Source organism: Rhizobium sp. CF080, from assembly GCF_000282095.2.
Classification (GTDB): Bacteria; Pseudomonadota; Alphaproteobacteria; order Rhizobiales; family Rhizobiaceae; genus Neorhizobium.
In genome coordinates this window covers 848,093-905,763 of the sequence record NZ_AKKC02000002.1, presented here as the reverse complement: position 1 = coordinate 905,763, position 57,671 = coordinate 848,093, and the positions used below count along the sequence as shown (strand labels likewise).

Here is a 57,671-nt window from a genome sequence, read left to right as displayed (position 1 = left end):
CAGGTCGTGTGGCGTTTCTTCAACGAGCTCGATTCGGCCATCCTGCTGCACAATGCCTCCACCCAGTTCGCCGATGGCGGCGAGTTCGGCATGGGCGGCGAGATCGGGATTTCGACCGGCAAGATGCATGCGCGCGGCCCCGTCGGCGTCGAGCAGCTGACCTCGTTCAAATACCGGGTGCACGGCACCGGCCAGATCCGGCCCTGACCGCGCGTGACGGAAGAGACGATCGACCGCCGATATCTGGTCATGCCGCATGCCGAACGGGGCATGGCCGTCGGCCTGTTCGGCGGTTCGTTCAATCCGCCCCATGAGGGCCATCTCCTGGTCGCCGAGATCGCGCTGAGGCGCCTCGGCCTCGACCAGCTCTGGTGGATGGTAACCCCCGGCAACCCGCTGAAAAGCCGCTCCGAACTTGCTTCGCTCGGCGACCGGCTTGCGATGAGCGAAAAGTTGATCGACGATCCGCGCATCAAGATCACCGCTTTCGAAAAGACGCTCGGCGGATCCTATACCGCCGATACGCTGGCCTTCGTGAAAGCCAAGAACCCGCTCGTGCATTTCGTCTGGGTGATGGGCGCCGACAGTCTGAAGACCTTCCACCACTGGCAGAAATGGCAAACGATTGCCTCGACTTTCCCGATCGCGGTCATCGACCGGCCAGGGGCGACCCTGTCGTTCCTGTCGTCGAAAATGGCCCGCACCTTCGATTACGCCCGTGTGGACGAAGATGACGCCGGCACGCTCTGGAAGCGGCGCGCGCCGGCCTGGACCTTCATCCACGGCCCGCGTTCGGCCCTGAGTTCCACGGCGATCCGCGCCGCAAACGGACAGAAATCCGATTAATCGCCGGCCCTGACGCGGCGACAAAAGGTCTACATCTTTCTATCACCTTTGCGGACGCTTACTTGAAAGATTAATAATTCGATGCCAACTATATGGTTGCGGCCGAGTTAGAATCGGATTCGCATTAGTGCTTGTTGCTGTTACCTGGATGAAAGGACAAACCCTGACAACAGTACACGCCAAGGGAAGGACGGCCTCCGTTCTCCCGCAGAGCCTGGAACGTGGCGCCGATGCTGCTGCCCGTGCTCTCGAACTGGTCCTCGCAAGCCTCGAGGACTCCAAAGCTGAAGATATCGTCACCATCAACATTGTTGGAAAATCAGCGCTCGGGGACTACATGGTCGTTGTCTCCGGTCGATCGAACCGGCATGTCATGGCGATCAGCGATCACCTGATTTCCGACCTGAAGGACGAGGGGCTGGGAACCGCCCGCGTCGAAGGGCAGGAAACCGGTGACTGGGTGCTCATTGACACCGGCGACATCATCGTCCACGTGTTCCGGCCGGAAATCCGCGCGTTCTACAACATCGAAAAGATGTGGGCCACGCCGGATATCCAGGAAGGCACACTGCTGCACTGACGGGTTCGGGCATGCCCTGAGCTGGTCGGACTGAGGTCGAAATCACGCGGCTGGGTGGGAACCCGCCGCAGGGTGAAGCTTTCGGCCCCAAAATCAACGGATCAGGACATGCGAATAAGCCTTTTCGCCGTGGGACGGCTGAAGACCGGACCGGAGAAGGAACTTGCGTCCCGATATCTCGACCGCTTCGCCAAGGCTGGCCCGGCGGTGGGTCTCGAATTGTCCAAACTGATCGAGATCCAGGAAAGCCGTGCGGCGAATGCCGATACCCGCAAGCGCGAAGAAGCCGGCGCGCTCGAAAAGGCGCTTCCCGAAGGCGCAGTTCTCATCCTTCTCGACGAACGCGGAAAAGCGCTCGACAGCGAGGCCCTTGCCGGCTTGATCGGCCGATATCGCGACAACGGCAAACGCGACATGATGCTGGCGATCGGCGGTGCCGACGGGCTGGATCCCGACCTCCGCGACAGGGCCGACATTGTCCTCAACCTCGGCTCGATGACCTGGCCGCATCAACTGGTGCGCATCCTGATTGCCGAACAGCTCTATCGCGCCGTTACCATTCTCTCCGGCCATCCGTACCACAGAGCTTAAACGATCGTTTACCTTCAAACACGATGTTGTTTGTGGCCTCGTCGGGCAAATCAGCTTAGGCTTTCTCGATCCGGCGATTAGCGGAGCGAGAATGCGGACAACCAGGATCACATCGTACCGGCGGGCGCTGCTTCTGGCGGCGGGTCTCGGTTTGGCGTTGGTCCCGCCCCTTCATGTATCCGATACCGCACGCGCCCAGAACGCGCCGACTCCCCCCCCGGCAGCGCCCTCCCCAGTCGATCCGACTGCCGACCTGCAGCGCCGGCGCAATGAGACCCGCGGCGAACTCGAAGTTCTGACCAAGACCATGAAGATTTCCGGCGACAGGACCGCCGCAATCGAAAAGAACATCGCCGAGATCAGGAAGAACACCACCGATATCCGCCAGGCGCTGATCGAATCGGCAGCACGCCGCAAAAGCCTGGAAACCAAGATTTTCGATAGCGAGAAGAAGATCACCGAACTGAAGCTCAAGGAGGACGGTATCCGCACCTCCCTGCGCGGCCGCCGCGCCGTGCTGGCCGAAGTGCTCGCAGCCCTCCAGCGCATGGGCCGCAATCCGCCGCCCGCACTTCTGGTGACGCCCGACGATGCGCTCGCCTCGGTTCGAAGCGCGATCCTGCTCGGCGCCGTCGTTCCCGGCATGCGCCACGAGGCGGACAAGCTCGTCGCCGACCTTCAGTCACTGGCCTCTCTCCAGGCTTCGGCGATGACCGAGAAGACAAATGTCTCCAACACCATCGCGGCGAGCCTCGAAGAAGACCGACGCATGGACCTCCTGCTCGCCGAAAACGAAAAGTTGAACAAGCGCAACACGGCCGATCTCGACGCCGAGCGCCGCCGCTCCGAGGAGCTTGCCGGACGCGCCACCACGCTTGAGAACCTCATCCAGTCGTTCGAAGGCGAAATCGCCTCCGTGCGCGACGCAATCGACCGGGCGCGGGCCGAGGAAGAGCGCCAGCGCATGATGTCCGACGCCGAGCGCGAAAAGGCGAAGCAGCTCGCCCAAAGCGGCGTGCCCGACAAAAACCGCATTGCGCCCGCATACGCGTTTTCGAGTCTGAGGCAGAAGCTGGAGCTTCCGGTTGCCGGAGATGTATTGCGGTGGTTCGGCGACGCCGACGGGACGGGGCATTCGGCAAGAGGCATAACAGTTGCTTCGAATGCGGGTGCCGTGGTGACGGCGCCGGCAGATGGCCTGGTGGTTTTCGCCGGTGCCTTCCGGAGTTACGGACAGATGATCATCCTCAATGCCGGAGACGGATACCATCTGGTTCTGACCGGCATGGATGAAGTGAATGCGCGGCAGGGCAAGTTCGTCTTCGCGGGCGAACCCATTGCTGTGATGGGTGAGAAAAGAGTGGCAAGCGCAACCGCATTGGCGCTGGAAACAGATCGTCCAACGCTTTACATTGAATTCCGAAAAGATGGCACACCGGTCGATTCCAAACCGTGGTGGACCTCGAAAGAAACTGGAAGGGCACGAAATGATTCGTAGGGCTTCTCTTGTCATCGTCGGTGCACTCTTGGGTGCGACCGCGATGAGCGTGATTTATTCGGCCGGTGTGCCGGCGCAGGCCGCCGGCCCTTCGACCTACCGGGAATTGTCGATCTTCGGTGACGTGTTCGAACGGGTCCGCGCCCAGTACGTGACGCCGCCGGATGAAGAAAAGCTGGTCGAGAACGCCATCAACGGCATGCTGACCTCGCTCGATCCCCATTCCAGCTTCATGAATGCCAAGGATGCCGAAGACATGCGCACGCAGACGCGTGGCGAATTCGGCGGCCTCGGCATCGAAGTCACGATGGAAAACGAGCTCGTCAAGGTCATCGCGCCGATTGACGATACGCCCGCCTCCAAGGCCGGCATTCTGGCAGGCGACTACATCTCCGAGATCGACGGCGCCCCGGTGCGCGGCCTGAAGCTCGAAGAAGCCGTCGAGAAGATGCGCGGCGGCGTCAACACCCCGATCAAGCTGACGATCATCCGCCAGGGCGCCGATAAGCCGCTCGACATCACCGTGGTACGCGACATCATCGCAGTGCGCGCCGTGAAGTCCCGCGTCGAAGGCGGGGATGTCGGTTATGTCCGCGTCATCTCCTTCACCGAAAAGACCTATGACGACCTCGAAAAGGCGATCAAGAAGATCAAGGCAGACGTCCCGGCCGACAAGCTGAAGGGCTACGTGCTTGATCTGCGCCTCAACCCGGGCGGTCTGCTCGACCAGGCGATCAACGTTTCCGACGCCTTCCTGGAACGTGGCGAAGTGGTTTCGACCCGCGGCCGCAATGCCGAAGAGACCCGCCGCTTCAACGCTGGCCCGGGTGACCTGACCGACGGCAAGCCGGTCATCGTGCTCGTCAACGGCGGCTCGGCTTCCGCTTCGGAAATCGTCGCCGGTGCGCTCCAGGATCTGCGCCGCGCCACGGTTCTCGGCACACGGTCCTTCGGCAAGGGCTCGGTTCAGACGATCATCCCGCTCGGCGATGCCGGCGCGCTGCGTCTGACCACCGCGCTCTATTACACGCCGTCGGGCAAGTCGATCCAGGGCACCGGCATCCAGCCGGATATCAAGGTAGAACAGCCGCTGCCGCCGGAACTGCAGGGCAAGGTCAGGGCTGAAGGCGAATCGAGCCTGCGCGGCCACATCCAGGGCGCGGCCGAAACGGACGAAGGTTCCGGTTCCGTCGCCTACGTGCCGCCGGAAGCCAAGGACGACCTCCAGCTCAACTATGCGCTGGATCTCTTCCGCGGCGTGAAGAAGGATGCCTCCTTCCCGCCGAGCCCGGACAAGGCCGCAGCCGCCACGATCAAGAAGTAAAGACATCATCGGACCGGCCAGCGTGACGCGTTGAAAAGACGCCGCGCTGGCCGGTTCTTCGTATCTGCAGACAGAACGCGGACTAGACCTTGGGCACCGATCTCCACGCACCGCTCGGACAGAACCGGCCGGCCGCTCGGCGACGGAGCCGGAAGTTTTCTCTTGCAATCGTTTTTGCCTCTCTGGCGGTCGTCGGCATCTTGGGGCTTTCGCTCTACGCCATGCGCGGAGATGATGCCCTGAAGCAGGTTGCTTCCAACGTTCCGCCGGCTTCCAAGCCCGAACAGGTCCAGCCCCCCACAAAATCCGGCCAGAACGCAGCACCGCAGCAATCCACGGGCATGCCCCGTTCCGATCCGAATTCCGGCGCCAATATCGAGCGGACACTGACCGATGACGGTTCGGTGGTGACCAAGTACACGCCGCGCTCGCGCGACGGCAGCGGACCGGTGATGATCGGCACCCAGCGGATCGGCCAGGACCCGCGCATGGCTGCCCAACCCAACGATGCGCTGCTGGAGGATTCACCCCATGGCCGCCTGCCTATTGTCGGGCCTGGCGGACAGCGGCCGATGGATCAGTATGCGCGACCCTGGTCCGGCGCGCGCGGAACCCGCATCGCAATCGTCGTCGGCGGTCTCGGGCTCAGCCAGACGGGCACCCAGCGGGCAATCCGCGACCTGCCGCCGTCGGTGACGCTCGCCTTCGCCGTCAGCGGCAACAGCCTGCAGCGCTGGATGCAGGAAGCCCGTCGCGCCGGCCATGAAATCCTGATCCAGGTGCCGTTCGAACCGTTCGATTATCCGGCAAACGATCCGGGTCCCGGCACTCTGCTGACCAAGATGTCGGCCAAGGATAATCTCGGCCGCCTTCACCAGGCCATGGGCGAAATCACCAACTATACCGGCGTCATGAACTACCTCGGCGGCCGCTATCTTTCGGACGCCGGCGCCTTGGAGCCGGTCCTGCGTGATATTTCCAAACGCGGACTGCTCTTCCTCGACGACGGGACATCCGCGCAGTCCAAGACGGCGATCGTTGCCAAGGCGATCGAATTGCCACATGCCTTCGGCGATATGACGCTTGACGGCCAGTTGCAGAAGGATGCGATCCTCAAGAAGCTCGACGAACTGGAGCGCATAGCCGGCCGCAAGGGCACGGCGATCGGCGTTGCTTCGGCTTTCGACGAGAGCATCGATGCGATAAGGCAATGGAGCGAGGAAGTCTCGCAGCGCGGTATCGAGATTGTCGGCGTCTCTTCACTCGCGAGCGAAAGCGTTGGACCGTGATGGATCGGAGTTACCCATGAGCAAGAAAGGCAAACGTTCGGTCGTCGCGGAGGAGCTTCCTTATCGCCCCTGCGTCGGCATCATGGTTCTGAACCGTGAAGGCCTTGTCTGGGCCGGCCGGCGCATCAGCGACGGCAACAGCGAATTTGACGGTTCGCCGCAGCTCTGGCAGATGCCGCAGGGCGGCATCGACAAGGGCGAGGACCCGCTACCCGCGGCTTATCGCGAACTCTACGAGGAAACGGGGATGCGCTCCGTCACCTTGCTTGCCGAGGCGGACGATTGGATCAATTACGATCTACCCGCGCACCTGATCGGCATCGGGCTGAAGGGAAAATATCGCGGCCAGACCCAGCGCTGGTTCGCCTTTCGCTTCGATGGCGACGAAAGCGAGATCGCCATCAACCCGCCGCCGGGCGGACACGCGCCGGAATTTGACGCCTGGGAATGGAAGCCGATGGCCGACCTTCCCAGCCTGATCGTGCCCTTCAAGCGCGCGGTCTACGACCAGGTCGTCGCGGAGTTTAAGCACCTGGCCGAGGTGGCAGCCGAGCGGCTCTGACCGCCCGGGAGCTGGCAACCACCCGGTTCGGCCGGTTGCCGATCAAGGTTCATGGGCTGAAACGAAAAAGCCCCGGCGGAGCAAATGCTTTCGCCGGGGCTCGTGTGTTCGGATAAGCGATTATTCGGCGGAATCAGCCGATTCCGCGTTGAGGAGGCCGTAACGCTCCTCGCCGATTTTCGCCAGCAGATCGAGTTGGGTTTCGAGGAAGTCGATATGGCCTTCCTCGTCCATCAGAAGCTCTTCGAAGAGCTTCATCGAGACGTAATCGCCGGCCGCGTGACAGATATCGCGGGAGGCTTTGTAGGCCGTGCGGGCGTCATATTCGCCAGCAAGATCGGCCTCCAGGACTTCCTTGACATTCTGGCCGATGCGCAACGGGGCAAGCGTCTGCAGGTTGGGGTGGCCTTCGAGAAAGATGATGCGATCGATGAGACGATCGGCATGATGCATTTCCTCGATCGACTCCGCCCGTTCCTTTTTCGCGAGCTTCTTGAAACCCCAGTCATCCAGCAGGCGATAATGCAGCCAATACTGGTTGACGGCGCCTAGCTCGAGAAAAAGTGCCTCGTTAAGCCGCTCGATGACCTTTGAGTCGCCTTTCAATGTCCGCTCTCCTGTTTTCCTCATGGAATTGTCTCAAGCGGGACATATATACGACCACTTCGTCTTCCGTCGAGTGGTGGTGGGCGTGATATTCCTCGGTTGTGCGGATGATCAGGTCGACAACGTTGGGGAAACAGCCGCAGCAGCGGCCACGTTTCGCCATGGCGTGGTAGACTTTGGATGGGACAATGAGCTGCCAACAGTCTTCGTCAAGGAGCTGCGTGATGACGTCCTTGATTTCCCTGTCGGTGATGTAATTGCAACTGCAAACCAGCATTCTCGGTCGACCTGCCAAACATGACCTGTAACATCCTCTTTTTGCGAAAGCGGACAGGCGATGTCAAGAAAGAATCGACATATATGCGTCCCTTCTTAAGGAGCATCCTATAATTCCCTCTTCTACCTTGGTCCCACTCCGGTAGCATTTAGTGGAAATTGCGGCCTTTCGGCATGACACCCCCTGGTCCGGTTCCATAGGAATTGTGCGGTACGGGCTCCTTGGCGCTCTCCTTGCTCGCCCCCTCCATTCCATGGGAGCGCCTTCTCTGCCGATGGTCACCGCTGGATTGCAATACCTCATCCGAACGGGCTGACACACCGAACCGCCTTGCTTCCTTCTGCAGCAGTCCCAGCATCGGGGTAATGTCCTCGATATGCTCGACCACCGTATGGATGACGCCACTCTGGCTCTGCAGCCTCCCCCGGATCTTCACCAGCCGCGCGCCCATCACGACCGGCCTGTAGCGTTCGAAAATCTTCGGCCAGACGATCGCATTGGCAACGCCGGTCTCGTCTTCCAGCGTCATGAAGATGACGCCCTTGGCCGAGCCAGGCCGCTGCCTGACGAGAACGAGCCCGCCGATCGTCACCCTTCGCCCGTTCGGAACCGTCAGGAGATCGACGCTACGGGTAATTCCCATGGTCTTGAATTCCTCGCGCAGGAAGGAGACCGGGTGTGCCTTCAGCGAAAGCGAGAGATGCCGATAATCCTCGATCACCTGTTCGCCGGGCAGCATTTCCGGCAGCGTCGCTTTCGCCTCCGGCCTGAGATCGACGCGGTCCGCCACATCGAACAGAGACAATGTCGCGGTGGCATTCTTGGTATCAAGCCCCCTGACCGCCCACAGCGCCTCGCGACGACTGAGCTCGATGGAGTTGAAGGCATCAGCATCCGCCAGCCGCTCGATATCCGATTTGTCGAGCCCCGACCGCAGCCAGAGATCATGGACGGAGGCATAACGTTCCCCGCGGTGGGCGATGAGCTTTTCAATCATGTCTTTCTCGGCAAGGCCTTTGACCTGCCGAAACCCAAGCCGCACGGCACGCTCAGTCTTGATGACATCCCGCATGGATTCATGACGCTTGTCGATCGCACCCCGGTCGAAAACGGTCTCTTCCAAAGTGCAGTCCCATTCCGACTTGTTGACGTCGACGGGGAGAATCCTGACACCGTGCTCTCGTGCATCCCGTATGAGCTGCGCCGGCGCATAAAACCCCATCGGCTGCGAATTCAGCATCGCCGTGCAGAAGACATCCGGATAATAGGCCTTGATCCAGGAGGATACGTAGACAAGCAAAGCGAATGACGCCGCATGGCTTTCCGGAAAGCCATATTCCGCGAAACCCTCGATCTGGCTGAAGCAGCTCTCCGCAAATTCCTTGGAATAACGCTCATTTTTCAGCATGCCGGCAACAAAATCGTTCTTAAATTCCTCCACTCTTCCCGATCGCTTGAACGTCGCCATCGATCGACGCAGCTTGTCCGCTTTCTCGGGAGAAAACCCGGCCGCGGTTATTGCAATCTGCATTGCCTGCTCTTGAAAGAGAGGTACGCCCAGCGTGCGTTCGAGAACCTTTTCCAATTCAGGACTGGGATATTCGATCGGCTGTTTGTTCCGTTTGGCTTCGCGCCGTTTTAGATACGGATGGACCATGTTTCCCTGGATGGGACCAGGTCTGACGATCGCCACTTCAACAACAAGGTCATAAAACTTTTCGGGCCTCAACCGCGGCAGCATGCTCATCTGCGCCCGGCTCTCGATCTGGAAAACCCCGATCGTATCGGCCCGGCAAATCATGCCATAGACATTTTGGTCTTTATCTTTCTGCAGAAGACCAGCGAGCGTCTCTTCAATCTCATAGTGCTGCTGCATAAGCTCGAAAGCCTTCTTGAGGCAGGTGAGCATGCCGAGCGCCAGCACATCGATCTTCAAAAGCTTCAGTGTGTCGAGGTCGTCCTTGTCCCATTCGACCATGTAGCGCCCGGGCATCGCCGTCTTCATGATCGGCACGACTTCATCCAGCCGGTCGCGAGTTATCAGAAATCCGCCGACATGCTGGGTGAGATGACGCGGAAAGCCCATGAGTTCCTTCGCATGGGCGATCACCTTGAGTGTCGTCTTGTCCGTCACATCCAGGCCTGCGACCCTGGCCTCCCGCTCCGAAAGCCCATCCTCGGACCAGCCCCACACGGTGCTGGAAAGCGCCGATTGCACGTCTTCGGAAAGGCCGAAAGCCTTGGCCACCTCGCGGCCTGCCATGCGGGTCCGGTAGCTGGTGACCGCCGCCGTCAAACCGGCATGGCGATAGCCATAATGCTGGTAGATATACTGGATAATGTCCTCGCGTCGCGCATGCTCGAAATCCACGTCGATATCCGGCGGCTCGTTCCGCTCCGTCGAAATGAACCGTTCGAAGAGAAGCGTCGTGAATGTAGGATCGACCTCGGTGATGCCGAGGCAGAAACAGACGGTGGAATTGGCCGCCGAACCGCGACCCTGGCAGAGGATTTTCAGCACATAGCGAGCATGCCAGACGATATGGCGCACCGTCAGGAAATACGGCTCGTATTCCATCTCCTTGATCAGATCGAGTTCGTACCTGATCTGGCTGGAGACCTTTTCCTCGATGCCGTTGGGATATCGGCGCTTTGCGCCTTCCCAGGTCAGGCGCTCCAGGGTTTCGGACACCGTTTCGCCCGGGACGCTCTCGTCAGGATAGTTATGACTGAGTTCATCGAGCGAGAATTCCAGCTTGCCGAAGAACTTTTTCGTATTGGCGATGGCATCCGGATAGGCGCGAAAAAGCCGCGCCATTTCGGCAGCCTGTTTGATGTACCTCTCTCCATTCGGCGCAAGCCGAAACCCGGCTTCCTGGATCGTCACATGCTCACGGATCGCCGTCACCACATCTGACAGGGACCTGCGATAAGGGAGATGGAAAAGGGGCAGATTGGTCGCGATCAGAGGTACTTGATTACGCGTGGCAATCTGGGCAAGCGAATTGAACACCAAGGCGTCGCGGCCGTCATAAGTTGGTGACAGAGCCAGATAGATGTTCTTTCCGAACCGCTCTCTGTATTTACGGAGACAGTCTCCCAGGTGCTGCTGATAGGCCATGTCTTCCACACGGGAAAACTCCGGAACGACCGCGAGCATCATCTCATCGCACCATTCCAGAAAATCCCACTCTTCCAGAATGCAGGACCCCTTCTCTGTCCTGAGGTTTCCACGGCTCAGCAGGCGGCAAAGATTGGCCCAGCCTTTTCGGTTTTGCGGATAGACCAGAACATCCGGCGTGCTGTCGGAAAAGACGAGCCGGGCTCCAGGGGAAAAGGCGCAAGGCAAAACAGCCTCTTCCTCACCTTCCTTTCTGCCCTGTTTCTGCTGACGTTCGTATGTCTCCTTCATGTTCCGGACCTGGCTATGCGCTCTCACTACGCCGGCCACTGAGTTCCTGTCGGCCATACCAAGCCCTGAAAGCCCGAGCATGCTTGCCGCAATGATCATCTCCTCCGGCTTGGCTGCCCCTTCCAGGAAGGAAAAGTTGGTCTTGGCACCGATCTCGAAAAAGGCGGGAGCGTTCGTCATGCGAAAATTCCGTGCACGCGCCATGTCGGTGCCGTTTCTCCGGCAACATAATGACCGGCGCGGAAAATCCAGAAGCGGCGGCCCGCTTCACTTTCCAACCGGAAATAATCACGCTCCTCTGCCTCCTCCGCGTCATGCCACCATTCCGGCGAAATCCGCTCCGGCCCCTCGGCGCGGATGACTTCATGAACGATGCGGCGCCAGCGGAAACGCCGGGGAGGTCCGTCCGGTACCGTTGCCGCAAAAGCGTCCACGAGTTCCGGGTGGCGGAAGAGCCGCAAAGGTCGGTCGCTTCTCGGCACGAAGGCGAAAACCTCCTCGGTTTTTTCCCGGACGATCCTTGCTGCAATCGCCGGCACGAAAATTTCTGCGCGCTCCGGCACGTGGCTCGGTTTCGGTTCGACGACCTGCAGACAGTCGGCCCCGAGCCGGGCCGAAACCCGATCGACAAAATCGGCAAGCGAGATCTCGCTGTCGCCATTGCCGGTGAAGTCGCCCTGCAGGGTCTTGAAGAGATCGTATTGCAGCACGTTGAGACGCAGGAGCTCGAAACCAAAACCGGCATCGAGATCATCGTGCACCGCATTCAGGCGCTCGGAAAACAGCGAGGAGATCCGTTTCGGATCCTGCAACGGCTGCGAGGCACCGGCCGCGATGCGAAACACCCGGCCATCGACCCGGAAAAGCACCAGTTCGAAAACCCGCCCCCCGACACCGCGGGCTTCCAGTTCCGATTTCAACGAAATGGCAATCTGGCCGGACAGCTGCAGAATATGCTCTTCCGCCTGGATCGGCTCGGCAAGTCGTCGCTCGGCGGAAAGAGCAGCCACGGGACGGCGAGGTGAGATGGCTTCCTCATTGTGCCCGAGCGCCTGATCCAGCCGAAGCAGCAGATGCATGCCGAAACGGCGAGCCAGCGGCGCACGCGGCATGGGCATAAGGTCGCCGATCCTTTTCAGTCCGAGCTTGTAGAGCGCTGCGATGGTGACCTCATCGATACGCAGAGCGTTGACCGGCAGAGGCGCCAGTATCTCCGCCGTCACCCGGTCGGCAATCACACCGCCACGGCCGAAGCGACAAGCGGCCCAGGACAGGCCCGGTGACGAGGAAATCGCCCCTTTGACGTCGAACCCCATCTGCAGAAGCCGGCCAAGAATATCCCTGAGCAGAGCCTCCTCGCCGCCGAAAAGATGGGCGCAGCCGGTGATATCGAGAAACAGGCCTTCGCGGCCGTCCAGCGCCACCAGCGGGGTATAACGATCGCACCAGTCGGCGATCGCCTCGAGAAGACCCTGGTCCGCCGCGCCATCCTCGTCCATCACATCGATCTTGGGAAACATGGCGCGCGCTTCAGCCAACCCCTGCCCGCGCTTCAGCCCGAGGCGTTCGGAAACCTCGTCGAGCGCCGTAAGCCGCATGGCGTTTTCCCGCCGGCCGGCACAGAGGATCGGCGGATGTTCAGGACGCCCTTTCGAACGCCATGACAGTCCCCAGAGCCGGCGCGCGATCCTGTCGGTCGGCAGATGCGGGAAGACGAGCGCCAGGATGCGCTGGCGGGTTGCGGAAAGAGAAAGCCTCTCCTGCGTCTCGGCCGAGGGAAAATTGACGGTCATGGGGGTTCCACTCCAGAAGTAAGGACAGCGGAGCCGGGTTGCGGCTCTTCTCCAGGGTGAGTTTGAAAACGGGATGACCAATGCTGCCGCCAAGCATGGATCCATCCGGAAGATGCCGGTGAGCCGCCGGGGCCGGTTCGACAAGGAAGCGGAAGGAAGCGCTGCTCGCTTCCTCCTCCCCCGCATGCCGCAATACAAAGAGCGGCCGCCCCGCCGCCTTTGCCCTCAGACCCAGCCTACGGCTTTCGGTGAGACCGAAATGCCTGGGGTTTCCCCGAATCTCGAGAATGGTGGCGACAACAGCCCCGCTGGCCACCGCGGTCTCCGCAAGCCACAGGGCATCGTCGAGCTTGCGCGGCGAGGCGTAAAGAACATCCCGCGAGCTCAATCCGAACTGTTTGAAGCCGACGGAATAAGGAACACCGGCTTCCTGCGTGGAAACGACATCGCCGATCCAGAGAACCGGCGCCTCGTTCGGTTGTCTCGCTTTGAGGTAAGATGCCAGCGAGAGAGCAAAGCCGCTTGCAGCCCCGGCATCTCCCATCAGGAGCGAGCGGATTTCCGTGATGCCGTCGAGCGGCAGACCGCCTTCCAATGCGGTGTCCATCTGCGTTATGCCGAATGGCAGGCGGGGCTGATTGTCCCTGGCTTTCCGGCCTTCCGGATCGGCGGCCGAGTCCGCCTGTTCCGCCGCGGCAAGCGCCGGCAGAGATTTTCCTTCCAGTCTGGCGATCTGTTCGCGCAGGGCAAAAAGCGTCTCCTGCGCCGTGGCGTGCTCGGCCATGGCGTCAGCTCCATCCATAATGTTCTCTTTATGTTCTTATGGATTCCAGAGCTGCCGATAAGAGTCAACAACCAAATCCTGGGAATCTTTTCCTCGGATCCTAGGCCGATGATTCTTCACTCGAAAAATATCGCGGGAGGTACTATATGGGCCTGATCAGAAGGAGAGCCTATGGCCCGCATCGACCAGACCGACGATTGGCAGGATCGCCACGCACCGACGATCAGCACGTTCGAGTCGCTGGCAATCGAAGCCTATGGTCATTTGCCGGAGGAATTCCGGGCTCTCACCGTCAACCTGACGATCGAGATCGAGGATTTCCCGGACGACGACGTTTTCGAGGACATGGCGCTCGAGACGCCTTTCGACCTGCTCGGCCTTTTCGAAGGCCGCGGCATTTCCGAACGGTTCAACATGGAAACGGGTGAATTGCCGAACCGCATCCGGCTTTATCGCCGGCCGATCCTCGATTACTGGGCGGAAAATGAAGAAACCCTGGGCGATATCATCACCCATGTGCTGATCCACGAGATCGGCCACCATTTCGGTCTCAGCGATGACGACATGGAGCGCATCGAGGCCAGCGCCGAGGAAGCGGCCCAGCGCTGATCCTTATTGCTCGCCGAGCTTCATCTCGGGATCGTATTCCTTGCCGTGAACGGTTTTCGTCACCGCCTGGCCGCATTGCATCTCGCCGGTCGTGGCGTTGAAGGCATAGGTCGGCGAGCCGGACAGTTCCCAGCCCTTGTTCAGCGCCGCCGTCACCTTGTGGCAGAAGGAGGAATCGTCGGGACCGCTGAGGAAACGATACAATTTCATGGCGTTTTCTTTCGTTCGGCGATGATCCGGGCCCTGGCGGCAAGCTTTTCGGCCTCCACCAGATGTAACCTTTCGACCATCTTGCCGTTCAGGTTGATGACGTTGAGAGAGTGAGCTTCCGGCTGGGCAAAGGCGGCGATCACCGCTTCCGCCTCTTCCACCGCCTGGGGGTCCGGCCCGAAATGCCGGTTGGCAGGCTCGATCTGGGCCGGATGGATCAGCATCTTGCCGGAAAAGCCCATGGCGCGGCCCTGCGCGCATTCCGCCTCGAAGGCTTCAGCATCCTTGAAATCGTTGAAGACGCTGTCGATCACATCGATCCCATGGGCGCGGCCGGCGAGTACGATCTGCATCAGCCACGGCACCAGATAGGTCCGGCCGGGCTGGGGCAGCACGCCCGTTTCCTTGCGCAGGTCGTTGAGGCCGACCACGAAACACTGGAGCCGCTCGTCGACAGGGGCAATCGCCGGCGCATTCAGGACGCCCTTCGGCGTTTCGATCATGGCCCATATGGCAAGCTCGTCCGGAGCCCCGGCCTCGGAAAGGATATCCGCCACCGCCTGGACCTGCGACATGTGCTCGACCTTCGGGATCAGCACCACGTCGGGGGAGACCTCGGTAACGAGATCCATATCGGCCCTGCCGAACTCGGTTTCGAGGGGGTTGATGCGAATGACCGTTTCCCTGCCTTGGAGCCGGTTTTCCGTAAACAGCCGGCGCAGGTTGTCGCGGGCCTCGCCTTTCTTTTCCGGCGCAACGGAATCTTCCAGGTCGAAGATCACCGCATCGCAATCCAGCCCATGCACCTTTTCCAACGCTCTCGTATTGCCGGCCGGCACGCTCAAAATCGAACGGCGAAGTCTAGCGGAGAAAGAATTGATATCGGTCAAGGCGGTCATCGGCGCTTTGTGCCAATCTTTTTGATCTGCGGCAATACCGCCCTGCGCAAAACCCCTTGCAAGAAAGGGCGCAAGGCCCCACATTCTTCGATGAGAAAGGTATATACCATGCAAAACATTCGCGTATTCTTCGTCATCGTTTCGGCCATTGCCGTGCTCGCCATGGCAGCGCTTCTGACGGCTTCGCTGACCGTCGCCTTTGCCGGTATCCTCGCGGTTCTGTCCATCGGGCGTGCGCTTTCGGCGCGGCTGAAGCCGGTCCCGGTGCGAGCCCAGGCGAACAAGCGCGAAATGCGTGTCTGGAACGACGGCCGCGGCACGATCATCGATCTTTGATCGTTCCAAGCGCTAACGAGACGAATACGCCGGTTTCCGGCGTGTTGGCGTACCGGTTCATGTCAAACAGGCCTTCAAATCTGCGTCGATTTGCTTTATGGCAGCTTCCGCAGATAAGTCCACCTGGAGGCAGATCATGGAAAAGTTCACCAAACTCACCGGCGTTGCAGCGCCGCTTCCGGTCATCAATATCGACACGGACATGATCATTCCGAAGGATTACCTCAAGACCATCAAGCGCACTGGTCTTGGCAAGGGTCTCTTCTCGGAAGCCCGCTACAAGGACGACGGTTCTGAAAATCCCGATTTCGTGCTGAACAAGCCGGCCTATCGCAATGCCAAGATCCTGGTCGCTGGCGACAATTTCGGCTGCGGCTCCTCGCGCGAACACGCGCCGTGGGCACTTCTCGATTTCGGCATCCGCTGCGTCATCTCGACGAGCTTCGCCGACATTTTCTACAACAACTGTTTCAAGAACGGCATCCTGCCGATCGTCGTTTCCCCGGCAGATCTTGAAAAGCTGATGGACGATGCCGAGCGCGGCTCGAACGCCATCCTCTCGATCGACCTGGAAGCCCAGGAAATCACCGGCCCCGATGGCGGCTCGATCCATTTCGACATCGATCCCGGCCGTCGCCATATCATGCTCGAAGGCCTCGACGACATCGCTTCGACCCTGAAAAGCGATACGGCGATCAGCACTTTCGAGAACAACAACCGAGCCGCACGTCCCTGGCTCTGATTTCCGGAGCATCCTGATGGTCACGCGGATTTCCTCCGGATCGCCCTTCGAAGCGCGGATCGGCTATTCACGCGCCGTGGTGGACCGCGACATGGTCTATGTCTCCGGCACCACCGGCTACGATTATGCCAGGATGGAAATGCCCGACGATGCGGCGGCCCAGACGCGCAATACGCTCGGCACGATCGAGAAGGCACTGAAAGAAGCCGGCAGCGGCCTCCAGGACGTCGTCCGGGTGCGCTACTACCTCACCGACATGGCGGATTACGATGCCATCGTTCAGGTTCTCGGCGAGACCTTCTCCGAGATCCGGCCGGCGGCGACCATGGTCGTCTGCGGCCTCACCACGCCGGAAATGAAGATCGAGATCGAAGTGACTGCCCGCATCGGCGCCGGTAGTCCTTAAAACCTTTCCGGCCTCGTCCTTTGGCAGGCTCGGACGAGGTTTTGCCAGGCGCGGAGATCCCGCGCGGGAGGACGCGAGCCTGCGAAACCCGCAAGGATACGAAAACGATATGGCAAAGAACCTCTTCCTCCTTCCCGGCGACGGCATCGGCCCCGAGGCCATGGGCGAAGTCCGCAAGATCATCGCTCACATGAACAGCGCCATGAAGGCCGATTTCGTCCTTGACGAAGGCCTGGTCGGCGGCTGCGCCTATGATGCGCATGGCGCCGCCATTTCCGAAGAGGACATGGCCAAGGCGATGGCAGCGGACGCGGTTCTCTTCGGCGCCGTCGGCGGTCCGAAATGGGATCACGTTGCTTATGAAGTGCGTCCGGAAGCCGGCCTGCTGCGGCTGCGCAAGGATATGGAACTGTTCGCCAACCTGCGCCCCGCCATCTGCTACCCGGCGCTTGCCTCCGCCTCCTCCCTGAAGCCGGAACTGGTCGAGGGCCTCGACATCCTGATCGTCCGCGAACTCACCGGGGGTGTCTATTTCGGCGAGCCGAAGGAAATCATCGACCTCGGCAACGGCCAGAAGCGCGGTATCGATACCCAGGTCTACGATACCTATGAGATCGAGCGCATCGCCGGCGTCGCTTTCGAGCTTGCCCGCACCCGCAAGAATGCCGTCTGCTCGATGGAAAAGCGCAACGTCATGAAGTCCGGTGTGCTCTGGAACCAGGTCGTTACCGCCACCCACAAGGAAAAATATTCCGACGTCAAGCTGGACCACATGCTGGCCGATGCCGGCGGCATGCAGCTGGTCCGCGCTCCAAAACAGTTTGACGTGATCGTCACCGACAACCTGTTCGGCGACATGCTCTCCGACGTCGCGGCCATGCTGACCGGCTCGCTCGGCATGCTGCCCTCCGCGTCGCTCGGCGCACCCGATGCCAAGACCGGCAAGCGCAAGGCGCTTTACGAGCCGGTTCACGGTTCGGCGCCGGATATCGCCGGCACCGGCGTTGCCAACCCGATCGCCATGATCGCCTCGTTTGCCATGTGCCTGCGTTACTCCTTCAACATGGTCACAGAAGCCGACAATCTCGAAAAGGCGATTGCCAACGTGCTCGACCAGGGCATCCGCACCGGCGACATCATGGCCGAAGGCGCCCGCAAGGTCGGCACCGCCGAAATGGGCGATGCGATCCTCAGGGAATTCGTAAGCCTTTCCGCCTGATACACTGAGAGGTGTCTTTCCGTCGCACGGCGGAAAGACACCTCGACATTTGGCGTTCGGCATCCTGCTACCCATATCGCGAAATCTATGGGAAGAAGCGGCACGGGATCGCTCCCACGCCACGGATGAAGGCCGATGAAACGGACAATCGAAAAACTGAGACATCGGCGGGATCGCCATCCGTCCGGGCCGCCGTCACCGCGATGGCTGTCTTATGCGCTGGTCACGATCAATCTGGTCCTGATCGCTTTCTTCCTGCTCGATGCGCCGGTCGGCTCCTATGCCGCCCATACGCCCAACGTGCTGCTGCCGATTGGCAAGGCGATCACCGATTTCGGTACGTCCGGCTGGATTCTCTTCGCGACCGCGATCCTCTTTTTCGAAGCCCTCGCCGTCATTCGGCTCGCCCCCCGCCTGAGGGCTCGCTTCCAGGCGATGCTGGTCAGCCATGTCGCGGCTTATATCTTTGTGGCCGTTGCCGGCTCGGGCCTTCTCGTCAACCTGGTAAAGCGTATCATCGGCCGTGCCCGCCCCGTCCTTTACGAGCAATGGGGCTTTCACGGCCTGAGCCCTTTTTCCGGTTCCCGTTTCGAAAGCTTCCCCTCCGGTCACGCAACGACGGTCGGGGCGTTCCTGATGGCACTGGCGTTGCTCGCCCCGCGCTACCGTCTGTTCTTTCTGATCATGAGCCTCTGGATCGGTTTTTCGCGTGTCATCGTCGGAGCCCATTATCCGAGCGACGTGATTGCCGGCCTCTCCTTCGGCGCCTGGTTCTCGGTGATCATGGCGATCGTCTTTTCCCGCTACGGGCTGCTCTTCCGGCAGGAGCCGGACGGCTGGCCGGTTCTGCGCCGGTCGGTTCCCCTGCTGATACGTCCCGACTGGACGAGCACGCCCTTGCCCCCGCGTGGCATGCCGCCGAAGCGGAGAGACTAGACACTCAAGGCGCGTCGCGCAAAACGGCAAGGATTCCGGAGCATCATTAAGCCGAAGCGTAAGTGCCGGATCAAAGATACTGGCTCGAATTCCATAAGAACCTTCAAAAATATAAGGGCCCGGCACATTGTACCAGGCCCCTTTTTTATCTGCAGATCTTGCCTCAGTGAGCGAGATCGACGTCCCGTTTCTCGCGGACGAACAGCAGGCCGATTACGACCGTCAAAAGTGCGAAGATGACGGGATACCAGAGTCCTGCGAAAATATCGCCGGTAGAGGCGACGATCGCGAAGGACGTGGCCGGCAGGAGGCCACCGAACCAGCCGTTACCGATGTGGTAAGGCAGGGACATGGCCGTATAGCGAATGCGGGTCGGGAAGAACTCGACCAGGGCGGCAGCGATCGGGCCGTAGACGATGGTGACGTAGATCACCATGATCGTCAGGATCGCGATGATCGTCAACGATTGACCGTTAGCCAGGGCGGAGAAGAAGCCGCTGACCTTAACCTTGGCCGGGTCGTTTGCCGCCGGATAGCCAGCCGCAACCATAGCCGGGCCGAGCGCCGCACTGAAGGCTGCGGCATCGGTGAAGGATATCGGTGCTCCGCCATTAACGACGAGTTGGGCCGGAGAGCCCGCAGGCGCGTCCACCAGCGTGTAGCGGAAAGCCTGCGTCGACATGGTGCGGCGCATCACGTCGCAAGGCGTCGTGAAGGTGCGGATGCCGACCGGGTCGAACAGGGAACCGCAGGTGGCGGGATCGGCCCTGACTTCAGCCTTGACGGTTTCGATCGCCTTGGAATAGGTCGGGTTGGCCGCCGTTGTCAGGGCGCTGAACAGAGGGAAGTAAGTTGCTGCCGCGAGAAGGCAGCCCGCCAGGATCACCGGCTTCCTTCCGATCCGGTCAGAAAGAGAGCCAAACACCAGGAAGAAGGGTGTTGCGATGATCAACGCCCAGGCGATCAGCACGTTGGCTGTCAAAAGGTCGATCTTCAGCACAGTCTGCAGGAAGAACAGGGCGTAGAACTGTCCCGTATACCAGACGACCGCCTGGCCGACCACGAGGCCGAACAACGCGATCAGCACGATCTTGCCATTCCCCCAGTTACCGAAAGCTTCCGACAGTGGCGCCTTGGACTGAGTGCCTTCCTCCTTCATTTTCTTGAAGAGCGGTGATTCATTCATCTGCAGACGAATGTAGATCGAGATGATGAGCAGGATGATCGACAGGAGGAAGGGAATACGCCATCCGCCCTGGAGACCGAAGAAGATCTTCTGCGTGGTCTGGAATGCCTCCTCACCGAGATTGATGCGCAAGGTCACGATGACGAAAAGCGACAGCAGCAGACCCATCGTGGCCGTCGTCTGGATCCAGGCCGTGTAGAAACCACGCCTGTTGCGGGGCGAATGTTCGGCGACATAAACCACCGCGCCGCCATATTCACCGCCAAGCGCCAAGCCCTGAGCCATGCGCAGTGCGACGAGAATGATGGGTGCGGCGACACCGATCTGATCGTAGCTCGGCAGAAGGCCGACCGCGAAGGTCGACAGACCCATGATCAGGATGGTGAGAAGGAAGGTGTATTTGCGGCCGACGAGATCGCCGAGCCGACCGAAAACCAGTGCGCCGAAGGGGCGGACAAGGAAGCCGGCGGCAAAGGTCAGCAGGGCGAAGATCGCCTGCGTTGCCGGCGGAAACTGCGAGAAGAACTGCTTGCCGATGATTGCAGCCAGCGTTCCATACAAATAGAAATCATACCATTCGAAGACGGTGCCGAGCGAGGAGGCGATAATCACCTTCCGCTCCTCGGCCGTCATCGGCTTGGTTCTGGTGTCAATCGCAGTTGCGACATTTGCCATTGTCGTCCTCCCTCAAGAATGAAACTCGCGTACCGGCTCCCAGCCCGTTCCCTCCTGGACTTGGATGCGGCAACGCATTGTCGCAGATTGACAGAATTCAAGGCTCAAGAAGAGGGATGCTTTGGGATTATGACTTTCGTCTAATATCGCGCCTGCCGTGCAGGATGAATGCTGCGGCGCGGAATGAGGGCAATGCAACGCAGCGCCCGAGTCAGCCATCGCTTGACTCGTTGCAAAAATCTTCTAAACAGCTTCGCGAACGGGAAGACACCCACATGCGCGCCTGCGAATTCAATATCGCTGCCTCCGCACTGCCGGCTATCCAAGCTGCGCAGCGGGCGTGTTTTTCCGCTTTCTCCAAAACCAAGGCCAAAACGACGACGAAAACCGTCTGACGTCTCTGGCCGCCGCTCTCTCCCCGGATGGCCGGGGACAAGGAATTCCGCGAATTCAACCGCGGTTTCCCCCTCACCGGAAACGAGGAGAGACAGAAAGAGAGCAAAAAATGGGTTTCAAGATCGCAGTCGCCGGTGCAACCGGCAATGTCGGCAGGGAAATGCTGACGATCCTTTCCGAGCGCGGCTTCCCGGTGGACGAAGTCGTGGCGCTGGCATCCGCCCGTAGCCAGGGAACCGAGGTTTCGTTCGGCGACCGGACGCTGAAGGTGTCAAACCTCGAAAACTACGATTTCTCCGACACCGATATCTGCCTGATGTCGGCGGGAGGCGAGGTCTCCAAGAAGTGGTCGCCGAAGATCGGCGCCCAGGGCTGCGTCGTCATCGATAACTCTTCCGCCTGGCGTTACGATCAGGACGTTCCGTTGATCGTTCCGGAAGTGAACCCGGATGCGATCTCCGGTTTCACCAAGCGCAATATCATCGCCAACCCGAATTGCTCGACTGCTCAGCTCGTCGTCGCCCTGAAGCCGCTGCACGACTTCGCCAAGATCAAGCGCGTCGTCGTCTCGACCTACCAGTCGGTTTCCGGTGCCGGCAAGGAAGGCATGGACGAACTCTTTACCCAGACTCGCGCCGTCTTCGTCGCCGATCCGGTCGAAGCAAAGAAGTTCACCAAGCGTATCGCCTTCAACGTCATCCCGCATATCGATGTCTTCATGGAGGACGGATATACGAAGGAAGAGTGGAAGGTTCTGGCCGAAACCAAGAAGATGCTCGACCCGAAGATCAGGGTCACCTGCACGGCCGTGCGCGTTCCGGTCTTCATCGGCCATTCGGAATCGGTCAATATCGAGTTCGAAAACGAGATCACCGCCGACCAGGCCCGCGATATTCTCCGCGAAGCTCCGGGCTGCCTCGTCATCGACAAGCACGAGAACGGCGGCTACATCACGCCTTACGAATGCGCCGGTGAGGATGCCACCTACATTTCCCGTATCCGCGAGGATGCGACGGTGGAAAACGGCCTCAATATCTGGGTCGTTTCCGACAACCTCCGCAAGGGCGCAGCACTCAACGCCATCCAGATCGCCGAATTGCTCGTCAATCGCGGCCTGATCAAGCCGCGCAAGGTTGCTGCCTGATAAATAATAAATTTATTAAGCATGTTCCGATAGAAACCCCGTCAGAAATGGCGGGGTCTTTCTTTCGAATCACCTATATCACGAACTATTCATGAACGGGTGAGTTGCGATTGTCCGCAGCCACCGCCATAAGGCCGAAACAAAGCACATTATCCGGACGCTTCTGGCTTAAGCGATTCGGCTCTCGGGACGGGTTTGACCGCATGAAGAAGATTTTGCTGGCAGGATTGATCGCAACCGGTTTCATGACCGCTAGTCCGGCGTTTGCCGCGCTCCAATGCGGCAACGATGCATCCGGCTTCGACCGCTGGGTCGACGAGTTCAAGCGGGTAGCGCCTGCGAGCGGCGTCAACCCTTCCGTCGTCGAAAAGGCTTTCTCGAGCGTCTCCTACAATCGCCCGACCATCAGCGCCGATCGCGGCCAGAAAAGTTTCAAGCTTTCCTTCGACGAATTCATGAAGAAGCGCGGCGGGGCTGCCATCATCTCCCGCGGCAAGGGCATGAAGTCTGGTAATGCCGCCCTCTTCGCATCGATCGAGCGCCGCTTCGGCGTGCCGGCCGGTCCGATCATCGCCATCTGGGGCATGGAAACCGGTTTCGGCAGCTTCATGGGCGATCAGCATACGCTTTCCGCTGTCGCGACGCTCGCTTACGATTGCCGACGCTCCGCTTATTTCACCGAGCAGCTCTACGCGGCCCTTCAGCTTGTCGGCCGAGGCGATCTGAGCGTCACCGCCCGCGGCGCTGCCCATGGCGAGATCGGCCAGACCCAGTTCCTGCCGCTGAACGTCATCCGGTACGGCGCCGATGGCGACGGCGACGGTCATATCGACATGGTCCGCTCGCGTGCCGATGCACTTGCCTCGACCGCCAATTTTCTGAAAGGACACGGCTGGAGGCCGGGCGCCGGCTACCAGCCGGGCCAGCCGAACTTCGTTGCCATCCAGGGCTGGAACGCCGCAACCGTATATCAGCAGGCGATCGCCTATATGGGCGCGCAGATCGACGGCCAATAAGCCCGGCAGCCGACAAGCCTACTTCACCTGAAGAAATTCAGGCCGACTCCTGCTCGGCCTGTTCAGGCGGTTCGGTAAGATCCGGACGGACGAAATCGCCCTTGCTGTCCATGATCCAGAGCTCGCCGGTCGAAATGTCGAACCAGGCGCCGTGAATGCCGAGTTTTCCCTCTTCGTCGAGTTTGCGAACAAAGGGAAACGTCTGCAGATTGGCGATCGAATTGCGGATCGAGACCCGCTCCAGTGCGGTCTGGCGTTCGGCCTGCGTCATGAATTCGTTGTTCTGGATCTGCTCGGCGGCGGGCCTGACCAGCCCCATCCACTTGCCGATGAAATCCCCCGGCGACAGCGGCTTCATGGAGGGATCGAGCGCCGCCTGAATGCCGCCGCAGCGGCCATGGCCCATCACCACGATATTGTCAATCTCAAGCACCTGAACGGCATATTCGATCGCCGCCGACGTGCCGTGGAACTGCCCGTCGGGCTCGTAGCGCGGCACCATGTTGGCAACGTTGCGCACCACGAACATTTCTCCGGGCCCGCAGTCGAAAATTGTCTCAGGCGCGGCACGGGAGTCGCAACAGGCAATCAGCAGCGTGTGGGGCTTTTGCCCCCTGTCCGCCAGCACGCGGTAACGTTCGCGTTCGTCACTATAGCGACCGCTCATGAAGTTGCGGTAGCCCGCCAGAAGTCTGTCAGGAAAATCCGTCATGGAGCAACGATTATAGCGCCGCCGAGCGAAGATCAACGCCCATTGTGCATCTGCGAACTCCGCAGGCCGATTACCGCTTGGTCCGCTGCAAGGGATGCACGAGCCGGCGCATCTGGACCATCGCCATGGGTGTAGAGAGGCTAGACGCGTCGGTCTCCAGCGTCAGCTCGTCGCCACCGCGCTTGGCCGTGCGCGCAAGAATCTCGAAAACGCTCGCCGTTGCCAGCTGCAGCGCCTTTTCCTCGTCCATGCCGGCAAGGATTCGTGCGAGAAACAGGGCTCCCAGAAGATCGCCGAGCCCGTTCGGCGGATTGTCGATCAGCCGGTGTTCGGCCAGCAGCGCATGTTTGCCGGTCAGGTAGAGATTGCCGGTGCCGCCCGTCATCATCGGCACGGCCGAGGTCACCAGGATGCGCGGCGGCCCGAGCGCGATCGCGGCATCCATGATATCGTTGTTGGTCTCGAGCGGCGCGCCGGAAAGCCAGGCGAGCTCGTAGCGGTTCGGAGTGGCGATCGTCGCGAGCGGTATGAGTTCGTCGCGGATGGCTTCTGCCGTCGGCTGCGGAATATAGAGCCCGCCGAGATCGCCCATGACCGGATCGCAGACATAAAGAAGGTCCGGGTTCTTCTCCTTCAGCGCGCGAATGAGCCGCGCCACCGAACGCGGCTGGGCGGCATTGCCGAAATAGCCGGTCAGCACCGCCTTCACTTCTCCCAACCATGGCGCGCGAATAAGATCGTCTATAGCCTTGTCGAAATCTGATTCGGGGAAGGTCAGCCGCGTAGAAGGCCCATGACCGGGATGCCAGGGGAGGACGACGGTCGGCATTGCCCAGACGGGAAATCCAAGCGTCTCGAGCGCGAAGACGGCGGCACGATTGCCGACCGAGCCGCGCACGACATGGCTGGAGATGACGAGGACGGCACTGCTGGTATCCTGCATGAGACTGACTTCCGGCTACGGTGGCCCTGTTGATCGTTTCTTCGTCGCCGCATGTCAACAAGGCTTCACGGAAGAATGAAACGTGTAGTGTTGACTGACATGGATCAGCCACGTTGCCGCATGATGACATAAATCTGATTTATTCGGTCCGAACACGCAAAAGGGGAGAGGGACATGGCCGTCAGGCAGAATCCGAAACGGGAAAAACAGATCGAAAGCGCGCGCAAGATCGCTGCTGCGAGCAAGGGGCCGCATCTCGACCCGCTCATCCTGTTCGGCCGGGCCAGCACTGACGACCTCGAAAGCTACACGCCGGACATGCTGGCGCTCTCCGCCAATCATGCAGCCGAACGGCTGATGGCCTGGACGCGGGTGCGGGCCGACATCACGGTCGAACCGGTCGCCGGTGTCGAGCCGGACGGAATTCCGGTCTCGGTGCTGACCGTCGTCGACCGCAACATGCCCTTCCTGTTCGATTCGGTCATGGGCGAGGTGACCGCGACCCACCGCGACCTCACCATGGCCGTCCATCCGATCCTGGTCGTCGAGCCGGGCAAGGAACCGGTCCTGCGCTCCAACGAACAGCCTGGCAACCCGGCTCATCACGTGAGCCTCATCCAGATCCATCTTTCGCCCCTCAACGAGGAACAGGCGGCTTCGCTGACCGAGCGCATCCGCTACATCCTCGACCAGGTGCATCTGTCGATCACCGACTGGGGCTCCATGCTGGAAGTCCTCGACGGCGCCGCCAAGCAGCTCAACAATTCGGCAAGCCGCCGCAAGGCCGATCGAGACGAGGCGCTCGCCTTCCTGGAATGGCTGCGCGACGACAACTTCACCTTCCTCGGCATGCGCGAATACGTCTATTCCGGCAAGGGCACGGAGGCCAAGGTCGAACGCGGCAAGGGCCGCGGTCTCGGCATTCTCTCCGATCCGGATGTGCTGGTCCTGCGCCAGGGCAAGGACGCGGTGACGACAACGCCGGAAATCCTCGAATTCCTCGACGGACCCGATTTCCTGATCGTCACCAAGGCCAACGTGAAGTCCGTCGTCCACCGCCGCGCCTATATGGATTATGTCGGCGTCAAGCGCTTCGACGAAAAGGGCGAAGTGGTCGGCGAACTGCGTGTTGTCGGCCTTTTCACGGCAACCGCCTATACCCATTCCGTTCGCGATATACCGCTCCTGCGCGCCAAGGCCGGCCGGATCGAGGAGCATTTCAGCTTCGACCCCGACAGCCATTCCGGCCGCATGCTGGAAAACACGCTCGAATCCTATCCGCGCGACGACCTCTTCCAGATCGATGTCGATCTGCTGGCCCGCTTCTGCGAGCAGATCATGGAACTGAGCGAGCGTCCCCGTGTCCGGGTTCTGCCGCGCATCGACCATTTCGACCGTTTCGTCTCGGTGATCGTCTACGTACCCCGCGAGGACTACAATTCCCTCGTCCGCGAAAAGGTCGGCGACTACCTGACCAAGGTCTATGACGGCCACGTCTCCGCCTATTACCCGGCCTTCCCGGAGGGCGGCGTCGCCCGCGTCCACATGATCATCGGCCGGCGCGGCGGCAAGACGCCGAGGATCGCGCAGGGCAAGCTCGAGGAAGCGATCCGGCTGATCGCCACGCCCTGGGAGGAACGCTTTGCAGCGCTCGCCGAGGAGGGGCCGCGGCTCTCCGTCACCCGGGCCTTCCAGGAAGCCTTCTCGCCCGAGGAAACCTTCGCCGACCTGCCGGACATCGCCGCTTGCGCTGCCGGCGAGACGATCCGCATCGCCTTCTATCGCCGCCCCGGCGATCCCGCCAACACCGTGTCGCTGAAGATCTTCCACAGGGAGCGGCATCTGTCGCTCTCCCGCCGCGTCCCGCTTCTCGAAAATCTCGGTTTCCACGCCGTCAGCGAGCAGACGTTCGAAATCCAGGCCGGGCCGGAGAACGACCGCCGCCAAGTCGTCCTCCACGACATGGAATTGCAGCTCGGCGACGGGCGCGAAGTCGATCTTGCCCGCGAGGGCTTGGCTCTGGAAGAGGCTTTCCTCTCCGCCTTCGAAGGCCTGATCGACAATGACGGCTTCAACCGGCTCGTTCTGCTGGCCGGCCTCTCCGCCCGCGAAGTCACGGTGCTGCGCGCATACTCGCGCTATTTACGCCAGACCGGCATCGTTTATTCGCAGACCTATATCGCCGATACGCTGGTGAAATACCCGGCCATCTCCGCCGCCATTTTCCGCCTCTTCCGCGACGGCTTCGATCCGAAGATCGGCGAAAAGGCCCGCGTCAAGAAACTCACCGACCACCACGCCGAGATCGAGGAAGCGCTCGGCAACGTGCCCAACCTCGACGAGGACCGCACGCTTCGCCGTTTCGTCAATGCGGTCGATGCGACGCTCAGGACGAACTATTTCCAGCGCGACGCCAATGGCGCGCCGCACCGGATGTTCGCCTTCAAGCTCGATCCGAAGCTACTGGACAGTTTGCCGGAGCCCCGCCCCTTCCGTGAAATCTTCGTCTACGGCACCGAGGTCGAAGGCCTGCACATGCGCTTCGGCAAGGTCGCGCGCGGCGGCCTGCGCTGGTCGGACCGCGGCGAGGACTACCGCACCGAAATCCTCGGCCTCGTGAAGGCGCAGCAGGTCAAGAACGCCGTTATCGTGCCGGTTGGCGCCAAGGGCGGCTTCTTCCCGAAAATGCTGCCCCCGGCGAGTTCGCGCGACGCGTTCTTCAATGCAGGCAAGGAGGCCTACAAGACCTTCATCCGCACGCTTCTGTCGATCACCGACAACATCGTCGGTGCCGACATCGTCGGGCCGCCGGACACGATCCGCATCGATGGTGACGACCCCTATTTCGTGGTTGCCGCCGATAAGGGCACCGCGACCTTCTCCGACACCGCCAACGGCCTGGCGCAGGAAGCCGGCTTCTGGCTGGACGACGCCTTCGCTTCCGGCGGCTCGGCGGGTTACGACCACAAGAAGATGGGCATCACCGCCCGCGGCGCCTGGGAGGCCGTGAAGCGGCATTTCCGCGAAAAGGATGTCGATATCCAGACGACGCCGTTCACAGTCGCCGGCGTCGGCGACATGTCCGGCGACGTCTTCGGCAACGGCATGCTGCTGTCGCGCAAGATCCGGCTGTTGGCCGCCTTCGACCATCGCGATATCGTCATCGATCCCGATCCGGATATCGAAAAGTCCTTCGCGGAACGCGAACGCATGTTCGCCCTGCCGCGATCGAGCTGGCAGGATTACGACAAATCGACCCTTTCCGAAGGCGCGATGATCATTTCGCGCTCGGAAAAGTCGGTCAAGCTCACCAAGCAGGCAGCGGCCGCAATCGGTATCGACAAGACGACCGCAACGCCCTTCGAGATCATGACCGCGATCCTGAAGAGCCCTGTCGACCTTCTCTGGTTCGGCGGCATCGGCACCTATATCAAGGCGGCCTCCGAGACAGACGCGGAAGTCGGCGACCGCGCCAATGACCCAATCCGTATCACCGCGGCCGAAGTGCGCGCCAGCGTCATCGGCGAAGGCGCCAATCTCGGCATGACCCAGAAGGGCCGCATCGCCTATTCGCTGAATGGCGGGCGCTGCAATTCCGACGCGATCGACAATTCGGCCGGCGTCAACTCCTCCGACGTCGAGGTCAATATCAAGGTCGCCCTCAACCCCGCCATGCAGGACGGTCGCCTCACCCGCGACAAGCGCAACCAGCTTCTCGCGTCGATGACCGAGGAAGTCGGCCACCTCGTCCTGCGCAACAACTACCTGCAGCCGCTGTCGATCTCGCTCACCGAACGCAAAGGCACCGGCAACCGGGAAGAGCTGTCGCGGCTGATGTCCGTCATGGAATCGCAAGGCCAGCTCAATCGCAAGGTCGAAACCTTGCCCGACGACGTGGAGCTTGCCGAGCGTTATGCCTCCGGCAGACCGCTGACCCGGCCGGAAATCGGCGTGTTGCTCTCCTATTCGAAGATCGTCCTCTTCGACGCCCTGATCGAGAGCAGCCTGCCGGACGATCCGTATTTCTCGGCCGTCCTGAAAGCCTATTTCCCAGCCAAGATGCAGAAGGTTTACGCCGCGGACATCCAGTCTCATCGCCTGCACCGCGAAATCGTCGCCACGGCGCTCGCCAACGAGGCGATCAACCGCGGCGGGCCCGGTTTCGTGCAGCAGATGAGCGACATGACCGGCGCCACGGCGGCGAATGTCGTGAAGGCCGCCTTCCTCGCCCGCGACGGTTTCGAGCTCCCGAAGCTCTGGGCCGAGATCGATGCGCTGGACGGAAAAATCCCCGGCCAGGTGCAGAACGATCTTTATGCCCGCACTACCGAAACCTTTGCGGAAGCGACCCGTCTCATCCTGCAGACACAGGTCGGTAGCGGCGACATGGACGGCGCGATGAGCCGGCTCAAGGCGGCGATCAAGGGACTGCGTTCCTCACTCGCCAGCGGAGATTTCGTGGAAACCGCGGCCCGCGCAGCCGAACTCGAAGCGCAAGGCATACCGGCCTCACTTGCCCGGGAAATCCTGCTGCTTTCCACCCTGGTCCTGGTACCGGAGATCATGCTGATCGCCGACCGCACCGGCGAGACCATGGCGCGCGCCACCGAGAGCTATTTCGCCGTCACCGAGACCTTCCGGGTCAACCGCCTGATCGGCGCCGGAGATCGGATCACCACCTCGGAACATTACGAGAGCCTGGCGCTCTCCCGCAGCCTGCAGCAGCTTGCCTCGGCGCGCCGCGATATCGTCATCGCCGCGCTGACCGCCCATCCGAAGGAGAAGAAGCCGCTGGAAGCCTGGGTCGGCGGCGATCGGATGCGGGTGAACCGCATTGGCGCCGAACTGGTGACCTTGAGCGAAAGCGGCGAGCTGACGCTTCCGAAGATCACCGTCGCAGCCGGCCTCCTGAGCGACCTTGCGCATGGGCGGGCGATGTAGGACAACGGACCGAACTGGCTGATCCGGGGGAAAAATGGCCGTTACTGATGTGGACGATGCGCCGGTGAAAACGAGCCGGCGCGGCATCTGGGGCTGGATGTTCTTCGATTGGGCCGCCCAACCGTTTTTCACCGTCGTCACCACCTTCATCTTCGGCCCCTATTTCGTCGCCCGGCTGACCGAGGACCCGGTTTCCGCGCAGGCCGCTTGGAGCAACATGGCGACGATCTCGTCGCTGGTCATCGCCGTCTTTTCGCCGGTCCTCGGCTCGATCGCCGACCAGGCAGGCCCGCGAAAACCCTGGATTGCCTTTTTCGCGGTGATCAAGATCGCCTGCGTCTCGGCCCTCTGGTTTGCGGCACCCGGTTCACCGATCATCTGGCCGATGATCTTCATGATCTTCGCATCGATTGCCACGGAATTTTCGACCGTCTTCAACGATTCCATGATGCCGCGACTGGTGTCCAAGCAGGATGTCGGCCGCATATCCAACGTCGCCTGGGGGCTCGGGTATCTCGGCGGCATGATCGTGCTGATCGCGGTCGTGACACTGCTTGCCGCCAATCCCGAAAGCGGCAAAACCCTGATCGGCATTCCCCCGCTCTTCGGCCTCGATCCGCATCTCGGCGAGGATGCCCGCATCACCGGGCCGATCTCGGCCTTCTGGTATTTCCTGTTCATCCTGCCGATGTTCTTCTTCACGCCGGACGCCAGGAAGGGCCTGCCGCTCGTCGATGCGGTCCGCTCCGGCATAGGGGAGCTCGGCGGCACGCTGCGCGACCTGAGGCAGCGCACCGGCATCACCAGGTTCCTGATTGCCCGCATGCTCTATCAGGACGGCGTCAACGGCCTGCTGATCCTCGGCGGCACGTTCGCGGCCGGCATGTTCGGCTGGGCGACGATCGAGATCGGCATCTACGGCATCATCCTGAACGTCGTGGCAATCTTCGGCTGCATCGTCGCCGGCTGGCTGGACCGCCTGCTCGGCTCGAAGATCGTCGTGATCATCAGCCTGGTTCTGCTGGTCATCGCCACCCTCGGAATCATTTCCACCGGCCCGGGCTTCGTCTTCTTCGGCCTTCTGCCTCTTTCGGCAGAGGACAGCGGCGGCCTGTTCGGCACCGCTGCGGAAAAGGCCTATATCCTGTTCGGACTGCTGATCGGCATCGCCTTCGGGCCGGTCCAGGCCTCGTCGCGATCCTACCTTGCCCGCAGCGTCAGTCTTTCGGAGACCGGCCGATATTTCGGCATCTACGCACTGTCCGGCCGGGCGACCAGCTTCCTCGCCACCCTGTTCTTCTCGCTCATGACCTATGCCAGCGGCTCCGCCCGGCTCGGCATGGCCACGCTGCTGATCTTCCTCGTGGCGGGGTTGGTTCTGCTGTTTGCGACGCCTTATCCGGCGAACAGGAAGTAGAGACGGATAGCTATTCGGCTGGGAGGTGGATCCTCGGGTCAAGCCCGAGGATGACGGAGCCCATAGGATTGCCTGGTGAAAGCAAGAAATCTAGTGGTTCATCAAACGTCTCTTTGGGCAGCCTTGAAACACCCCCACCACCGTCATCCTCGGGCTTGACCCGAGGATCCACGCCACACCCTCAGAGCATGACATCCGGCAATCAGTGCCGGAAATGCCGCATTCCTGTGAACACCATGGCCACGCCATGCTCGTCCGCCGCCGCAATCACCTCGTCGTCGCGCATCGAGCCACCCGGCTGGATGACCGCCGTGGCTCCTGCGGCGATCGCCGACAGCAGGCCGTCAGCGAAGGGGAAGAAGGCTTCCGAGGCAACGGCGGAACCCTTGGTCATCGGCTCGGCCCAGCCCATCGCCTTCGCCGCTTCTTCCGCCTTGATGCCGGCGATGCGGGCGGAATCGACGCGGCTCATCTGGCCGGCCCCGATGCCGGCCGTCTGGCCGTCCTTGGCGTAGACGATCGCATTCGACTTCACGTGCTTGGCGACCTTGAAGGCGAACTTCATGTCTTCATGCTCGGTCGGCGTCGGCGCACGCTTGGTGACGACGCGCAGGTCGATATCCTCGACCATGCCGTTGTCGCGGGTCTGGACCAGCAGGCCGCCCGAAACGGTCTTCGCCGTCAGGCCGCGCGAGCGCGGGTCCGGCAGGCCGCCGGTCACCAGCAGGCGCAGGTTCTTCTTGGCGGCAATGATCGCCTGGGCCTCGTCGGAAACTTCCGGCGCGATGATGACTTCCGTGAACAGCTTGACGATCTCTTCGGCCGTCTCTGCATCAAGAAGCTGGTTCACGGCAATGATGCCGCCGAAGGCCGAGGTGGAATCGCAGGCGAGCGCCCTGAGATAGGCTTGCCTAAGGCTCGGGCCGGTCGCCACGCCGCAAGGGTTGGCGTGCTTGATGATCGCGCAGGCCGGCGCCTTTTCCGGCGAGAACTCGGCAATCAACTCGAAGGCACCGTCCGTATCGTTGATATTGTTGTAGGAGAGCTGCTTGCCCTGCAGCAGTTTTGCGGTCGCCACGCCCGGACGGTTCTCGCCGGTCACGTAGAAGCCTGCGCTCTGGTGCGGGTTTTCGCCGTAGCGCATCTCTTCTTTCAGCACGCCGCCGATCGTCCGGTAGCGCGGGATCTCGATGTCGAGCGCTTCCGCGAACCAGTTGGAAATCGCCGTATCGTAGGCCGCCGTGCGGGCATAGGCCTTGGCCGCGAGCTTCTGGCGGAAGGCGTAGACCGTCTGGCCGTCGTTCGAACGCAGCGCCTCGATCAGCGCCGGATAATCGGAAGGATCGGTGACGGTGGTCACATAGGCGTGGTTCTTGGCCGATGCGCGGATCATCGCCGGGCCGCCGATATCGATATTCTCGACCGTCGTCGGATAGTCGCCGCCGGCGGCGCGCACTTCCTCGAACGGATAGAGATTGATGACGGCAAGATCGATGCCCTCGATGCCATGTTCCTTCATCGCCGCGACATGTTCCGCATCATCGCGGATCGCCAGCAGACCGCCATGCACTGTCGGATGCAGCGTCTTGACACGGCCGTCCATGATTTCCGGGAAACCGGTGACTTCCGACACATCGGTGACGGCCAGGCCCGCAGCGGCGATCGCCTTGTGCGTACCACCGGTCGACAGCAGCTTCACGCCCTGATCGGTGAGCGCCTGGGCAAGCTCGACGATGCCGGTCTTGTCGGAAACTGAAAGCAGCGCGGTGCGAATCCTGATGCGGTCGGGAGCGGGAATTTTCTTGGAAACGACGGCCATCGGTCTCTCCTGGAAACGCGCCGCGGAACCCGGCGCAAGGTAAGGTGGCCGCCCGTTAGCACAGCTTGGCAGAAGAAGAAACGCCCTATTCGCCGCGTCTCAGCATCCAGCGTATTTCCGATGTCTCCGGCGGAGAAAACTCGATGACCAGCTGCTGGCTCGGCCGCACGCCGGAAACGTCTGCAAAGAAGATATCCTCGTCGATCATCACCTGCAGCCCCGGTGCCGCAAAGATCCAGGTCTCACCGTCCGGCGCGCGCATGCTGACGCTTTCCTCGTCCCGCCGCGAAAGCGTGATGACCGGGTGGATGTGGAAGCGCGCCACCGCCAGGAAAGGCCCGTTATCGGCAGCCTCGCCCTCGGGCAGGTAAAACCGGTCATGGCCCTTGATCTTGTTGCCCTTCACATTGAGGCCGATCTCGCGCTCGTGGAAAAACCCGAACTGGTGGACGTAACCGTCGTGGCTGGCCCGCAGCCAGTCATTGCCATGCATGTCGTCCCAGCGTTCCACCTCCACCTCCGACACGCCGCCGAGCAGCATGGAGCCCGCGAAGCGGGACCGGATGATGCGGCTGGACGAGGTTTCGTTGAGCGTCACCGTCGAATGGGCGGGCGTCGAGCGCGACATGTGCCGATAGTTGCGGCCGGCATATTTGGGCGACCCGCAATTGACGATGAAACGATGCCGGCCCGCCGACATCTCGAAGGAAAGACAGCCCGCATGCGCGCCGCGCGAAAGCCCGGGGGAGAGCGGCCGGCCGGTATCGACAATCAGCGTCGTACCGTCCGCCGAGAGGCGGTGGTAGTGCATGTGCGGCAATGCCTTGAACGGCTTGCCCGCCGTTTCGTCATAACGCAGCACCGACATCAGCTCGCTCGCGGGCGTCGAACTGGCGCCGTTGAAGAGCGCGAGATCGCCGTCCTGGTGCCGGAAGAAGCGAAGCGCCGGATACATCCGATCGATCGTCGGAATGAGTTTTTGCGGCAGGTCGTGGCCGAGATTGATATAGGTCTGGCGAAGCGGCAGGAGATCGATCAGCAAATCGAGCACCGCCCGCGGATTACGTGAAACGTGGCCGCCGTCGGCAAGGATCTGCCGTTCAAGCTCCCGATCCAGCCGCCCACCCTCACGACGGATATAGGCAGCCCGCGTCGGCATCGAGATCGAGGCCATGGCGAGCGCGATCCTGAGCCTCAGCCGCGTATCGCCCTCTGGCGTGCAGCCGGCTATCTTTCTCAAGTAGCGGACCTGATAGGCGAGGCTTTTCATGAAGCGGCGGTAGAAGCCGGCCTCGGCGCCCTGCAGCACCACGGTCGAATGCGAGAGCCAGGCGATCACCCGTTCCGCCGCCACATGCGCTTCCCAGGCAATGCCCTTCGGGCTTCGGCCGTAAAGCGCTATCCAGTCCGCGACCACCTGACGAGCACTGGCACAGGCCACTTCCGTCTTGTTGGTGCGGATGTGACGAAGCCAGGCGAACGAATGCAGCCGCTCCGCCGCTGCCCGCGACGGCAGCTCGACGGAGAACGGCGATTGGCCATAGGTTTCGAGAATCCGCCCCGCGAGCGGGAACCGGCCTTCCAGGATCTCCTCCGCCACGAACGGATCGAGCGCCCGCAGATCCGTCGGCGCAACGATCAGCCGGTCCGGCACCTGCATCGAAAAGGAGGTCACGGCCAGGCGAAATCCAGCGGACCGCCGGCAAAGGCGCCGCCAGATTTCCCGCAAGCCGAAGGACAGGAGCCTCCGGCGATCCGCGAGCCGCATCTTCAATCTGGAATACTCCGCAGGAATCAGCCTCCGCCCCGCCGGCGGGAATCAACTATTAGATTGTTCGAAAGTATCAGCCGGTATGGTGAAGAAAGCCTTACCGTACCTGGAGCACGCTCGCGAAGAAGCCATCCATGCCGCCCACAAAATTTTCGGCCGCGGGCAGCATGGCCGGCGTGGTGCGGAATTCCCCGAGCGGCGAAATTGCCCCTTCCAGCCCCGGCCAGTCTTTGGGATTGACGGCCAGACGTTTCAATTCGGGATGGTCCTTGAGCACACGCACGACCAGTTCTTCCCCCTCTGCCGAATCAAGCGAGCAATTGGAGAAAACGATAAGGCCGCCCGGTTTCACCAGCGTGACGGCATGGCGCAGCATCTTTTCCTGAAGCGCCGCAAGCTTGGTGACATCCTCCGGTCCCTTGGTCCAGAGCACGTCCGGATGCCGGCGCGTCGTGCCGGTCGAGGAACAGGGCGCATCGAGCAGCACGCCATCCAGCAACTCTTCCGGCTTGAACTCGAAAAGGTCGCCACCGACCAGCTCCGCCTCGTAGCCAAGCCGTCCGAGATTTTCCTTCAGCCGTGCCAGCCGGTTGCCGGATTGCTCGACGGCGATCACCTCGGCACCGGCCGCAATCAGCTGCGCCGTCTTGCCGCCGGGGGCCGCGCAGAGATCGGCGACCTTCTTGCCCTTGAGATCGCCGAACAGCTTTGCAGGAATGCTGGCCGCGACATCCTGCACCCACCAGACGCCGTCCTCGAACCCTCCGAGCGCGGAAACCGCCCCATCGAAGGCCGTCAGGCGAATGCTGCCGGTCGGCAGAACCGTGCCGCCGAGCTTTTCCGCCCAGGCAGCGGGATCGGACTTGACCGTCAGGTCGATGGCCGCCGGAACAAGCTGCGCTTCGGCGATACGATCCGCCTCCGCCTCGCCATAGAGGGCGACCAGGCGCTTGCGGAACCATGCCGGTACCGGGGAAATCGTTGCAGTCGCGGCAAGGATCTCGTCCTTTTCCCGGTCCATCCGACGCAGGACCGCATTGACCAGCTTGGCGAAACGGCGGTTGCGCGGATCGCGGTTGGCCTGTTCGACTGCCAGGTCGACAGCGGCATGCGGCGGCACGTCGAGATGCAGGATCTGCGCCGCGGCAATCACCAGCACGTGGTGAAGCGCCCGCGCCCCTTCCGGCAGCGGCGTATCGATCAGCGACGCGATCGCCGCCTCGATGCGCGGCAGATGCCGGAGTGCGGTATTGAGAATGGCGCGGGTCAACGCCCGGTCGGCGTCGCTGAGCGCCCGATAGGCCGGATTGCCGTGGACGAGATCGAGCATGCCGTCGAGCGAGATCTTGCGGTCGATGACCGCCGCCAGCAACTTGGCGGCCGTGATCCGAACCTCGAGGCCCGCCTTGAAGGGGCCGCTTTCCCGCTCCGAATGAGCCGGTTTCCTGCGCTGTTCGGCTGGTTTGCCCGATAGCTTGTATGGCTTCTTGTTCTTCTTGGCTTCGTTCAAGACCAGGGACCTTTGCGCGGTTCATCCGAGCCGCGGCCCCAACCGGTATTCGGAACGGAGCGCGCGGTGCGCTGCGGTCTATCAGCCTGGAACCCGCCCGTCGAGGCACCGCCTCGAAAGCCACCGGGGAACTCCCCGGCCATCTGCTGGAGCGCGGCGATACGGTTCCCGGTGTCCGGGTGGGTCGAGAACAGGTTGTCCATGCGCTCGCCCGACAGCGGGTTGATGATGAACATATGCGCCGTCGCCGGATTGCGCTCGGCCTCGTAGTTCGGGATCTGATGCGCGGCGCCCGCGATCTTGTTGAGCGCCGAGGCGAGCCACAGCGGATTGCCGCAGATTTCGGCACCGCGACGGTCGGCCGAATATTCGCGCGTCCGGCTGATCGCCATCTGCACCAGCATCGCCGCGAAAGGCGCAACGATCATCGCCGCGATCACACCGATGAAGCCGAGCGGATTGTTGTTTTCGCGATTGCCACCGAAGAAGAAGGCGAAATTGCCGAGCATCGAGATCGCGCCGGCAAGCGTCGCGGTGATGGTCATGGTCAGCGTGTCGCGGTTCTGGATATGCGCCAGCTCGTGCGCCATCACGCCGGCCACCTCCTCATGGGTCAGCCGCTGCATCAGCCCGGTCGAGGCGGCAACGGCCGCGTTCTGCGGGTTGCGGCCGGTCGCAAAGGCGTTCGGCTGCGGATTGTCGTAGACATAGACCTTCGGCATCGGCAGGCCGGCATTGGCCGAAAGGTCGCGGATCATGTTGTAGAATTCCGGGGCGCTACGCGCATCGACCTCCTGGGCATGATAGGCCGACAGCACCATCTTGTCGGAATTCCAGTAGGAAAACAGGTTCATGCCGGCAGCGATCACCAGCGCGATCATCATGCCGCCCGTGCCGCCGATCAGAAAGCCGATCCCCATGAACAGGGCCGTCATGAAGGCCAGAAGCATGGCGGTGCGCATTACATTCATCGTCATCTCTCCCGTTGCCGATCGCCTCGAAGCCGCTAAAGGGTTTTCCCCCGGGCACGAACGTCCTATGATGTGGTCAATTCAACCAGAATTTTCAATAATCGACCCGGCAAAGCCCAAGATGCAAAACGCAGATAACGACAATTCGGAAATCGCACCGGAAGAAGCAGCCCCCAGGAAACCCCTTTCCCCGGCTGCCGAGCGCGCCCTGAAGGAAGCCGAAGAACGCCGCCAGGCGGCAGCCAGGGCCGAAATGCCCGAAGAATTCGGCGGTCGCGGCGGCGCCGACCCCGCCCGCTTCGGCGACTGGGAGATCAACGGCCGGGCGATCGATTTTTAGCGAACCGGCGAATGATTCGCTCACTAGGGATGGTAGGCTTACCGCTAGGAGTCGTCATCTAACCACAGCTGTAGAAATACAGAAAATCTTTTTAAATTAACGACTTATGTGCTTACTTGCTGAAGAAAAAGCGGCCTATATCTGGGCGCGCTTGACTCTTTCCGTAGAATCCAACTTACTTCGAGTTGCAAATGAAAAACCGCCACCCCCGGCCAAGGAAAGTGACGGTTTTGATTTTGTATCCCGCCCGTTGTCGGGCGCGGGACACGCCACTTAAGCGACTCTATTGAGTCAGAATTTTTCGCTGTGGTCAAGCCCGACGCTTTTAGCACGGAGGCCATGATGGCTACTCGCGAATACCCCTCGTATTGGATGTATAAGGATAATCGCAACGAATGGCGTTGGAGGTATGATGCCTCTAATGCCGAGACGATTGCGGTAAGCAGTGAAGGCTACATCAAAAGGTCTGATTGCCAGCGCGGCATCGACATTATGAAAGCATCCTACAACAGCCCTGTATGGCTGCCTTACGATCTCGTAGATGCCGCCTAAAATGACATTGATGCCGCTGCGACCTTGCTCTTCAGCGGCCTCGGAGACAAGTAAATATTCCTATTGACATTGTTCATGGAACGGAATTTATTCCTTTCCATGAACAATGCTCTTCTGTTTCTTGTTGGCACCGCCGCGGTGTTCACCACCGAAGCTGCAGCGCGTGACGAGATCTCCGGGCCGGTCGCAGCAGAAATCCTTCGGGTCATCGACGGTGATACGCTGTTGGTCGAAGCGCAGCCCTGGCCGCAGCAGAAGATGGAAGTTTATGTACGCATCCGCGGCATCGATGCGCCGGAACTGAAGTCGAAATGCGAGCGGATTCGCGAAGCGGGAATTGATGCACACCGTGCGCTTGAAGCGCTGGCAGCCCGATCACGCAAAATTCAGCTCACCCATATTTCCGGCGACAAATATTTCGGCCGCATCGTCGCTGACGTGGTGTTCTCCGACGGCCGCAATGCGGGGGCCGATCTGCTTCTCGCAGGCCTCGTGCAGACCTATGACGGCGGGCGCAAGCCGCGGCAGGTGTGCGACACGAACTGAAAAGGCCGCCCGGTGTCCCGAGCGGCCCTTTTTGAAATCAGCCCGCCTTGTTCTGGCGGTTGGCGATCAGGTCTTCCACCACGCCCGGATCGGCGAGCGTCGAGATATCCCCGAGCGAGCCGAAATCGTCCTCGGCGATCTTGCGCAGGATGCGGCGCATGATCTTGCCGGAGCGGGTCTTCGGCAGGCCGGGCGAAAATTGGATCTTGTCCGGTTGCGCGATCGGGCCGATTTCCTGGCGGACGTGCTTTACCAGTTCCTGGCGCAGCGCATCATTGCCTTCGTGGCCGGACATCAGGGTCACGTAGCAATAGATGCCCTGGCCCTTGATGTTGTGCGGATACCCGACGACGGCCGCTTCCGATACGAGATTGTGCGAGACGAGCGCCGATTCCACTTCCGCCGTGCCGAGCCGGTGGCCGGAGACGTTCAGCACGTCGTCGACGCGGCCGGTGATCCAGTAATAACCGTCCTCGTCGCGCCGGCAGCCGTCACCGGTGAAATATTTGCCCTTGTATATGGAGAAATAGGTCTGGATGAACCGCTCGTGGTCGCCATAGACCGTGCGCATCATGCCCGGCCACGCGTCGCTGATGCAGAGGTTGCCATCGGCTGCCCCTTCCAGCACCTTGCCCTCGTTGTCGACCAGTTCCGGCTTCACGCCGAAGAAGGGTTTGGTGGCAGAGCCCGGCTTCAGGTCGGTCGCGCCCGGCAGCGGCGTGATCATGTGGCCGCCGGTTTCCGTCTGCCACCAGGTATCGACGACCGGGCAGCGCTTGTCGCCGACCACGTTGTAATACCATTCCCAGGCTTCCGGATTGATCGGTTCGCCGACCGTGCCGAGCAGGCGCAGGCTTTCGCGCGAGGAGCGCTTCACGAATTCGTCGCCGGCGCCCATCAGTGAGCGGATCGCCGTCGGTGCGGTGTAGAAGATGTTGACCTTGTGCTTGTCGATGATTTCCCAGAACCGGCCCTGGTCGGGGAAGTTCGGCACGCCTTCGAACATCAGCGAGGTGGCGCAGTTCGCGAGCGGCCCGTAGACGATGTAGGAATGGCCGGTCACCCAGCCCACATCCGCCGTGCACCAGTAGATGTCGCCGTCATGGTAGTCGAACGTGTATTCATGGGTCATCGCCGCGAAGACGAGATAACCGCCGGTCGTGTGCAGCACGCCCTTCGGCTTGCCGGTGGAACCCGATGTGTAGAGGATGAACAGCGGATCTTCCGCCTTCATCTTCACCGGCTCGCAATGTTCCTTCACGGTGGCGATTTCCTGGTGGTACCAGAGGTCGCGACCGGGCGCCCAGCCGGTCTTGCCGCCGGTGCGGCGCACCACCACGACCTTGTTGACGATCACGTGCTGGCGGGCCGCGATATGGATCGCCGTATCGGTATTGTCCTTGAGCGGCACCGGCTTGCCGCCGCGCACGCCCTCGTCGCAGGTGATCACGAAGGTGGACTGGCAGTCGATGATTCGGCCGGCCAGTGCTTCCGGCGAAAAGCCGCCGAACACGACCGAATGCACCGCGCCGATACGGGCGCAGGCGAGCATCGCATAGGCCGCTTCGGGGATCATCGGCATGTAGATGGTGACGCGGTCGCCCTTCTTGACGCCGTGCTTCTTCAGGACGTTCGCCAGTCGGCAGACCTGATCGTAAAGCTGGTTATAGGTGATCTTCTTGTCGATATAGGGATTGTCGCCTTCCCAGATCAGCGCCGTGCGCTCCCCATGGGTCTTCAGGTGTCGGTCGATGCAATTGTAGGAGACGTTGGTCAGGCCGTCCTCGAACCACTTGATCGAGACCTTGCCCTTGAAGGACGTGTTCTTGACTTTCGTATAGGGCTTGAACCAGTCGATGCGCTTGCCGTGCTTGCCCCAGAACTTGTCCGGATCCTCGACGCTCTCCTCGTACCACTTTTCGTATTTGTCCTTGTCGATGAGCGCTTTTGCTTTGGCAGACTTGAGGACCGGGTAGACTTTTTCGGACATGAACACCTCCCTGAATTGGCACGCATGACGACGCATCGAGCCGTCAGCGATATGTGCCGCATTCATAACAGGTGAGGCAAGTGCGGCAATTAGACAAACGTTCATCCGGGCAGCGACGATCTCGCTTCAAAGATTTGCAATTCCGTCCCAATTCGATTATAGGGCGGTAAATTCCCGGAAATTGTGGTTGATACCCACGGCCCGCGACACCGGCGCGGACGGACAGAGGACCTATACCCATGGCTCAACAATTGCTCATGCCGAAGGCGACCGCTGTATGGCTGGTCGATAATACCGCGCTTTCCTTCGATCAGATCGCCAATTTCTGCAAGCTCCACCCGCTCGAGGTGAAGGCCATTGCAGACGGCGAAGCGGCGCAGGGCATCAAGGGCCTCGACCCGATCGCCACCGGTCAGCTTTCGCGCGATGAAATCGAGCGCGGCGAAAAGGACATCAACTACAAGCTGAAACTTTCCGAGCCGAAGGTTCGCGTGCCCGAATCGAAGCGCCGCGGCCCGCGCTACACGCCGGTCTCCAAGCGCCAGGATCGCCCGAACGCCATTCTCTGGCTGGTCCGCAACCATCCCGAACTGAAAGACGCCCAGATCTCCCGCCTCGTCGGCACCACCAAGTCGACGATCGAGCAGATCCGCGAGCGCACTCACTGGAACTCGACCAACCTGACGCCGATGGATCCGGTCACGCTCGGCCTCTGCAGCCAGATCGACCTCGACCTCGAAGTCGAACGCGCTTCCAAGGGCCGTCCTCTGCCGACCGCCGCCGAACTCGGCGCTTCCCTGCAGCCGGCGAGCGAAACCGAGAACCTCGGTTTCAGCTATCGCAACGAGCGCGAGGAAGAAAAGGAGAAGGAGATCGACGCGGACGCCGTTTTCGCCAAGCTCTCGTCGCTCAAGTCCACCCGTCGCGACGACGACGAGGAAGACGACCGCTTCTGATCGAACCTCTTTCGATTGTATCCAAAAGGCCCCGGATCGTCTCCGGGGCTTTTTCGTTCATGCGCTCTGTTTCAGGCCGCTGCCCTCGCGGGCATAACCGTTGGCCTTCAGGATCGCGGTGATCTCGTCCAGCACCGTCGCATCCTCGATCGTTGCCGGCATCTTCCATGGCATGTCGTCGGCGATCTTCTGCATCGTGCCGCGCAATATCTTGCCGGATCGGGTCTTCGGCAGCTTGTGAACCACCATCACCGTCTTGAACGCCGCGACGGGGCCGATCTCGTTGCGCACCAGTTCGGCCACTTCTCTCGCGATATCAGACGTTTCCCGTGAAACATGGTTCTTCAGCACCATGAAACCGCAAGGGATCTGCCCCTTGGTCGCATCATGGACGCCGATCACCGCGCATTCGGCGACATCGGGATGTTTGGCGCAGACTTCCTCCATCGCCCCGGTGGAAAGCCGGTGGCCGGCGCAGTTGATGATGTCGTCGGTGCGCGCCATCACGAAGATATAGCCGTCCTCGTCCATCATCCCGGCATCGGCCGTCTTATAGTAACCTGGAAACTCGTCGAGGCAGGCCTCGCGAAACCGCTGGTCGGCATTCCAGAAACTGACCAGGCAGCCAGGCGGCAGCGGCAGCGTGATGACGATATTGCCGAGCGTGCCGCGCGGCACCGGATGGCCGGCATCGTCCAGCACGTCGAGCGCATACCCCGGCATCGGCCGCGTCGGCGAACCGTGCTTGACCGGCATCAGACCGAGCCCGACGGTGTTGGCGGCTACCGGCCAGCCGGTTTCCGTCTGCCACCAGTGATCGATCACCGGGATCTTCAGCTTCTGCTCGGCCCATTTCAGCGTTTCCGAATCGGCCCGCTCGCCGGCGAGGAACAGCGCCCGCATCCCGAGAAGATCGTAGTTCTCGACCAGCTCGCCCTCAGGATCGTCGCGGCGGATCGCCCGGAAGGCCGTCGGCGCCGTGAACAGCACCTTCACGTCATGATCGCTGACGACGCGCCAGAACGTGCCCGCATCCGGCGTGCCGACAGGCTTGCCCTCGAAGATGACGCTGGTATTGCCGGTGAGCAGCGGCGCATAGACGATATAGGAATGGCCGACAACCCAGCCGATATCGGACGCCGTCCAGAACACCTCTCCCGGCCTGACGCCGAAAATGTTCTCCATGCTCCAATGCAGGGCCACCATGTGCCCGCCATTGTCGCGCACGACGCCCTTCGGTTGGCCGGTCGTTCCGGACGTATAGAGGATGTAGAGCGGATCGGTCGCCTTGACCGGCACGCACGGCACGTCCCTGCCCCGCGCCTTTTCGACGGTTTCCGCGAAATCCAGCTCTCCACGCTCCGGCCTCAGCTCCGCCAAGAGTTGTTCGCGCTGCAGGATAAGGCAATGTCTCGGCTTCAGGCGGGCAAGCTCAATCGCCTGGTCGAGCAGCGGCTTGTAGGCAACGGTGCGGCCGGGCTCGAGGCCACAGCTGGCGCTGATCACCAGTTTCGCTTCCGAATCGTTCAGACGCGCGGCCAGTTCCTGCGCCGCAAATCCGCCGAACACGACCGAATGCACAGCACCGAGCCGGGCGCAGGCCAGCATAGAGAAGATCGCTTCCGGCACCATCGGCATGTAGATGACGACGCGGTCGCCCTTGCCGATGCCGAGATCGCGCAGAACCGCGGCAATCGCCTTCACCTCGTCGAGAACCTCGGCATAGGTGAAAGTCTGCTGTTTTCCCGTCATGGCGCTGTCATGGATGAAGGCGCGCTGCCCGCCGCGGCCGGCCGCTACGTGCCGGTCGAGACAGTTGTAACAGGTATTGGTCTCGCCACCGGTGAACCAGCGTCCATAGACGCCCTGGTCACCGTCGAAAACCTTCTCCGGTTCCTTGAACCAGTCGATGGCGGTGGAAGCGCTTTTCCAGAACCCTTCCGGATCCCGTTGCCAGCCCTCATAAACGTCGAAATAGCGGCTTTGCATCTGCACCTCCCGTCACATGAGCACAGCCCGGAATGACCAATCTAGGGTGCTCGGGAGGTGCCGGGAAGCCCGACGAAAGCGCTAGGCGCCGCTTGGCAAAAGCCTATTTCAGCGCGATCCGAAGATGGCCGAGCCGACCCGGACGCTGGTCGCACCGAATTCGACAGCCGTCTCGAAATCGCCGGACATGCCCATGGAGAGTTTTTCGACACCGCATTCCTTGGCGAGCTTGGCAAGCAATGCGAAATGCGGCCCAGGATTTTCCTCGGCGGGCGGAATGCACATCAGCCCCTCGACCGAAAGCCCGAGTTCCTTGCGGCAGAGCTCCACGAAGGCAACGGTCTCTTTCGGCTCGATACCAGCCTTCTGCGGCTCCAGCCCGGTATTCACCTGCACATAGAGCTTCGGTGCCTTGCCCTGTTTCCTGATCTCGTCGGCAAGCGCGCGGGCGATCTTTTCCCGATCCACCGTTTCAATGACGTCAAACAGCGCCACGGCATCCGCGGCCTTGTTCGATTGCAGCGGCCCGATCAGGTGCAGTTCGAGATCCGGCGTCTCGGCCTTGAGTTCCGGCCACTTGCCCTGGCTTTCCTGTACGCGGTTCTCGCCGAACACCCGCTGCCCGGCCGCAATCACCGGGCGGATGTCTTCCGCATCGAACGTCTTGGAAACCGCCACAAGCGTCACCGACCCCGCCGGCCGCTTCGAAAGGCGCTCCGCCTTCCCGATCCGCACCTTTACATCCCGCAGCCGTTCTTCGACGCTCATGACCCCATGCCTTCCACTTTTACTGAAGCCTTCCGCTTTTCTTGCAAGCTCAGCGCTTAGCCCTCATATAAGGCTCTGCCAAGGGTGTTTCGCCCTGAACTTGGCCTTTCCCGACCCTGTAAAACTTGACGCTTGCAGGGTTTCATGGTGAAGGTCTCGCCCGACTCCTGATCCTGTTTTCCCGGAATATCATTGAAATGGCGACTGAACGTTATAATCCGCGCGATGCCGAGCCCCGTTGGCAGCAGACCTGGAACGATGCCAAGGTTTTCGAGACCGACAACAGCGATCCGCGCGAAAAATACTACGTTCTAGAGATGTTTCCCTATCCATCGGGCCGCATCCACATGGGCCATGTGCGCAACTACGCCATGGGCGACGTGGTCGCCCGCTACAAGCGCGCCCGTGGCTTCAACGTCCTCCACCCGATGGGCTGGGACGCCTTCGGCATGCCGGCCGAAAATGCGGCCCGCGACAACAAGGTGCATCCGAAGGCCTGGACCTACCAGAATATCGAATCCATGAAGGCGCAGCTGAAGGCCATGGGCCTGTCGCTCGACTGGTCACGCGAATTCGCCACCTGTGACGTCGAATATTACCAGCAGCAGCAGCACCTCTTCCTCGACATGATGGAAAAGGGCCTGGTCTACCGCAAGCAGTCCAAGGTCAACTGGGACCCGGTCGACCAGACGGTTCTCGCCAACGAGCAGGTCATCGACGGCCGCGGCTGGCGTTCCGGCGCGCTGGTGGAACAGCGTGACCTGGTGCAGTGGTTCTTCAAGATCACCGATTTCAGCCAGGACCTGCTGGACGCGCTCGACACCCTCGACCAGTGGCCGGAAAAGGTCCGGCTGATGCAGAAGAACTGGATCGGACGCTCCGAAGGCCTGACGATCCGCTGGGAAATCGTCAGCTCGACGGCACCCGCCGGCGAGAGCGAAGTCGTGGTCTACACGACCCGTCCCGACACGCTGTTCGGCGCCTCCTTCCTGGCGATCGCCGCCGATCATCCGCTGGCCAAGGCCGCAGCCGCCCAGAATCCGGCTATCGAAGCTTTTGCCGAAGAATGCCGCCATCACGGAACCTCGCTCGCAGCGCTGGAAACAGCCGAAAAAAAGGGCATCGACACGGGCATCCGCGTCAGGCACCCGCTCGACCCCTCCTGGGAGCTGCCGGTCTATGTCGCCAATTTCGTGCTGATGGATTACGGCACGGGCGCCATCTTCGGCTGCCCGTCCGGCGACCAGCGCGACCTGGATTTCGCCCGCAAATACGGCTTGGCCGTGGTCCCGGTCGTCATGCCGAAGGATGGCGATGCCGCGACCTTTACCGTCGGCGATACCGCTTATGTCGATGACGGCGTGATGATCAACTCGCACTTCCTGGATGGCAAGACGACGGACGAAGCCTTTGCGATCGTTGCAGACCGCCTGTCGGAAACGCTTGTCGGCAATATGCCGCAGGGCGAACGCAAGGTGAATTTCCGCCTGCGCGACTGGGGCATTTCCCGCCAGCGCTACTGGGGCTGCCCGATCCCGGTCATCCATTGCGATGACTGCGGCGTCGTACCGGTGCCGAAGGCCGACCTGCCGGTGAAACTGCCGGACGACGTCACCTTCGACCTGCCCGGCAACCCGCTCGACCGCCATCCGACCTGGCGCCACATCGCCTGCCCGCAATGCGGCAAGGATGCCCGCCGCGAGACCGACACGATGGATACGTTCGTCGATTCGAGCTGGTATTTTACCCGCTTCACGGCACCCTGGGAAAAGAACCCGACCGATCCGGCCGTCGCCAATCGCTGGCTGCCGGTCGACCAGTATATCGGCGGCATCGAGCACGCGATCCTGCATCTGCTCTATTCGCGCTTCTTCACCCGCGCTATGCGCGAAACAGGCCATGTGGACGCCAAGGAGCCCTTCAAGGGCCTCTTCACTCAGGGCATGGTCGTGCATGAAACCTATCGCCGCGGCTCCGGCCCGAACGGCGAATGGGTCGCTCCGGCTGATATCAAGATCGAGGAGGTCGACGGCAAGCGCCGCGCCACCATGCTGAAGGGCGGCGAGGAGGTGACGATCGGCTCGATCGAGAAGATGTCGAAGTCGAAGAAGAACGTCGTCGATCCGGACGATATCATCGCCTCCTACGGCGCTGACACGGCCCGCTTCTTCGTGCTGTCCGACTCTCCGCCGGACCGCGACGTCATCTGGTCGGAAGCCGGCGTCGAAGGCGCGCATCGTTTCACCCAGCGCCTGTGGCGCCTGATTTCCGAGGCCTCCGAGAACCTCGTGGGTGTCGATCCGGCGCCGGCTAAGGATGGTGAGGCGCTGGCGATCTCGCAGCTCGCCCACAAGACGCTGAAGGCAGTTCAGGGTGACTACGACAAGCTCTCCTTCAACAAGGCAGTGGCACGCATCTACGAGCTGGTGAACGCACTTGCAGCGCCGCTCGGCCGGGTCGCAGCCGGCGAGGGCGACGCCGTCTACCGCGCTGCCGTCCGCAACGCCTCGGAGATCCTGATCCAGCTCGTCGCCCCCATGACGCCGCATCTGGCCGAAGAATGCTGGGCGGCTCTGGGTAACGGGGAGCTGCTCTCCCTGGCTGCCTGGCCGCAATATGACGAGACCCTCGTCATCGAGAACGAGGTCACACTGCCGGTCCAAATCAACGGCAAGAAGCGTGGCGAATTGACAATCGCGCGCGACGCGGATCAAAGTGCGGTCGAAGCTGCGGTTCTGGCGCTGGATGCGGTCAAGGCGGCACTGGAAGGCCGGGCGCCGAAGAAAGTCATCGTCGTCCCACAGAGGATCGTAAACATTGTCGTTTGACCGCTCTCTTCGTCGTTTCGGGTTCGTATCCGGCCTGATAACGCTGACACTCTTGGCCAGCTGCCAGGTCCGCCCGCTTTATTCCGAAGCTTCCGGCACCGGTGAGCGGCTGGCCTCGGTCGGCTTCGAGCAGCCCCATAGCCGCATCGATCAGGTTGTCCGAAATCATCTGATTTTCCTGACCTCCGGAGGCGCCGGCGAGTCGGCCCATCCGGCGTACGACGTGAAGCTGACAACCAAGAGCACGGCTTCGAGCATCATCGACGACGAGGACGACGACAACGTCTCCCCGACCGGCATACCGCTTCCCGGCCGCGTCCAGGTGGAAGGCACCTATACGATTACACGCATCAACGACGGGCAGATCCTCAAGTCCGCGAAGCGTGAAGTCGTGTCGCTCATCGACGTCCCGGGCCAGGGCTTCGCGAAACTGCGCGCCGTTCGCGATGCCGAAAACCGCGCCGCAAGAGAGCTTGCTGAATTCATCCGCGCCGAGATCGCCATCGTGCTTTCGCGCGAACCTCAGCCGCAGACGGTATGGCAGAAGTAAAGTCCCACGAATTCGATCGTTTTGCCGAGAAGAGTGCGGAACTCTACAAGATCTTTGTGATCTATGGCCCGGATCGGGGCCTGGTTTCGGAACGCGCAGCCCTGCTCGCGGGCAAGACGGGCGTTTCACAGGACGACCCGTTCGCCATGCTCAAACTCGACGTATCGGACCTCCAGGGCGATCCCGGCCGGCTTTTGGACGAGGTCAACTCGCTCGGCCTTTTCGGCGGTTCCAAGCTCGTCTGGCTGCGTGGTGCTGCCAACGAAAAGCCTCTTCTCGACGCGATGCAGGTTCTTGCCGACGGCCCGGCTCCGGCCAATATCCTGATTATCGAGGCCGGCGACCTCAAGAAGGGCAGCGGGCTGCGCAAGATCGCCGAACCTTCGCGGTCGATCGCCGTCATTCCCTGCTATGCGGATGATGTGAAGGCCTTGAACAGCCTCATCGATTCGGAACTCGGAAGCGAAGGCCTCAGGATCACTCCAGCCGCTCGGCAGAGGCTTCTGGAACTGCTTGGCGGGGATCGCGTCGCCTCCCGCAACGAAATCCGCAAGCTGGCACTGTATTGCCGCGGAATGGGCATGGTCGAAGAGGAACATATCGACGAGATCATCGGCGATGCGAGCGCCGTTTCCGCGGACGAGGCCGTCGATGCGATCCTCAGCGGTGACCTTCCCGGCCTGCATCGCGCCATCCAGAAGGTCGTCGCATCGAAAACCCCGGTTTTTCTCGTCCTGCAATCCTGCCTGAAACAGTTCCAGCTGCTGGATCTGATGAAGGCGGAAATGGAGGAAAAGAAGCTTCAGACCGCCCAGGTCATGATGACGCTCGGCCGTCATATTCACTTCAAGCGCAAACCGCTCATAGAAAAGGCGCTGAGAACATGGAGTTCGCCGGCGCTGGCGCGCGAAACGGAAAGATTGCAGGCCGCGATCCTGATGTCGCGCCAGAAGCAGACCCTGGAACCCAATATCGCGTTCCACACCCTGATGGCCACGGCAATTCAATCAAGCCGTTGAATTTATTACGCTATCTACGTTCCAGAAGACGGCAGATCTCCTCGAGCTGCTCCAGCGTCCTATAGCCGATCCTGATCTGACCCCCACCGTTCTTGTGGTTGATCTTGACTTCCAGCCCGAGTGAATCGGAAAGAGTCCGCTCAAGCGCCAGCGTATCGGAATCTTTTTGTTCCGCTTTCGAAACGGTAGGCTCCGACTGCGCCTTGATATCGTTCTGAGCCAGTTTCTCTGCATCACGGACCGACATGCCCTTGGCAATGATGGTGCGCGCCAAAGAAGCCGGATCGGATGTAGTAATCAGCGCGCGGGCGTGACCGGCCGAAAGGCTGCCAGCCGCCAGCATATCCCGAACTGGCTCGGGCAATTTCAGCAGACGGAGGCTATTGGCCACGTGGCTTCGGCTTTTGCCGATAATTTCGCCGAGATCGTTCTGAGTATAACCGTGCTCCGCAATCAGCTGATCATATCCCAGCGCCTCTTCCAGAGGGTTGAGGTCGGAACGCTGAACGTTTTCAACGATCGCGATTTCAAGGGCCGTCCGATCATCGACATCACGAACGATGACCGGTATCTCGATCAGGCCGGCAAGCTGCGCAGCACGCCAGCGACGTTCACCGGCGATGATTTCATATTGATTGGCGCCTCGCGGCCGAACGACGACCGGTTGAACAATCCCATGCTGGCGAATGGAGCTTGCCAAATCCTGAAGTTCGCCCTCGTCGAAACTCCGACGCGGATTCTTTGGGTTGCGAGACACATGTTCGATCGGAACCATACGGTCCGGGTTGACACTCCGGGCGCCGCTATTGACGGGCGTCGCCTGGTCCATTTCGCCGATGAGTGCCGCTAGGCCGCGCCCCAGGCGCCGTTTCGAGAGATCGTCGTTCATTCTCACTACTCACTTGGTCTACAGGGCCTTCAGGCAGCCTTGCGCCTGCGTTCCCGCTGGATGACTTCGGAAGCCAGCTGCAAGTAAGCCTGACTGCCGGCGCATTTCAGATCGTAAAGGATAGCCGGCTTTCCGTAAGACGGCGCTTCCGATACGCGAACATTGCGGGGAATCAACGTGTGATAGACTTTTTCACCGAGATGGGCCCGCACATCATTGACGACCTGCTGCGCGAGGTTGTTGCGCGCGTCGAACATGGTCAGAACGATACCCTGGATATCGAGCGACGGATTGACGCTGCGGCGCACCTGGTCGACAGTTTCGAGAAGTTGGCTTAAGCCTTCCAACGCGAAGAACTCGCACTGCAGGGGAACAAGGATGGAATGAGCTGCCGCCATCGCGTTCATCGTCAGCAGATTGAACGAGGGCGGGCAATCCAGCAGAATATAGGAATAGGCCAGGGCGTCATCACCCTCCAGCGCCCGCCGCAGCTTGAAAGCTCGATCGGAAGCCTGAGAGATCTCCATCTCGAATCCCAGCAGGTCCATCGTCGACGGAACGATATGGAGGTTGGGAACAGCCGTTTCCAATGCCGTTTCGGTGATGGAGTTGTACCCCATCAGGAGATCATAGGACGAAAGCTTGCGATCTCGGCGCTCGATACCCAAGCCGGTACTGGCATTCCCCTGCGGATCGAGATCCACAATCAGAACACGCTCGCCGATGGCAGCGAGCGCTGTTGCCAGGTTGATTGCCGTCGTCGTCTTGCCCACACCGCCTTTTTGGTTGGCAATCGTGATAACCCGATTTCTTTCAAACATGCCGCACCTGAAAATCTAGGGTTCTTTGTGCCTTAAATTGCTGATTTCGAGAATAACTGAATCTGGCTCGACGGCACTTGGATGTTTTATCAGATCGAATGCCCAACGACCACGGGCTTTCTCGATTTCCGCCGCGTAATCCCGGCCTTTATGAAAAAAAGCTCTTGTATCTTTGCCGATCATCCAGCCGGATGTGTAGGAAAGAAGCAGATCGAGTTCGGCAAGAGCTCTTGCGGAGATCCGATCGCAGACCGGGAGAGCCGCTGAGGCCGCCTCGATTCGCAGAGGATGAACCGATCCTCTTGCGCCCGTCTCATTGAGAGCGACGCGAAGGAAGGCAGCTTTCTTCTGGTTGCTTTCAACCAGATGAACCCATCCTTCCTGCGTCGCGGCAAGAAAGATTGCCGTTATAACGCCTGGAAATCCACCTCCGGAACCGAGATCAAGCCATTTACAGGGCTGAGGAGAGAGTTGGAAGATCTGAGCGCTGTCAGCGATATGCCGTCGCCACAGCTCATCCAGCGTAGACGGCGCAACGAGATTGATGGTCTTCGCCCACTTCTGGAAAAGCGCTGCAAAATGCTCAAGCTTCTCCTGCGTTTCACGTGAAACACTCTTGCCGTTCAGGAGCATTACAGGACTCGCTTGACGCGATGCGGCGCAGCTTCTTCCTTGCGAAGCAGTGCCAGGATGAGTGCAAGGGCCGCCGGCGTCATCCCGTCGACCTTGGAGGCCTGCGCCAGATTCGCCGGATTTGCCGCTGTCAGTTTCAGCTTCAACTCGTTTGAAAGTCCAGGAAGTCCTGTAAAATCAAAGCCTTGCGGGATGGCGCGGGCCTCGTCTCGATGGGTGGCATGGATATCGGCCGCCTGCCGGTTCATGTAAACCGCATAGGATGCCTCGATCTCCAAGGCTTCACCGACTTTGGGCGAAAGTTGCGCCAATTCGGGCCAGATGGCTGTGAGCGCGTTCAGCGATTGATCGGGATAGGCCAGCAGCTCATAAGCAGTCCGGCGCTGCCCGTCCTTGTTGAGCTTCAATCCATGCCCATTGGCTTCATTCGGCGTCAGGTTACGGGACCGGAGAAGCTCCCGGCCATTGTCTAGCGCCTTCATATAGTCCCCGAACTTCATCGCCCGCTCAGGCCCGACACAGCCCAGTTCGATCGCCTTTCCGGTCAATCGAACATCTGCGTTGTCAGCCCGCAGCGAAAGGCGATATTCGGCGCGTGAGGTAAACATCCGATAGGGCTCGGTCACCCCGCGGGATGTCAGATCGTCGACCATGACGCCGATATAGGAATCCGCCCGGCTAAAGTGGTAAGCTTCGCCACCGGACGCCTTGCGTGCAGCATTCAGTCCCGCAACCAGCCCCTGTGCCGCAGCCTCCTCATAACCTGTCGTGCCATTGATCTGACCGGCGAGGAAAAGGCCTGGGATCTTCTTGACTTCGAGTGCAGCGGTCAACTCGCGGGGATCTACGTGATCGTATTCGATCGCATAGCCTGGCTGGATAATCGTCACCGATTCCAAACCTGGAATGGTACGAATAAACGCTTCCTGCACATCGGCGGGGAGGGAGGTCGAAATCCCGTTTGGATAGACGGTCGAGTCGTCCAGGCCTTCCGGTTCCAGAAAGATCTGATGCCCGTCCCGCTCGCCGAAGCGGACGATCTTGTCTTCGATTGAAGGGCAATAGCGCGGGCCGACACCTTCGATCTGGCCGGAATACATCGCCGAGCGATGAATGTTGTCCGAGATGATCTTATGAGTCGCATCCGTGGTGCGGGTGACGCCACAGGCAATCTGCGTTGTCGTAATCCGGTCGGTCATGAAGGAGAAGGGCACCGGATCCTCGTCCGCTTCCTGGCGGCCAACCCGTGCCCAGTCGATCGTATTTCCGTCCAGCCGGGCAGGGGTACCGGTCTTCAGTCTGCCGAGATGCAATCCGAACCGCGAAAGAGTTTCAGACAATCCGAGGGAAGGGGCTTCTCCTGCGCGACCGGCGGGGATCTTCTGGTCACCGATATGGATCAAACCTCGAAGGAAGGTACCCGTCGTCAGGACAATCGTTCCGCATCCGAATCGGCGGCCGTCCTTGAGTTCAACGGCAGCTACGCGTTTATCTTGGATCTCGATGTCAAACGCATCGCCTTGGATCACCGTGAGATTGGGATGGTTCAAGATCCCGCGCTGCATCGCCTGCCGGTAAAGCTTGCGGTCGGCTTGCGTCCGCGGCCCACGCACCGCGGGCCCCTTCTTGCGGTTGAGAAGCCGGAATTGAATGCCGGATGCATCGGCCACCCGCCCCATCAGCCCATCGAATGCATCGACTTCACGCACGAGGTGACCCTTGCCGAGCCCGCCAATCGCCGGATTGCAGGACATGACGCCGATCGTTTCCCGGCTATGCGTTATCAGCACGGTTTTCGCACCCATGCGAGCGGCAGCACTCGCAGCCTCGCATCCGGCATGTCCGCCACCGATGACGATTACGTCGTATGTCGTTTCCATTTACCCACCTTATGAAACCGCGCGAGGCGCCCTGTTTCACGTGAATCACTTGCCGATGCAGAACTGCGAAAAAATCACATCCAAGAGCTGCTCCACATCGACCCGGCCGGTGATGCGGCCCAGCGACGATGCCGCGGCCCGAAGGCTCTCGGCTCGAAGATCAAGCTCCCGGCCGTTTAGCGCTTCTGCGATAAAATGGGAAGCCTCTTTCAGGTATTGAAGATGCCGCTGTCGATTGGGGACGAGAGACCCGGACCATGTTTCCCGAAGTTTTTGCAGGATCAGGGAACGCAGTTCCTCCAATCCATCTCCCGTCTGGCTGGAAATGATGAGGTCGTATCGAGCCGATTGCCCGCGCGCATCCGCCTTGGTGCCCACCCTCAGAACGTCGGCTTTCACATCATCAAGAACATGTTTCGAGTCCGAATCGATTTCTTCGAGCTGCAGAACAAGGTCCGCCTGCTCGATTGCTATCCTTGCCCTGCGCACGCCTTCCTGCTCCACGCGGTCATCACTTTCGCGCAGCCCAGCCGTATCGAAGAACCGGACGAGATAACCCTCCATATCGATGTCAATATGCAAAAGGTCCCTTGTCGTCCCGGCGATCTCGGTGACGATGGCAACGTCGCGTTTCGCCAGCGCGTTGAGAAGGCTGGATTTTCCGGCATTGGGCGGACCGGCGATGACCACCTTGTATCCGTCGCGAATGATCTCCCCGGCTTTCGCGGAAGCGATATGCTCCTCGATCTCGAGATAAAGATCAGCCACTTCCGCCCAGACCCGTTCCGAAACCGATCCCGGAACATCGTCCTCATCGGCGAAGTCGAGTTCTGCTTCGATCAAGGCCCGCGCACGGGTCAATCTCTCGGCCCAGGCCATATAGAGCGCCGACTGTCCGCCAAACCCCTGCTCCACGGCCAGACGGCGCTGCATCTCGGTCTCGGCCGCAATCAGATCCGCCAGTCCCTCGACCTCCACGAGATCCATCTTGCCGTTCTCGAACGCCCGGCGGGAAAATTCGCCGGCTTCGGCCAGACGAAGCCCTTCAACAGCCTCCAGTTCCTGGTAGACCGCCGAGATGACGGCGCGGCTGCCATGCAGATGTATCTCTACACAATCCTCGCCGGTGAACGACCCGGGGCCGGGAAAGGTCAGTACGAGACCTTGGTCGATGACCAGACCGTTGCGGCTCCGAATCGTTCTAAGCCCCGCCTTCCTGTCCGCAGGCAGTTCTCCAGCCAGACTGACCGCCGCCTGAAAAGCCCGCGAGCCGCTCAGCCGCAGGACCGCAACACCCGCCGGCGGGGTGCCGCTGGAGAGGGCATAGATCGTATCAGTGTCTGCCTGGGCCATGGGACCAATGTATCAGAAGCGGCTCTAAACTGAAAAGCGCCCGGCAAAAACCGAGCGCTCCGTATCTGTCGTGAATCCGGCTAAGGATCAGGTATTCATCGAGTCGAAGAAATCGCCGTTGGTCTTCGTCTGCTTCAGCTTGTCGATCAGGAACTCGATCGCATCCGTGGTGCCCATCGGGGCAAGGATACGGCGAAGCACGAAGATCTTCTGAAGATCCTGGCGCGGCACCAGCAGGTCTTCCTTACGCGTACCGGACTTGAGAATGTCCATGGACGGGAAGATGCGCTTGTCGGCGACCTTCCGGTCGAGCACGATTTCCGAGTTGCCGGTACCCTTGAACTCTTCGAAGATGACTTCGTCCATGCGGCTCCCGGTATCGATCAGCGCCGTGGCGATGATCGTCAGCGATCCACCTTCTTCGATATTACGCGCGGCACCGAAGAAACGCTTCGGGCGCTGCAGGGCGTTGGCGTCCACACCGCCCGTCAGCACCTTGCCGGAGGAAGGGACAACGGTGTTGTAGGCGCGGCCGAGGCGGGTGATCGAATCGAGCAGGATGACAACGTCACGGCCGTGCTCGACGAGGCGCTTGGCCTTTTCGATCACCATTTCGGCGACCTGCACGTGGCGCACGGCTGGTTCGTCGAAGGTGGAGGAAACGACCTCGCCCTTGACCGAACGCTGCATGTCGGTGACTTCTTCCGGACGCTCGTCGATCAGCAGCACGATCAGATAGCATTCCGGATGATTGGCGGTGATCGAATGGGCGATGTTCTGCAGGAGAACGGTCTTACCGGTGCGCGGCGGCGCGACAATCAGACCACGCTGGCCCTTGCCGAGCGGCGCCACCAGATCGATGACGCGGGCGGAGAGATCCTTGGAGGTCGGAACTTCCAGTTCCATCTTGAACCGCTCGTTCGGATAGAGCGGCGTCAGGTTATCGAAGTGGACCTTGTGACGGATCTTTTCCGGGTCGTCGAAATTGATCGTGTTGACCTTGAGAAGGGCAAAATAACGCTCGCCTTCCTTCGGACCGCGGATCGGGCCTTCGACCGTATCGCCGGTCTTCAGCGAGAAGCGGCGGATCTGGGAGGGTGAGATATAGATATCATCGGGACCGGGCAGATAGTTTGCGTTCGCGGAACGCAGAAAACCAAACCCGTCCTGCAAGACCTCGACCACGCCTTCGCCGATGATTTCGACATCCTGGCTCGCCAGAACCTTGAGGATCGCGAACATCAGCTCCTGCTTGCGCATCGTGCTGGCGTTCTCGACCTCCAGTGATTCGGCGAAGGTCAGCAAATCGGTAGGGGATTTGCTTTTGAGTTCTTGAAGCTTCATTTCAGCCATGAAGGGGGGGACCATATTGAGAATTTCGGGGGAATGTAGGCGTGTCGGTGAAATTCGCTACCGCGGAAGATGAACCGGGGACGACGGGAAATTACACGCATGCCACGAGATGAGATGGTGAGGAAAATAGCGATTCACGTGGAACGCCGCAAGGGGGAAGACGGAAATCTTGCGAAAGAAAGAATTTCCTCGCGTCAGAACGGTTTCACGATCACCAGAATGACGATCCCGATCATCAGAACGGTCGGGACTTCATTCATCAAACGCCAGTAACGCGGCGTTTTTCGCGGACCATCGACCGCGAAGTTGCGCACCGCGCGGCTGAACAGCACATGCACCATTGTGAGCAGCACGACAAGCCCGATCTTCGCATGCAGCCAGCCGCCGCGAAATTCGTAGACGTCCCAGGCGAGGTAGAGACCAAGAACCCAGGTGATCATCATCGCCGGGTTCATGATGATTTTCAGGAGCCGCTGTTCCATCATCTTGAAGGTTTCGGACTGCGCTGAACCCGGCTCGGCATCGCTGTGATAGATGAACAGCCGCGGCATGTAGAGCAGGCCCGCCATCCAGGACATCACCGCGATGACGTGGAAAGCCTTGATGTAGAGGAGGAAGTCATCCGGCCGGGCGAGATAGACCGTTACCAGGATGGCGACGAAAACGGCAAGTGCGATGAAGGCCCGCAGTGCCGACCGCCGACCGGCCGCAGTGCCCGTCTGCCGCTCTTCCCCGCTCACGCTCCGGCTCCGCGCACCCGCTCGATCAGCTTGGCCACATGATCCGGATTGGCTTCAGGCGTGATGCCGTGGCCGAGATTGAAGATCAGCGGCCCTTGCCCGAGTGTGTCGAGAATGGCGTCGATCCCGTCCTCCAGCGACTTGCCACCGGCAACCACCCGCATCGGATCGAGATTGCCCTGGACCGGACCATCCTTCTGCAGCTCGGCCGCAAACGACAGTGGCACCGACCAGTCGAGGCCGATCGCATCCGCCTTGGTCTTCTGGCGGTAGGATTTCAGGTTCAGACCGGCACCCTTGGCAAAGGCGATGATCTTTGCCTGGGGTCGCTGGCTGCGAACGATCTCGATCATCCGGGCAACGGGTTTCACGGCATAGGCTTCAAATTCCTTTTCCCCGAGCACACCCGCCCATGAATCGAAGATCTGCACGGCATCCGCGCCCGCATCGATCTGAGCGATCAGATATTCGGCGGAGATTTCGGCAAGCACGGACAGCAGCCTCTCGAAGGCTTCCGGATGCCGATAGGCAAACAGCCGGGCAGGGGCTTGGTCGGGCGTCCCGTGGCCGGCGATCATGTAGGTGGCAACCGTCCAGGGCGCACCACAGAAACCAAGCAGGGTCGTTTCCTCAGGCAGCTCCCGCCTCAACCGGCGAACCGTTTCCATGACCGGAGCGAGATGGGCAAGAACCCCTTCGCCTTTCAGCGCGGAAATACCGGCAGCGTCGATCGGATCCATCTGCGGGCCTTCGCCCTGCACGAACCGTACGTTCCGATGAAGCGCATCCGGAATGACGAGGATATCGGAAAACAGGATCGCCGCATCGAAGCCGTAGCGCCGGATCGGCTGCAAGGTCACCTCGACAGCCAGATCCGGCGTGTAACAGAGATCGAGAAAGCTCCCTGCCGTGGCCCGCGTCTCACGGTATTCCGGCAGATAACGTCCTGCCTGTCTCATGAGCCAGACAGGTGGTGGACTGACGGTTTTGCCTTCCAGCACCTGGATGATCTTCCGGTATGCGCCGGTCAATGGGTTCTCCCTA

51 protein-coding genes (1 of these 51 cut by a window edge) are annotated in these 57,671 nt (G+C 60.9%); 26 read left to right on the top strand and 25 right to left on the bottom strand.

The genetic code is table 11. From position 1 onward, the window contains the following. The 8 genes from PMI07_RS05580 to PMI07_RS05545 form a co-directional block, all read left to right on the top strand. A protein-coding gene (locus PMI07_RS05580) for a glutamate-5-semialdehyde dehydrogenase (RefSeq protein ID WP_007772354.1) crosses the window boundary here: on the top strand, positions 1-207 show its 3' portion. Its footprint begins 1,077 nt before the window's first position; 207 of the gene's 1,284 nt are visible here — the last part of the coding sequence; its start codon lies beyond the left edge, outside the window; it ends in the stop codon at positions 205-207. Positions 208-249: 42 nt separating this feature from the next. Continuing rightward, positions 250-846 (top strand): nicotinate-nucleotide adenylyltransferase, encoded by a 597-nt coding sequence (locus PMI07_RS05575; protein ID WP_081760638.1) that lies wholly within the window; start codon positions 250-252, stop codon positions 844-846. 148 nt (positions 847-994) lie between these two features. Further along, entirely contained in the window at positions 995-1,426 is a 432-nt protein-coding gene (rsfS, locus tag PMI07_RS05570; RefSeq protein WP_037085273.1) for a ribosome silencing factor, read from the top strand. A gap of 108 nt (positions 1,427-1,534) precedes the next feature. Next, the gene (gene rlmH, locus PMI07_RS05565; RefSeq protein WP_007772351.1) at positions 1,535-2,017 is read left to right on the top strand and encodes a 23S rRNA (pseudouridine(1915)-N(3))-methyltransferase RlmH; all 483 of its coding nucleotides are present in this window, start codon (positions 1,535-1,537) and stop codon (positions 2,015-2,017) included. A 91-nt stretch (positions 2,018-2,108) separates the two neighbouring features. After that, positions 2,109-3,515: a murein hydrolase activator EnvC gene (locus PMI07_RS05560; RefSeq protein WP_007772350.1), complete on the top strand. Its 1,407-nt coding sequence runs from the start codon at positions 2,109-2,111 to the stop codon at positions 3,513-3,515. Next, positions 3,505-4,839, top strand: a complete 1,335-nt coding sequence (locus PMI07_RS05555) for a S41 family peptidase (RefSeq protein ID WP_024163586.1) — start codon at positions 3,505-3,507, stop codon at positions 4,837-4,839. The genes PMI07_RS05560 and PMI07_RS05555 overlap by 11 nt, the downstream gene beginning before the upstream one ends. A gap of 89 nt (positions 4,840-4,928) precedes the next feature. Next, complete coding sequence (locus PMI07_RS05550) at positions 4,929-6,128, top strand: divergent polysaccharide deacetylase family protein (protein WP_007764423.1); 1,200 nt, start codon at positions 4,929-4,931, stop codon at positions 6,126-6,128. 16 nt (positions 6,129-6,144) lie between these two features. After that, positions 6,145-6,690, top strand: coding sequence for an RNA pyrophosphohydrolase (locus tag PMI07_RS05545; RefSeq protein ID WP_007764421.1), 546 nt, complete (start codon positions 6,145-6,147; stop codon positions 6,688-6,690). Between the two features lie 120 nt (positions 6,691-6,810). Here PMI07_RS05545 and bfr read toward each other — a convergent pair whose 3' ends face one another. The 5 genes from bfr to PMI07_RS35295 form a co-directional block, all read right to left on the bottom strand. Then, positions 6,811-7,296, bottom strand: a complete 486-nt coding sequence (gene bfr / locus PMI07_RS05540) for a bacterioferritin (RefSeq protein ID WP_007764418.1) — start codon at positions 7,294-7,296, stop codon at positions 6,811-6,813. After that, entirely contained in the window at positions 7,262-7,573 is a 312-nt protein-coding gene (locus tag PMI07_RS35565) for a hypothetical protein (protein ID WP_007764417.1), read from the bottom strand. The genes bfr and PMI07_RS35565 overlap by 35 nt, the downstream gene beginning before the upstream one ends. A gap of 148 nt (positions 7,574-7,721) precedes the next feature. Beyond that, positions 7,722-11,165, bottom strand: a complete 3,444-nt coding sequence (locus PMI07_RS05530) for an error-prone DNA polymerase (protein ID WP_007764414.1) — start codon at positions 11,163-11,165, stop codon at positions 7,722-7,724. After that, the gene (locus tag PMI07_RS05525) at positions 11,162-12,673 is read right to left on the bottom strand and encodes a DNA polymerase Y family protein (RefSeq protein WP_245277105.1); all 1,512 of its coding nucleotides are present in this window, start codon (positions 12,671-12,673) and stop codon (positions 11,162-11,164) included. The genes PMI07_RS05530 and PMI07_RS05525 overlap by 4 nt, the downstream gene beginning before the upstream one ends. Further along, a complete protein-coding gene (locus PMI07_RS35295; RefSeq protein ID WP_007764408.1) occupies positions 12,624-13,562 on the bottom strand; it encodes a hypothetical protein in 939 nt (312 codons plus the stop codon). The genes PMI07_RS05525 and PMI07_RS35295 overlap by 50 nt, the downstream gene beginning before the upstream one ends. 171 nt (positions 13,563-13,733) lie before the next feature. Between PMI07_RS35295 and PMI07_RS05515 the strand changes: the two genes are divergently transcribed. Then, positions 13,734-14,171 (top strand): metallopeptidase family protein, encoded by a 438-nt coding sequence (locus tag PMI07_RS05515; RefSeq protein WP_007764405.1) that lies wholly within the window; start codon positions 13,734-13,736, stop codon positions 14,169-14,171. Between the two features lie 3 nt (positions 14,172-14,174). Here PMI07_RS05515 and PMI07_RS05510 read toward each other — a convergent pair whose 3' ends face one another. Together PMI07_RS05510 and PMI07_RS05505 are read right to left on the bottom strand one after the other, a co-directional pair. Next, positions 14,175-14,381, bottom strand: a complete 207-nt coding sequence (locus tag PMI07_RS05510; RefSeq protein ID WP_007764402.1) for a DUF1737 domain-containing protein — start codon at positions 14,379-14,381, stop codon at positions 14,175-14,177. After that, positions 14,378-15,280 carry a CoA ester lyase gene (locus tag PMI07_RS05505; RefSeq protein ID WP_007764401.1) on the bottom strand — a complete coding sequence of 301 codons (903 nt, stop codon included), beginning with the start codon at positions 15,278-15,280 and terminating at the stop codon, positions 14,378-14,380. Before PMI07_RS05505 ends, PMI07_RS05510 begins: the two co-directional genes overlap by 4 nt. Positions 15,281-15,388: 108 nt before the next feature. Between PMI07_RS05505 and PMI07_RS05500 the strand changes: the two genes are divergently transcribed. The 5 genes from PMI07_RS05500 (at position 15,389) to lpxE (ending at position 18,919) form a co-directional block, all read left to right on the top strand. Then, positions 15,389-15,616, top strand: a complete 228-nt coding sequence (locus PMI07_RS05500) for a hypothetical protein (protein WP_007764399.1) — start codon at positions 15,389-15,391, stop codon at positions 15,614-15,616. A gap of 136 nt (positions 15,617-15,752) precedes the next feature. Continuing rightward, positions 15,753-16,358 (top strand): 3-isopropylmalate dehydratase small subunit, encoded by a 606-nt coding sequence (gene leuD, locus PMI07_RS05495; RefSeq protein WP_007764397.1) that lies wholly within the window; start codon positions 15,753-15,755, stop codon positions 16,356-16,358. Between the two features lie 16 nt (positions 16,359-16,374). After that, positions 16,375-16,764, top strand: coding sequence for a RidA family protein (locus PMI07_RS05490; protein ID WP_007764394.1), 390 nt, complete (start codon positions 16,375-16,377; stop codon positions 16,762-16,764). 109 nt (positions 16,765-16,873) lie between these two features. Beyond that, a complete protein-coding gene (gene leuB / locus PMI07_RS05485) occupies positions 16,874-17,983 on the top strand; it encodes a 3-isopropylmalate dehydrogenase (RefSeq protein WP_007764392.1) in 1,110 nt (369 codons plus the stop codon). Between the two features lie 135 nt (positions 17,984-18,118). Continuing rightward, positions 18,119-18,919 carry a lipid A 1-phosphatase LpxE gene (gene lpxE / locus PMI07_RS05480; RefSeq protein ID WP_007764385.1) on the top strand — a complete coding sequence of 267 codons (801 nt, stop codon included), beginning with the start codon at positions 18,119-18,121 and terminating at the stop codon, positions 18,917-18,919. Positions 18,920-19,082: 163 nt separating this feature from the next. On the opposite strand, the gene PMI07_RS05475 is transcribed toward lpxE, so the two are convergent. Continuing rightward, entirely contained in the window at positions 19,083-20,780 is a 1,698-nt protein-coding gene (locus PMI07_RS05475; RefSeq protein WP_007764382.1) for an MFS transporter, read from the bottom strand. A 77-nt stretch (positions 20,781-20,857) separates the two neighbouring features. Here PMI07_RS05475 and PMI07_RS34745 point away from each other — a divergent pair, with 77 nt between their 5' ends. The 3 genes from PMI07_RS34745 (at position 20,858) to PMI07_RS05465 (ending at position 23,336) form a co-directional block, all read left to right on the top strand. After that, positions 20,858-21,175, top strand: coding sequence for a hypothetical protein (locus tag PMI07_RS34745; protein WP_155956377.1), 318 nt, complete (start codon positions 20,858-20,860; stop codon positions 21,173-21,175). A 110-nt stretch (positions 21,176-21,285) separates the two neighbouring features. Then, positions 21,286-22,320, top strand: coding sequence for an aspartate-semialdehyde dehydrogenase (locus PMI07_RS05470; protein ID WP_007764380.1), 1,035 nt, complete (start codon positions 21,286-21,288; stop codon positions 22,318-22,320). A gap of 203 nt (positions 22,321-22,523) precedes the next feature. Next, the gene (locus PMI07_RS05465; protein WP_024163584.1) at positions 22,524-23,336 is read left to right on the top strand and encodes a lytic transglycosylase domain-containing protein; all 813 of its coding nucleotides are present in this window, start codon (positions 22,524-22,526) and stop codon (positions 23,334-23,336) included. 37 nt (positions 23,337-23,373) lie between these two features. Here the strand turns inward: PMI07_RS05465 and PMI07_RS05460 are convergent, their stop codons facing one another. Together PMI07_RS05460 and pdxY are read right to left on the bottom strand one after the other, a co-directional pair. Then, complete coding sequence (locus tag PMI07_RS05460) at positions 23,374-24,048, bottom strand: carbonic anhydrase (protein WP_007764612.1); 675 nt, start codon at positions 24,046-24,048, stop codon at positions 23,374-23,376. Between the two features lie 70 nt (positions 24,049-24,118). Further along, positions 24,119-24,991 carry a pyridoxal kinase PdxY gene (gene pdxY / locus PMI07_RS05455; protein ID WP_007764615.1) on the bottom strand — a complete coding sequence of 291 codons (873 nt, stop codon included), beginning with the start codon at positions 24,989-24,991 and terminating at the stop codon, positions 24,119-24,121. Positions 24,992-25,165: 174 nt separating this feature from the next. Here pdxY and PMI07_RS05450 point away from each other — a divergent pair, with 174 nt between their 5' ends. Beyond that, positions 25,166-29,932, top strand: a complete 4,767-nt coding sequence (locus PMI07_RS05450) for an NAD-glutamate dehydrogenase (RefSeq protein ID WP_007764617.1) — start codon at positions 25,166-25,168, stop codon at positions 29,930-29,932. Between the two features lie 34 nt (positions 29,933-29,966). Next, positions 29,967-31,349, top strand: a complete 1,383-nt coding sequence (locus tag PMI07_RS05445) for an MFS transporter (RefSeq protein WP_007764619.1) — start codon at positions 29,967-29,969, stop codon at positions 31,347-31,349. A 202-nt stretch (positions 31,350-31,551) separates the two neighbouring features. Here PMI07_RS05445 and purH read toward each other — a convergent pair whose 3' ends face one another. The 4 genes from purH to htpX all read right to left on the bottom strand — a co-directional run bounded on the left by purH (position 31,552) and on the right by htpX (position 37,420). Then, positions 31,552-33,168 (bottom strand): bifunctional phosphoribosylaminoimidazolecarboxamide formyltransferase/IMP cyclohydrolase, encoded by a 1,617-nt coding sequence (purH, locus tag PMI07_RS05440; RefSeq protein WP_007764622.1) that lies wholly within the window; start codon positions 33,166-33,168, stop codon positions 31,552-31,554. Positions 33,169-33,253: 85 nt separating this feature from the next. Next, the gene (locus PMI07_RS05435) at positions 33,254-34,936 is read right to left on the bottom strand and encodes a heparinase II/III family protein (protein WP_024163583.1); all 1,683 of its coding nucleotides are present in this window, start codon (positions 34,934-34,936) and stop codon (positions 33,254-33,256) included. 100 nt (positions 34,937-35,036) lie between these two features. Further along, positions 35,037-36,449 carry a transcription antitermination factor NusB gene (locus PMI07_RS05430; RefSeq protein WP_007763402.1) on the bottom strand — a complete coding sequence of 471 codons (1,413 nt, stop codon included), beginning with the start codon at positions 36,447-36,449 and terminating at the stop codon, positions 35,037-35,039. Beyond that, complete coding sequence (gene htpX / locus PMI07_RS05425) at positions 36,446-37,420, bottom strand: zinc metalloprotease HtpX (protein ID WP_007763401.1); 975 nt, start codon at positions 37,418-37,420, stop codon at positions 36,446-36,448. The genes PMI07_RS05430 and htpX overlap by 4 nt, the downstream gene beginning before the upstream one ends. On the opposite strand from htpX, the gene PMI07_RS36035 reads away from it, so the two are divergent. From PMI07_RS36035 to PMI07_RS05410, 3 genes are all read left to right on the top strand, one after another. After that, complete coding sequence (locus PMI07_RS36035) at positions 37,398-37,760, top strand: DUF1674 domain-containing protein (protein ID WP_348626228.1); 363 nt, start codon at positions 37,398-37,400, stop codon at positions 37,758-37,760. The two genes, htpX and PMI07_RS36035, sit on opposite strands and share 23 nt — an antisense overlap. A gap of 342 nt (positions 37,761-38,102) precedes the next feature. After that, positions 38,103-38,312, top strand: coding sequence for a DUF1508 domain-containing protein (locus PMI07_RS05415; RefSeq protein WP_007763396.1), 210 nt, complete (start codon positions 38,103-38,105; stop codon positions 38,310-38,312). 99 nt (positions 38,313-38,411) lie between these two features. Continuing rightward, complete coding sequence (locus PMI07_RS05410) at positions 38,412-38,858, top strand: thermonuclease family protein (protein ID WP_024163582.1); 447 nt, start codon at positions 38,412-38,414, stop codon at positions 38,856-38,858. Positions 38,859-38,895: 37 nt separating this feature from the next. Here PMI07_RS05410 and acs read toward each other — a convergent pair whose 3' ends face one another. Next, a complete protein-coding gene (gene acs, locus PMI07_RS05405; protein WP_007773065.1) occupies positions 38,896-40,848 on the bottom strand; it encodes an acetate--CoA ligase in 1,953 nt (650 codons plus the stop codon). A 239-nt stretch (positions 40,849-41,087) separates the two neighbouring features. On the opposite strand from acs, the gene PMI07_RS05400 reads away from it, so the two are divergent. After that, complete coding sequence (locus PMI07_RS05400; protein ID WP_007773062.1) at positions 41,088-41,804, top strand: DUF1013 domain-containing protein; 717 nt, start codon at positions 41,088-41,090, stop codon at positions 41,802-41,804. Between the two features lie 57 nt (positions 41,805-41,861). On the opposite strand, the gene PMI07_RS05395 is transcribed toward PMI07_RS05400, so the two are convergent. Together PMI07_RS05395 and PMI07_RS05390 are read right to left on the bottom strand one after the other, a co-directional pair. After that, on the bottom strand, positions 41,862-43,793 hold the full coding sequence (locus PMI07_RS05395) for a propionyl-CoA synthetase (RefSeq protein WP_024163581.1): 1,932 nt from the start codon (positions 43,791-43,793) through the stop codon (positions 41,862-41,864). A gap of 108 nt (positions 43,794-43,901) precedes the next feature. Continuing rightward, complete coding sequence (locus tag PMI07_RS05390; RefSeq protein WP_007751105.1) at positions 43,902-44,561, bottom strand: YggS family pyridoxal phosphate-dependent enzyme; 660 nt, start codon at positions 44,559-44,561, stop codon at positions 43,902-43,904. A gap of 197 nt (positions 44,562-44,758) precedes the next feature. On the opposite strand from PMI07_RS05390, the gene leuS reads away from it, so the two are divergent. The 3 genes from leuS to holA are packed head-to-tail and all read left to right on the top strand — an operon-like array spanning position 44,759 to position 48,958. Beyond that, a complete protein-coding gene (gene leuS / locus PMI07_RS05385; protein ID WP_007751106.1) occupies positions 44,759-47,389 on the top strand; it encodes a leucine--tRNA ligase in 2,631 nt (876 codons plus the stop codon). Next, entirely contained in the window at positions 47,379-47,939 is a 561-nt protein-coding gene (locus PMI07_RS05380; protein WP_007751107.1) for a hypothetical protein, read from the top strand. Before leuS ends, PMI07_RS05380 begins: the two co-directional genes overlap by 11 nt. Further along, entirely contained in the window at positions 47,927-48,958 is a 1,032-nt protein-coding gene (gene holA, locus PMI07_RS05375) for a DNA polymerase III subunit delta (RefSeq protein ID WP_007751108.1), read from the top strand. The genes PMI07_RS05380 and holA overlap by 13 nt, the downstream gene beginning before the upstream one ends. A gap of 10 nt (positions 48,959-48,968) precedes the next feature. Here the strand turns inward: holA and PMI07_RS05370 are convergent, their stop codons facing one another. The 8 genes from PMI07_RS05370 to hemE form a co-directional block, all read right to left on the bottom strand. Beyond that, complete coding sequence (locus PMI07_RS05370; protein ID WP_007751109.1) at positions 48,969-49,847, bottom strand: ParB/RepB/Spo0J family partition protein; 879 nt, start codon at positions 49,845-49,847, stop codon at positions 48,969-48,971. A gap of 29 nt (positions 49,848-49,876) precedes the next feature. Further along, complete coding sequence (locus PMI07_RS05365; RefSeq protein ID WP_007751113.1) at positions 49,877-50,668, bottom strand: ParA family protein; 792 nt, start codon at positions 50,666-50,668, stop codon at positions 49,877-49,879. A gap of 15 nt (positions 50,669-50,683) precedes the next feature. Beyond that, positions 50,684-51,301: a 16S rRNA (guanine(527)-N(7))-methyltransferase RsmG gene (rsmG, locus tag PMI07_RS05360; RefSeq protein WP_007751116.1), complete on the bottom strand. Its 618-nt coding sequence runs from the start codon at positions 51,299-51,301 to the stop codon at positions 50,684-50,686. Continuing rightward, complete coding sequence (mnmG, locus tag PMI07_RS05355) at positions 51,301-53,181, bottom strand: tRNA uridine-5-carboxymethylaminomethyl(34) synthesis enzyme MnmG (RefSeq protein WP_007751118.1); 1,881 nt, start codon at positions 53,179-53,181, stop codon at positions 51,301-51,303. The genes rsmG and mnmG overlap by 1 nt, the downstream gene beginning before the upstream one ends. 45 nt (positions 53,182-53,226) lie before the next feature. Then, positions 53,227-54,534 carry a tRNA uridine-5-carboxymethylaminomethyl(34) synthesis GTPase MnmE gene (gene mnmE / locus PMI07_RS05350; protein WP_007751124.1) on the bottom strand — a complete coding sequence of 436 codons (1,308 nt, stop codon included), beginning with the start codon at positions 54,532-54,534 and terminating at the stop codon, positions 53,227-53,229. An 87-nt stretch (positions 54,535-54,621) separates the two neighbouring features. Then, positions 54,622-55,887: a transcription termination factor Rho gene (rho, locus tag PMI07_RS05345; RefSeq protein ID WP_105404823.1), complete on the bottom strand. Its 1,266-nt coding sequence runs from the start codon at positions 55,885-55,887 to the stop codon at positions 54,622-54,624. A 194-nt stretch (positions 55,888-56,081) separates the two neighbouring features. Next, on the bottom strand, positions 56,082-56,627 hold the full coding sequence (gene hemJ, locus PMI07_RS05340; protein ID WP_007751130.1) for a protoporphyrinogen oxidase HemJ: 546 nt from the start codon (positions 56,625-56,627) through the stop codon (positions 56,082-56,084). Then, the gene (gene hemE, locus PMI07_RS05335; RefSeq protein WP_007751134.1) at positions 56,624-57,658 is read right to left on the bottom strand and encodes a uroporphyrinogen decarboxylase; all 1,035 of its coding nucleotides are present in this window, start codon (positions 57,656-57,658) and stop codon (positions 56,624-56,626) included. The genes hemJ and hemE overlap by 4 nt, the downstream gene beginning before the upstream one ends. Positions 57,659-57,671: the final 13 nt, after the last annotated feature.

Coding starts and splice junctions, on each gene's coding strand:
- PMI07_RS05575 (WP_081760638.1), top strand. CDS start 250: ATGCCGCATGCCGAACGGGGCATGGCCGTCGGCCTGTTCGGCGGTTCG.
- rsfS (WP_037085273.1), top strand. CDS start 995: ATGAAAGGACAAACCCTGACAACAGTACACGCCAAGGGAAGGACGGCC.
- rlmH (WP_007772351.1), top strand. CDS start 1,535: ATGCGAATAAGCCTTTTCGCCGTGGGACGGCTGAAGACCGGACCGGAG.
- PMI07_RS05560 (WP_007772350.1), top strand. CDS start 2,109: ATGCGGACAACCAGGATCACATCGTACCGGCGGGCGCTGCTTCTGGCG.
- PMI07_RS05555 (WP_024163586.1), top strand. CDS start 3,505: ATGATTCGTAGGGCTTCTCTTGTCATCGTCGGTGCACTCTTGGGTGCG.
- PMI07_RS05545 (WP_007764421.1), top strand. CDS start 6,145: ATGAGCAAGAAAGGCAAACGTTCGGTCGTCGCGGAGGAGCTTCCTTAT.
- PMI07_RS35565 (WP_007764417.1), bottom strand. CDS start 7,573: ATGCTGGTTTGCAGTTGCAATTACATCACCGACAGGGAAATCAAGGAC.
- PMI07_RS05530 (WP_007764414.1), bottom strand. CDS start 11,165: ATGACGAACGCTCCCGCCTTTTTCGAGATCGGTGCCAAGACCAACTTT.
- PMI07_RS35295 (WP_007764408.1), bottom strand. CDS start 13,562: ATGGCCGAGCACGCCACGGCGCAGGAGACGCTTTTTGCCCTGCGCGAA.
- PMI07_RS05515 (WP_007764405.1), top strand. CDS start 13,734: ATGGCCCGCATCGACCAGACCGACGATTGGCAGGATCGCCACGCACCG.
- PMI07_RS05510 (WP_007764402.1), bottom strand. CDS start 14,381: ATGAAATTGTATCGTTTCCTCAGCGGTCCCGACGATTCCTCCTTCTGC.
- PMI07_RS05505 (WP_007764401.1), bottom strand. CDS start 15,280: ATGACCGCCTTGACCGATATCAATTCTTTCTCCGCTAGACTTCGCCGT.
- PMI07_RS05500 (WP_007764399.1), top strand. CDS start 15,389: ATGCAAAACATTCGCGTATTCTTCGTCATCGTTTCGGCCATTGCCGTG.
- leuD (WP_007764397.1), top strand. CDS start 15,753: ATGGAAAAGTTCACCAAACTCACCGGCGTTGCAGCGCCGCTTCCGGTC.
- PMI07_RS05490 (WP_007764394.1), top strand. CDS start 16,375: ATGGTCACGCGGATTTCCTCCGGATCGCCCTTCGAAGCGCGGATCGGC.
- leuB (WP_007764392.1), top strand. CDS start 16,874: ATGGCAAAGAACCTCTTCCTCCTTCCCGGCGACGGCATCGGCCCCGAG.
- lpxE (WP_007764385.1), top strand. CDS start 18,119: ATGAAACGGACAATCGAAAAACTGAGACATCGGCGGGATCGCCATCCG.
- PMI07_RS05475 (WP_007764382.1), bottom strand. CDS start 20,780: ATGGCAAATGTCGCAACTGCGATTGACACCAGAACCAAGCCGATGACG.
- PMI07_RS05470 (WP_007764380.1), top strand. CDS start 21,286: ATGGGTTTCAAGATCGCAGTCGCCGGTGCAACCGGCAATGTCGGCAGG.
- PMI07_RS05465 (WP_024163584.1), top strand. CDS start 22,524: ATGAAGAAGATTTTGCTGGCAGGATTGATCGCAACCGGTTTCATGACC.
- PMI07_RS05460 (WP_007764612.1), bottom strand. CDS start 24,048: ATGACGGATTTTCCTGACAGACTTCTGGCGGGCTACCGCAACTTCATG.
- pdxY (WP_007764615.1), bottom strand. CDS start 24,991: ATGCAGGATACCAGCAGTGCCGTCCTCGTCATCTCCAGCCATGTCGTG.
- PMI07_RS05450 (WP_007764617.1), top strand. CDS start 25,166: ATGGCCGTCAGGCAGAATCCGAAACGGGAAAAACAGATCGAAAGCGCG.
- PMI07_RS05445 (WP_007764619.1), top strand. CDS start 29,967: ATGGCCGTTACTGATGTGGACGATGCGCCGGTGAAAACGAGCCGGCGC.
- purH (WP_007764622.1), bottom strand. CDS start 33,168: ATGGCCGTCGTTTCCAAGAAAATTCCCGCTCCCGACCGCATCAGGATT.
- PMI07_RS05435 (WP_024163583.1), bottom strand. CDS start 34,936: ATGCGGCTCGCGGATCGCCGGAGGCTCCTGTCCTTCGGCTTGCGGGAA.
- PMI07_RS36035 (WP_348626228.1), top strand. CDS start 37,398: ATGGCGGTGCGCATTACATTCATCGTCATCTCTCCCGTTGCCGATCGC.
- htpX (WP_007763401.1), bottom strand. CDS start 37,420: ATGAATGTAATGCGCACCGCCATGCTTCTGGCCTTCATGACGGCCCTG.
- PMI07_RS05415 (WP_007763396.1), top strand. CDS start 38,103: ATGGCTACTCGCGAATACCCCTCGTATTGGATGTATAAGGATAATCGC.
- PMI07_RS05410 (WP_024163582.1), top strand. CDS start 38,412: ATGAACAATGCTCTTCTGTTTCTTGTTGGCACCGCCGCGGTGTTCACC.
- acs (WP_007773065.1), bottom strand. CDS start 40,848: ATGTCCGAAAAAGTCTACCCGGTCCTCAAGTCTGCCAAAGCAAAAGCG.
- PMI07_RS05400 (WP_007773062.1), top strand. CDS start 41,088: ATGGCTCAACAATTGCTCATGCCGAAGGCGACCGCTGTATGGCTGGTC.
- PMI07_RS05395 (WP_024163581.1), bottom strand. CDS start 43,793: ATGCAAAGCCGCTATTTCGACGTTTATGAGGGCTGGCAACGGGATCCG.
- PMI07_RS05390 (WP_007751105.1), bottom strand. CDS start 44,561: ATGAGCGTCGAAGAACGGCTGCGGGATGTAAAGGTGCGGATCGGGAAG.
- leuS (WP_007751106.1), top strand. CDS start 44,759: ATGGCGACTGAACGTTATAATCCGCGCGATGCCGAGCCCCGTTGGCAG.
- holA (WP_007751108.1), top strand. CDS start 47,927: ATGGCAGAAGTAAAGTCCCACGAATTCGATCGTTTTGCCGAGAAGAGT.
- PMI07_RS05370 (WP_007751109.1), bottom strand. CDS start 49,847: ATGAACGACGATCTCTCGAAACGGCGCCTGGGGCGCGGCCTAGCGGCA.
- PMI07_RS05365 (WP_007751113.1), bottom strand. CDS start 50,668: ATGTTTGAAAGAAATCGGGTTATCACGATTGCCAACCAAAAAGGCGGT.
- rsmG (WP_007751116.1), bottom strand. CDS start 51,301: ATGCTCCTGAACGGCAAGAGTGTTTCACGTGAAACGCAGGAGAAGCTT.
- mnmG (WP_007751118.1), bottom strand. CDS start 53,181: ATGGAAACGACATACGACGTAATCGTCATCGGTGGCGGACATGCCGGA.
- mnmE (WP_007751124.1), bottom strand. CDS start 54,534: ATGGCCCAGGCAGACACTGATACGATCTATGCCCTCTCCAGCGGCACC.
- rho (WP_105404823.1), bottom strand. CDS start 55,887: ATGGCTGAAATGAAGCTTCAAGAACTCAAAAGCAAATCCCCTACCGAT.